Origin of the sequence: Bradyrhizobium sp. 26S5 (assembly GCF_036923295.1) — a bacterium.
GTDB classification, from domain to species: Bacteria; Pseudomonadota; Alphaproteobacteria; order Rhizobiales; family Xanthobacteraceae; genus Bradyrhizobium; species Bradyrhizobium septentrionale.
The window spans coordinates 2175352-2233022 of the sequence record NZ_CP145948.1; the positions used below are offsets into that span (position 1 = coordinate 2175352).

At 65.9% G+C, this 57671-nt stretch carries 49 protein-coding genes and 1 pseudogene (1 of these 50 running past the window's edge); 10 read left to right on the forward strand and 40 right to left on the reverse strand.

Annotated elements, in window-relative coordinates; all coding sequences use genetic code 11:
* Nucleotides 1–257 precede the first annotated feature (257 nt).
* From V5279_RS10195 to V5279_RS10205, 3 genes and pseudogenes are all read left to right on the forward strand, one after another.
* Entirely contained in the window at nucleotides 258–782 is a 525-nt protein-coding gene (locus V5279_RS10195; protein WP_338696950.1) for a hypothetical protein, read from the forward strand.
* 164 nt (nucleotides 783–946) lie between these two features.
* Nucleotides 947–1639 (forward strand): response regulator transcription factor, encoded by a 693-nt coding sequence (locus tag V5279_RS10200; RefSeq protein WP_029082743.1) that lies wholly within the window; start codon nucleotides 947–949, stop codon nucleotides 1637–1639.
* A 427-nt stretch (nucleotides 1640–2066) separates the two neighbouring features.
* Nucleotides 2067–3002 (forward strand): annotated as a pseudogene (locus tag V5279_RS10205) (sensor histidine kinase); the annotation flags it as partial.
* Nucleotides 3003–3997: 995 nt separating this feature from the next.
* Here V5279_RS10205 and V5279_RS10210 read toward each other — a convergent pair.
* The 22 genes from V5279_RS10210 to V5279_RS10315 form a co-directional block, all read right to left on the reverse strand.
* The gene (locus V5279_RS10210) at nucleotides 3998–4624 is read right to left on the reverse strand and encodes an NAD(P)H-dependent oxidoreductase (protein WP_338696955.1); all 627 of its coding nucleotides are present in this window, start codon (nucleotides 4622–4624) and stop codon (nucleotides 3998–4000) included.
* A 9-nt stretch (nucleotides 4625–4633) separates the two neighbouring features.
* Nucleotides 4634–6208, reverse strand: a complete 1575-nt coding sequence (locus V5279_RS10215; protein WP_338696957.1) for an isochorismatase family protein — start codon at nucleotides 6206–6208, stop codon at nucleotides 4634–4636.
* A gap of 18 nt (nucleotides 6209–6226) precedes the next feature.
* Nucleotides 6227–7075: an MBL fold metallo-hydrolase gene (locus tag V5279_RS10220; RefSeq protein ID WP_338696959.1), complete on the reverse strand. Its 849-nt coding sequence runs from the start codon at nucleotides 7073–7075 to the stop codon at nucleotides 6227–6229.
* 51 nt (nucleotides 7076–7126) lie between these two features.
* Nucleotides 7127–8017: an amidohydrolase family protein gene (locus V5279_RS10225; protein ID WP_166303328.1), complete on the reverse strand. Its 891-nt coding sequence runs from the start codon at nucleotides 8015–8017 to the stop codon at nucleotides 7127–7129.
* Nucleotides 8014–9132: a vWA domain-containing protein gene (locus V5279_RS10230; RefSeq protein WP_338696962.1), complete on the reverse strand. Its 1119-nt coding sequence runs from the start codon at nucleotides 9130–9132 to the stop codon at nucleotides 8014–8016. Before V5279_RS10230 ends, V5279_RS10225 begins: the two co-directional genes overlap by 4 nt.
* On the reverse strand, nucleotides 9129–10010 hold the full coding sequence (locus tag V5279_RS10235; protein WP_338696964.1) for a MoxR family ATPase: 882 nt from the start codon (nucleotides 10008–10010) through the stop codon (nucleotides 9129–9131). Before V5279_RS10235 ends, V5279_RS10230 begins: the two co-directional genes overlap by 4 nt.
* A gap of 9 nt (nucleotides 10011–10019) precedes the next feature.
* Nucleotides 10020–11042, reverse strand: coding sequence for a xanthine dehydrogenase family protein molybdopterin-binding subunit (locus V5279_RS10240; RefSeq protein WP_028333322.1), 1023 nt, complete (start codon nucleotides 11040–11042; stop codon nucleotides 10020–10022).
* A 2-nt stretch (nucleotides 11043–11044) separates the two neighbouring features.
* Nucleotides 11045–12637, reverse strand: coding sequence for a xanthine dehydrogenase family protein molybdopterin-binding subunit (locus V5279_RS10245; RefSeq protein WP_338696976.1), 1593 nt, complete (start codon nucleotides 12635–12637; stop codon nucleotides 11045–11047).
* Nucleotides 12638–12649: 12 nt separating this feature from the next.
* Nucleotides 12650–13129: a (2Fe-2S)-binding protein gene (locus V5279_RS10250; protein ID WP_338696978.1), complete on the reverse strand. Its 480-nt coding sequence runs from the start codon at nucleotides 13127–13129 to the stop codon at nucleotides 12650–12652.
* A 6-nt stretch (nucleotides 13130–13135) separates the two neighbouring features.
* On the reverse strand, nucleotides 13136–13954 hold the full coding sequence (locus V5279_RS10255; protein ID WP_338696980.1) for an FAD binding domain-containing protein: 819 nt from the start codon (nucleotides 13952–13954) through the stop codon (nucleotides 13136–13138).
* 15 nt (nucleotides 13955–13969) lie between these two features.
* The gene (locus V5279_RS10260) at nucleotides 13970–14413 is read right to left on the reverse strand and encodes an SRPBCC family protein (protein WP_166303346.1); all 444 of its coding nucleotides are present in this window, start codon (nucleotides 14411–14413) and stop codon (nucleotides 13970–13972) included.
* A 3-nt stretch (nucleotides 14414–14416) separates the two neighbouring features.
* Nucleotides 14417–14854, reverse strand: a complete 438-nt coding sequence (locus V5279_RS10265; protein WP_166303349.1) for an SRPBCC family protein — start codon at nucleotides 14852–14854, stop codon at nucleotides 14417–14419.
* Between the two features lie 9 nt (nucleotides 14855–14863).
* On the reverse strand, nucleotides 14864–17758 hold the full coding sequence (locus V5279_RS10270) for a flotillin family protein (RefSeq protein ID WP_338696983.1): 2895 nt from the start codon (nucleotides 17756–17758) through the stop codon (nucleotides 14864–14866).
* A gap of 25 nt (nucleotides 17759–17783) precedes the next feature.
* Nucleotides 17784–18617, reverse strand: a complete 834-nt coding sequence (locus V5279_RS10275) for a phosphoenolpyruvate hydrolase family protein (protein WP_338696985.1) — start codon at nucleotides 18615–18617, stop codon at nucleotides 17784–17786.
* Between the two features lie 3 nt (nucleotides 18618–18620).
* On the reverse strand, nucleotides 18621–20831 hold the full coding sequence (locus tag V5279_RS10280) for an ABC transporter permease (protein ID WP_338696987.1): 2211 nt from the start codon (nucleotides 20829–20831) through the stop codon (nucleotides 18621–18623).
* Entirely contained in the window at nucleotides 20824–21606 is a 783-nt protein-coding gene (locus V5279_RS10285; RefSeq protein ID WP_338696989.1) for an ABC transporter ATP-binding protein, read from the reverse strand. The genes V5279_RS10280 and V5279_RS10285 overlap by 8 nt, the downstream gene beginning before the upstream one ends.
* On the reverse strand, nucleotides 21599–22684 hold the full coding sequence (locus V5279_RS10290; protein WP_338696991.1) for a branched-chain amino acid ABC transporter permease: 1086 nt from the start codon (nucleotides 22682–22684) through the stop codon (nucleotides 21599–21601). Before V5279_RS10290 ends, V5279_RS10285 begins: the two co-directional genes overlap by 8 nt.
* Nucleotide 22685: 1 nt before the next feature.
* Nucleotides 22686–23696, reverse strand: a complete 1011-nt coding sequence (locus V5279_RS10295) for a branched-chain amino acid ABC transporter permease (RefSeq protein ID WP_338696993.1) — start codon at nucleotides 23694–23696, stop codon at nucleotides 22686–22688.
* A 118-nt stretch (nucleotides 23697–23814) separates the two neighbouring features.
* On the reverse strand, nucleotides 23815–24630 hold the full coding sequence (locus V5279_RS10300) for a helix-turn-helix transcriptional regulator (RefSeq protein ID WP_029082762.1): 816 nt from the start codon (nucleotides 24628–24630) through the stop codon (nucleotides 23815–23817).
* Between the two features lie 136 nt (nucleotides 24631–24766).
* Nucleotides 24767–26017: an ABC transporter substrate-binding protein gene (locus V5279_RS10305; RefSeq protein ID WP_338696996.1), complete on the reverse strand. Its 1251-nt coding sequence runs from the start codon at nucleotides 26015–26017 to the stop codon at nucleotides 24767–24769.
* A 520-nt stretch (nucleotides 26018–26537) separates the two neighbouring features.
* Nucleotides 26538–26807, reverse strand: coding sequence for a DUF1427 family protein (locus V5279_RS10310; protein ID WP_338696998.1), 270 nt, complete (start codon nucleotides 26805–26807; stop codon nucleotides 26538–26540).
* A gap of 10 nt (nucleotides 26808–26817) precedes the next feature.
* On the reverse strand, nucleotides 26818–27786 hold the full coding sequence (locus V5279_RS10315; RefSeq protein WP_338697000.1) for a zinc-binding alcohol dehydrogenase family protein: 969 nt from the start codon (nucleotides 27784–27786) through the stop codon (nucleotides 26818–26820).
* Nucleotides 27787–27897: 111 nt separating this feature from the next.
* Here V5279_RS10315 and V5279_RS10320 point away from each other — a divergent pair, with 111 nt between their 5' ends.
* Entirely contained in the window at nucleotides 27898–28797 is a 900-nt protein-coding gene (locus V5279_RS10320) for a LysR family transcriptional regulator (RefSeq protein WP_338697002.1), read from the forward strand.
* Between the two features lie 76 nt (nucleotides 28798–28873).
* On the opposite strand, the gene V5279_RS10325 is transcribed toward V5279_RS10320, so the two are convergent.
* The 8 genes from V5279_RS10325 to tuf all read right to left on the reverse strand — a co-directional run bounded on the left by V5279_RS10325 (nucleotide 28874) and on the right by tuf (nucleotide 39841).
* Nucleotides 28874–30637, reverse strand: coding sequence for an MOSC and FAD-binding oxidoreductase domain-containing protein (locus tag V5279_RS10325; RefSeq protein ID WP_338697004.1), 1764 nt, complete (start codon nucleotides 30635–30637; stop codon nucleotides 28874–28876).
* Between the two features lie 71 nt (nucleotides 30638–30708).
* The gene (locus tag V5279_RS10330; protein WP_338697006.1) at nucleotides 30709–31572 is read right to left on the reverse strand and encodes a DUF427 domain-containing protein; all 864 of its coding nucleotides are present in this window, start codon (nucleotides 31570–31572) and stop codon (nucleotides 30709–30711) included.
* 644 nt (nucleotides 31573–32216) lie between these two features.
* Nucleotides 32217–32939 carry an SDR family NAD(P)-dependent oxidoreductase gene (locus tag V5279_RS10335; RefSeq protein WP_338697008.1) on the reverse strand — a complete coding sequence of 241 codons (723 nt, stop codon included), beginning with the start codon at nucleotides 32937–32939 and terminating at the stop codon, nucleotides 32217–32219.
* A 109-nt stretch (nucleotides 32940–33048) separates the two neighbouring features.
* Nucleotides 33049–34293, reverse strand: a complete 1245-nt coding sequence (locus V5279_RS10340; protein ID WP_338697010.1) for an acyl-CoA dehydrogenase family protein — start codon at nucleotides 34291–34293, stop codon at nucleotides 33049–33051.
* 214 nt (nucleotides 34294–34507) lie between these two features.
* On the reverse strand, nucleotides 34508–35443 hold the full coding sequence (locus V5279_RS10345; RefSeq protein WP_338697012.1) for a helix-turn-helix domain-containing protein: 936 nt from the start codon (nucleotides 35441–35443) through the stop codon (nucleotides 34508–34510).
* Nucleotides 35444–35609: 166 nt separating this feature from the next.
* Complete coding sequence (locus V5279_RS10350) at nucleotides 35610–37883, reverse strand: TonB-dependent receptor (RefSeq protein WP_338697014.1); 2274 nt, start codon at nucleotides 37881–37883, stop codon at nucleotides 35610–35612.
* Between the two features lie 148 nt (nucleotides 37884–38031).
* Nucleotides 38032–38355 carry a DUF2946 family protein gene (locus V5279_RS10355; RefSeq protein ID WP_224741850.1) on the reverse strand — a complete coding sequence of 108 codons (324 nt, stop codon included), beginning with the start codon at nucleotides 38353–38355 and terminating at the stop codon, nucleotides 38032–38034.
* A 280-nt stretch (nucleotides 38356–38635) separates the two neighbouring features.
* Nucleotides 38636–39841 (reverse strand): elongation factor Tu, encoded by a 1206-nt coding sequence (tuf, locus tag V5279_RS10360; protein ID WP_338697017.1) that lies wholly within the window; start codon nucleotides 39839–39841, stop codon nucleotides 38636–38638.
* A gap of 361 nt (nucleotides 39842–40202) precedes the next feature.
* Between tuf and V5279_RS10365 the strand changes: the two genes are divergently transcribed.
* A complete protein-coding gene (locus tag V5279_RS10365; RefSeq protein ID WP_166308180.1) occupies nucleotides 40203–40823 on the forward strand; it encodes a hypothetical protein in 621 nt (206 codons plus the stop codon).
* 116 nt (nucleotides 40824–40939) lie between these two features.
* Nucleotides 40940–41713, forward strand: a complete 774-nt coding sequence (locus V5279_RS10370; protein ID WP_338697020.1) for an SDR family NAD(P)-dependent oxidoreductase — start codon at nucleotides 40940–40942, stop codon at nucleotides 41711–41713.
* 237 nt (nucleotides 41714–41950) lie between these two features.
* Here the strand turns inward: V5279_RS10370 and V5279_RS10375 are convergent, their stop codons facing one another.
* The 6 genes from V5279_RS10375 to V5279_RS10400 form a co-directional block, all read right to left on the reverse strand.
* Nucleotides 41951–44140 (reverse strand): TonB-dependent receptor, encoded by a 2190-nt coding sequence (locus V5279_RS10375; protein ID WP_338701105.1) that lies wholly within the window; start codon nucleotides 44138–44140, stop codon nucleotides 41951–41953.
* A gap of 621 nt (nucleotides 44141–44761) precedes the next feature.
* Complete coding sequence (locus V5279_RS10380; RefSeq protein ID WP_338697022.1) at nucleotides 44762–45436, reverse strand: RraA family protein; 675 nt, start codon at nucleotides 45434–45436, stop codon at nucleotides 44762–44764.
* A 33-nt stretch (nucleotides 45437–45469) separates the two neighbouring features.
* Nucleotides 45470–46495: an amidohydrolase family protein gene (locus V5279_RS10385; protein ID WP_338697024.1), complete on the reverse strand. Its 1026-nt coding sequence runs from the start codon at nucleotides 46493–46495 to the stop codon at nucleotides 45470–45472.
* 21 nt (nucleotides 46496–46516) lie between these two features.
* Complete coding sequence (locus V5279_RS10390; RefSeq protein ID WP_338697026.1) at nucleotides 46517–47845, reverse strand: MFS transporter; 1329 nt, start codon at nucleotides 47843–47845, stop codon at nucleotides 46517–46519.
* A 29-nt stretch (nucleotides 47846–47874) separates the two neighbouring features.
* Entirely contained in the window at nucleotides 47875–49203 is a 1329-nt protein-coding gene (locus V5279_RS10395) for an MFS transporter (protein WP_338697028.1), read from the reverse strand.
* 55 nt (nucleotides 49204–49258) lie between these two features.
* Nucleotides 49259–50221 (reverse strand): hydroxyacid dehydrogenase, encoded by a 963-nt coding sequence (locus V5279_RS10400; protein ID WP_338697030.1) that lies wholly within the window; start codon nucleotides 50219–50221, stop codon nucleotides 49259–49261.
* A 141-nt stretch (nucleotides 50222–50362) separates the two neighbouring features.
* Between V5279_RS10400 and V5279_RS10405 the strand changes: the two genes are divergently transcribed.
* Together V5279_RS10405 and V5279_RS10410 are read left to right on the forward strand one after the other, a co-directional pair.
* On the forward strand, nucleotides 50363–51298 hold the full coding sequence (locus V5279_RS10405) for a LysR substrate-binding domain-containing protein (RefSeq protein WP_166303418.1): 936 nt from the start codon (nucleotides 50363–50365) through the stop codon (nucleotides 51296–51298).
* A 235-nt stretch (nucleotides 51299–51533) separates the two neighbouring features.
* Nucleotides 51534–51884, forward strand: coding sequence for a hypothetical protein (locus V5279_RS10410; RefSeq protein ID WP_338697034.1), 351 nt, complete (start codon nucleotides 51534–51536; stop codon nucleotides 51882–51884).
* 9 nt (nucleotides 51885–51893) lie between these two features.
* Here the strand turns inward: V5279_RS10410 and V5279_RS10415 are convergent, their stop codons facing one another.
* The 3 genes from V5279_RS10415 to V5279_RS10425 form a co-directional block, all read right to left on the reverse strand.
* Entirely contained in the window at nucleotides 51894–52607 is a 714-nt protein-coding gene (locus V5279_RS10415; RefSeq protein WP_338697036.1) for a type 1 glutamine amidotransferase, read from the reverse strand.
* An 85-nt stretch (nucleotides 52608–52692) separates the two neighbouring features.
* Nucleotides 52693–53655: a hypothetical protein gene (locus V5279_RS10420; RefSeq protein ID WP_414645914.1), complete on the reverse strand. Its 963-nt coding sequence runs from the start codon at nucleotides 53653–53655 to the stop codon at nucleotides 52693–52695.
* Between the two features lie 204 nt (nucleotides 53656–53859).
* Nucleotides 53860–54348: an Lrp/AsnC family transcriptional regulator gene (locus V5279_RS10425; protein ID WP_166303427.1), complete on the reverse strand. Its 489-nt coding sequence runs from the start codon at nucleotides 54346–54348 to the stop codon at nucleotides 53860–53862.
* 126 nt (nucleotides 54349–54474) lie between these two features.
* Between V5279_RS10425 and ald the strand changes: the two genes are divergently transcribed.
* Nucleotides 54475–55590: an alanine dehydrogenase gene (gene ald, locus V5279_RS10430; protein WP_338697039.1), complete on the forward strand. Its 1116-nt coding sequence runs from the start codon at nucleotides 54475–54477 to the stop codon at nucleotides 55588–55590.
* A 279-nt stretch (nucleotides 55591–55869) separates the two neighbouring features.
* Here the strand turns inward: ald and V5279_RS10435 are convergent, their stop codons facing one another.
* Nucleotides 55870–56658 (reverse strand): IclR family transcriptional regulator, encoded by a 789-nt coding sequence (locus V5279_RS10435; protein WP_338697041.1) that lies wholly within the window; start codon nucleotides 56656–56658, stop codon nucleotides 55870–55872.
* A 145-nt stretch (nucleotides 56659–56803) separates the two neighbouring features.
* On the opposite strand from V5279_RS10435, the gene leuC reads away from it, so the two are divergent.
* A protein-coding gene (gene leuC, locus V5279_RS10440) for a 3-isopropylmalate dehydratase large subunit (protein ID WP_338697043.1) crosses the window boundary here: on the forward strand, nucleotides 56804–57671 show its 5' portion. Its footprint extends 539 nt past the window's final position; only the first 868 of its 1407 coding nucleotides appear in the window; its start codon is at nucleotides 56804–56806; its stop codon lies off the right edge, out of view.

Sequence of the window (57671 nt, forward strand, 5' to 3'; positions counted from 1 at the left end):
TGTGCCGGTGCCGCGCGCATCCTCAAGGCGAGCGCTCGTGACGTGACGCGAAGTCTGCCCTGGCTCCGAGATCGTCTGGTGGTTTGATTCGGACACTTGAAGGTCGCCTTGCGCACAGAGCTCGCGCGCCAATCCTAAATCCGGCGTCAGAATCTGGCGCATTTGTCAGTTGAAGTCGGGCATCGGCTTGCGTCTTCTGAGCGTCCTCTGCTTGCGGCGACGAGAGGTTCGCCGCGGTCCCAATCAGGGAGGATTTGATGAAGAACAGGCTGTTCACGTTTCTCACGGCGGCGACGCTCGCTGCCAGCGTTGCGCTTGCACCCGTAGCCTTCGCCAGAGGTGGCGGTGGACATGGCGGTGGCGGCGGTGGTCACGGCGGTGGCTTCGGTGGCGGGCATGGCGGTGGCTTTGCTGGCGCCATGGGCGGCGGCATGCATGGCGGCGGAATGGGCGGAATGCGTGGCGGTGGTTTCGGCGGCGGTATGCGTGGTGGCAGCGGCGCGGCGTTCGCCGCGATGGGCGGCGGCGGGCATTTTGCCGGCGGGCGCGTTGGTGGCCCCCGCTTCGTCGGTGCGCCCGCAATCGGCCCGCGATTTGCCGGCGCCGGAGTCCACGGCGCGCGCTTCTTCCATCATGGCGGCTTCCGCCACCACCGCTTCCATCGCTTCGCGGTCTTCGGCGCGCCCTACGTTTACGCCGGCGGCTATTACGATGGCTGCTGGCGCAGGTCGTGGACGCCGTACGGATTGCAATGGGTCAATGTGTGCGGGGACTATTGGTGATCGCCCAACCAACCGCACCGTTGTCGCGGTCGTCGCCAGGCGTTCCATCCAGCCCCGGAATGGGATAGTCTGGCGGCGGCCGTCGCGGGGCGGGCGCCCGGAGAGTTGAGAACTCCAAGAGTTCAAGAAGAATCGGAGTTCAAGACAACTCGGAGTTCAAGATAATGACCGGAGCACACCGCCGCATTCTCGTCGTCGAGGACGATCCTGAGACCGCCGGTCAGCTCGTCGAGGAGCTCACCACCAGCGGCTACGATGTCGACCTGGCGGCGAACGGCCGCGAAGCGCTGAGCCAGGGTGCGGCGCGCGATTATGCCGTGATCACGATCGATCGCATGCTGCCGGACATCGACGGCATCACAGTGATGCGCCAGATGCGCGACGACGGCATCGCGGTGCCGTTCCTGATCATCAGCGCGCTCGGCGAGGTCGACGACCGCGTGCGGGGCTTGCGCGCCGGTGGCGACGACTATCTGGTCAAGCCGTTCTCCTTTGTCGAGTTGCTGGCACGGCTGGAGGCGCTGGGCCGCCGCAGCGAGACCGTTGCCAAGGAGACCATCCTGCGGGTCGGCGACCTCGCGGTCGATCTGATCGCGCGGACGGCGAGCCGGCGCGGCCGCAAGATTCCGCTGCTGCCGAAGGAATTCCAGCTGCTCGAATATCTCGTGCGCAACGAAGGCCGCGTGGTGTCGCGCGCGATGCTGCTGCAGCATGTCTGGGACCTGCACTTCGATCCATCGACCAACATCATCGACGTCTATGTCGGACGGGTGCGCCGCAAGGTCGACGATCAGCAAGCCTATCCGCTGATTCACACGATCCGCGGCATCGGGTACTGCCTCCGTGCTCCTGGCTAAGACCCTCAAGTCCTCGACATTCCGCCTGGCGTTGATCGCCATCGGTGCGTTCGGCCTGATCGTCTCGGCGATCTTTGCCTATGTCTACTGGTCGACGCTGTCCTATGCGCGCGATCGGGCCGATCGCGCCATCACCGTCGAACGGGCCAGCCTGCACGATGCCTATGTGCGATCCGGGCGCGACGGCCTGGCCGCGTTGATCGCACAGCGGATCGCGGACAGGGGTTTTGCCGATCACGTCTACCTGCTGGCCGGTCCCGGCTCCGCGGTGCTCGCCGGAAATCTCAGCCAATGGCCCGAGGGCACTGCGCAGCGGGGATGGGTGGAATTTCGCGCGCCGCCGCCGCCGTCGCTCGCTGCGGGAACCACGCTGGTGCGAGCCGTGACGGAAACCTTGCCAAACGGCGATCGCCTGCTGGTCGGCCGCGACATCGGTGATCTCGACGGCTTCATGGCCCAGATCAGGGCCGCCGGCATCGCCGTTGTCCTGCTCATCATCGTGCTTGCAGCCGTCGCCAGTATCGGGGTGACGCGGCGAACCGTCGGCCGGATCGAGTCGATCAATGCGACCAGCCGCGCCATCATGCTCTCCGGGCTCGACCAGCGCATCCCGCTGCATGGCAGCCACGACGAATGGGATCGCGTCGCCGAGAATCTCAACCTGATGCTGGATCGGATCCAGACCCTGATGGGAGACGTCAAGCAGGTCGGCGAGAACATTGCGCACGATTTGCGCACGCCGCTGACCCGGATGCGCGGCCGGCTCGAGAAGGCCTACCACGCTCCGCGCAACGGCGAAGGCGATGCGGCGCTGATCGGCGACACCATCGCCGATCTCGATGCGGTGCTCGGAATGTTCGCGTCGATCACGCGGATTTCCGAGATCGAGACGCGGGCCCGCAAGGACGCCTTCCGCACCGTCAATCTCGTCGAGATCGCAGGCGAAGTGGTCGAGCTCTACGATGCCGCGGCCGAGGAGGTCACCACGCATCTCGAGCTTGCCGGCGATGCCGCGGTGCTGGTCACCGGCGACCGCGACCTTTTGTTCGACGCGATCGCCAATCTCGTCGACAACGCCATCAAGCATGGCCGCCCCGGCGGACAGGTGACCGTGACCTGCGACAACGACGAGGGCGGCGCGGTGATTGCGGTGGCCGATGACGGCCCCGGCATTCCACCCGGCCAGCACGACCGCGTCTTCAAACGCTTCTACCGGCTCGAACAGAGCCGCTACACGCCGGGCAACGGTCTCGGCCTAAGCCTGGTCGCGGCGGTCGCCAGCCTGCACGGCGCGCGGATCGAATTGCGCGACAACGCACCGGGACTGTTGTGCAGGCTGTGTTTTGCCGCTGGAGAAACGTAGGGTGAGTGCGGAGTATCGTACGTGAGGTGAGCACGCCCCAAGGCTCCCTCTCCACGCAACCGGGGTCTACCCCGGTTGCGCATTGTAAATTTGCGCAAGTCGGGCAGGCCGCGACTTGCGGCGGGAGAGGGTGGGGAGAGGGGTGGCCCCGGGCGAACTGATCGATGAGTGCAACGCTTTCGTAACCTGTTCGCTTGTTGCCGTGACGGACACGGAGAGAGCACGTCGTGTGGCACCCCTCTCCCTAACCCTCCCCCGCAAGGGGGGAGGGAACCCTGCCGTTGGTGGCTCCCTCACGCGCGCGTGCCACTGAGTTGCCCGACGGCGCAAGCCCTCACAACAAAAATATTTCGCTTTATCAGAAATATAACTCAGTGTTATAGATCTCCCGTCTCACCCGATCGAGCGGCGCTTCGCGGTCGTCACGAACGCGGCGTGGGATGCGGTGGACGCCGAGCGTGGTGCTGACGAGAGCACGCGAAGCGGACGGTGAAGTCGTGTGGTCCTGACGCCCTAGTGGCCGGTGTCCCCTTGCAAGACGCAATTGCGTCTTGTGAAGGCGGTGACAAACAAGCCAAGTCTCGCCGGGGAGAGCACGAAGTAAGCCGTAACCCATCGCGCAGGGAAAGCCGGATTGCTCTGGTTACACCTGTGGTCCTACCCCCGAGCTTTCTACCTTTTGCTCGGGGCCCATGGGTGCAATCGGCACCCGGCTTTCCCTGCGCCCTCTGCAAGAGAGGGTGAGACGAAGAGCAAAGCTCGGACGATTCATGTCGCGAGAATGCGAAGGCGCGTCCCCACGACATCTGTCATCGCCCGGCTTGACCGGGCGATCCAGTACGCCGCGGCCATTCGGCTCAAGCACCGGCGTCTCTGGAATACTGGATCACCCGCTTTCGCGGGTGATGACACCGCGATGCTTGATAGTGAATCGGATAATCACGCCGGCGTCATTGCCGCATTCGTCGGATTGACGCTGCGATCGGTCTCGTTGATCAAAACCGCCCCGCCATCTCCGCGAGCCTCCGGTGCGCGGCTTCGCGCGCCACGCGGGTCGGATCGGCGGGTCCGGTGGTCGGGCCGATCGGCACGAAGCGCACGTCACTGACGCCGATGAAGCGCAGCGCCTCGCGCAGATAGGGCGTCGCCATGTCGATGCGGCCGCGGTTCATGCCGGTGACGAAATCGCTGCCGCTGGCGATGATCACGACCGTCGGTCGGTCCTTGAGCAGTGGCAGATAACCTAACGCCGGATCGAAGCGAAAGGTCAGCCCGGGCTGGATGATGACATCGAGCCATTGCTTGAGCTTGTAGGGAATGCCGAAATTCCACATCGGCGTCGAGATCAGCACGCGATCGGCGAGCGACAGCCGCAGCGCGAGGCGCTCGGCAACTGCGAAAGCGTCGTGCTGCGAATTGGTGAAGCTCTTGCCGCCGATCCGGGCGTACTTAGCCTCGAGCAGATAGCCCTCGAACTCCGGCAACGGCTCGCGCCAGAGGTTCATCGCGTCGATCTCCCAGTCCGGCCGCGCCTGGCGGAAGCGATCGAGAAAGACGCGCGCGCCGGCCGCCGATTCCGAATCGGCACGGGGGGAGCAGGCGAGGTGCAGCAGTTTCGGCACCGCGCCTCCTCAGCCGAGCGCCTTGATGACGGTGTCGGCGTTGGTCACGACGGAGACGTTCTGCAAGGCAAAATTGATCGCGGCGTTGTGCCAGTCGGCATTCATGGTCGAGCAGCAATCCTCCGGCACGATCATGAAATAGCCCTTGTCGGCGCCGGTGCGCGCGGTGTGCTCGACCGACATGTTGGTCCAGGCGCCGGTGTTGATGATCATGTCGCGGCCGGTGGCCTTCAGGATGGTCTCGAGCCGCGTGCCTTCCCAGGCGCTCATCCGCATCTTCTCGACCACGAAATCGCCGGGACGAGGCTCGAGCCCGGAGACCGGCGCCGCCCCCCAACTGCCGCGCACCATCGCCCTGCTGTCGACCAATCCCTCGAACAGCGGCGCGTTGAGTGTCACACCTGGCGCGCCCGGCTCGACCACGAACCAGACGTGGATGATGGCGACGCCGCGGGCCCGCGCGGCCTCGGCCACGCGGCGGACATTCTCGACGACATGCTGTTGGCGCGCATGCACGGGCGCGCCGGACTCGGCGAACGCGCCGCCGTCCATGATGACGTCGTTCTGCATGTCCTGGATGATCATGGCGCAGCGCTTCGGATCGAGCTGCATGTCGCCAGCCGCGAGATTGGGCGCGGGCGTAGAGGACGATGCCGCACCGGCGCCGCCACGCTTGCCGCTCATATAAGGTTCATGGCGCGGGCCGACCTTCGTCGGGATCGCGTAGACCGAATGGGTCGCGGTCAGATAGAGCGTGCGGAAATCGGCGCCGCCCCAGGCGAGATTGGCGACGAGCTCAGGCAGGCGGACCTTGCCGAGCAGGCTGCCGTCGGCCGAATAGACCCAGACGCCGCCGGGCGCGGTAACCCAGACATTGCCGCGCTGGTCGCACTTCATGCCGTCGGGCAGGCCGGGCTCGAGCTCGGAGCGGATGCCAGAGGCAAACACGCGCGGATTGCCGAGCGAGCCGTCGGCGCTGACGTCGAAGGCGCGGATCACAGCTTGCACGGTGTCATTGACGTAAAGGATGCGCTCGTCGGGCGAGAAGCACAGCCCGTTCGGCTGCTCGAATAGGTAGCGGTCGACCAGCAATTTCGGGGCGCCGCCGCCGGGCGGCACGCGATACACGCCCTGGAAGCCGAGCTGGCGCGGCCGTTCGACGCCATAGACCGGCATCCGGCCGTACCATGGATCGGAGAAGTAGATCGCGCCGCTCGAGTGAACGCAGACGTCGTTCGGGCTGTTGAGCTCCTGGTTCTCGAAATGCGAGGCCAGCACCTCGCGCCGCCCGTCGGGCCGCTCGCGGATCAGCGACGACGTCGCATGCTCGCAGACGATCAGGTTGAGCTCCGCGTCATAGGTCATGCCGTTGCACTTGTTCGACGGACGTTTGACCTCGACCACGCCGCGCCGCGCATCCCAGCGCCTGCGCACGTCGCCGGGCATGTCGGAGAACAGCAGGAAGTGATCCAGCGGATGCCAGATCGGACCCTCGGTGAAATCGAATCCGGTGCCGACCTGGCCGACCGGCGCATAGGGATCGATCAGGTCGTCGAACTCGGCGCGCAGCGTGACATGCGTCATCGTGACAGGCCTCTGTGCCTATGCCGGGAACCAGTTGCGCTGCGGCAGGCTCTGCACGACAGGCCCGGGCACCTGGTCGTGCAGCCGGCCGACCACCGCGCCGCCCTCGATCTTGGCCGGGCGATCATGCACCGGCAGCAGATAGCGCGAGCTACTCAGCAGCTTCTTGATCGCGGCCTTCTCGGCGCGCTTGCTGGTGCCGTGGTTGCCGGTGGTGCGCGGCTCGGCGTCGTGGATCTCGTTGAAGGGGGTGACGATCTGGTCGTTGAAGTCGTAGATCACGTCGCCGCAGATCGTCGCGATGCCGTCGGCGGTGTGAACGTGGATGTTCATCGAGCCCTCGGTGTGGGCGTTGGCGGCGTCGCAATAGACGCCCGGCATCAGCTCGACCGGACCGGTGATCTCGAGGTCGAGGAAGCGCAGCGCGCTCTTGGTGTGCAGGCGGTCAATCAGGTGCTTGATGTCGGGCGCGGGATACTGCGGATGCATCAGGCCGGAGACGGAGTATTCCAGCTCCTTGCGATTGACGACGACAGTGGTGTTCATCGGGAACAGGTCGTCCTTGCCGGCGTGATCGATGTGCAGATGGGTGTGGCAGACGAAGCGGACGTCGCCCATTCGCACACCGTGGCGGGCGAGCTGGTTCTCGATCATGTTCTCGTGGAACTGGAGGCCGCGCATGCCGAGCGTCTCCATGATCTGGTTGGAGCGATAGCCGGTATCGACCAGCACCGGGTAGGGGCCGCCGAGGATCAAAAAGCCAAGCGTCAGCACGCGGCGGGTGCGACCGCAATTGTGCCCGAGCACAAGGAAGCTCGATTCCAGCTCGATATCGCCATAGTCCAGGATCTTGATCTCCAACGGCATCTGTCCCTCTCCCAATTCGTGTTCGTTGTTTTGGCCGTGCTCGTGGGGCGCCTACGGCCCCAGCCGATAGACCCGCGCCGCCGTCGTGCTGAAGATCGCCTCGCGTTGCTCGCCGCTGAGCCGTTCGGCCGCCGCCTTGAAAGCGTCGATGAGGTCGCGGTAGCTGGTCCACAGCTTCTCGATCGGAAAGTTCGAGCCGAACAGGCAGCGGTCCGCGCCGAAGATCGCGACGGTGTCGATCACGACGCCGGCTATATGCGCGGCATCGTTGCGGTGGATGAAGGTGCCGAGCCCCGACAATTTCGAAACCACGTTCGGGCAGCGCGCCAGCCGCGCCATGCCGACACGCCAGGCGGCGCGGCCCTGCGGCGACAGATCCTCGAGCATGCCGGCGTGTTGCAGGATGAAGGTCACGTCAGGGCAGGCCGCTGCGAGGCCGGCCGCATCGGCCATCTGTGGCGCGAACACTTGCAGGTCAAAACTCCAGCCATAGTCGGCAAGGCGGCCGACATTCCGCCGGATCACGGGATCGGTGCAGAGATCGGGGCGCGCGGCGAAGCGATAGAGCGGGTTGTGGTGCCAGTGCAGCTGCATGCGCACGCCGCGCACCAGCGGATAACGCTTCAGGCGATCCAGTTGCGGACGGACGTCGTCGACGGAAAAATCGGCATAGGCGACGAGGGCATGCGGCCAGCCGTGCCGGTCGGCGGTCTGCTGCACCCAGGCCGCCTCATCCTCGAACTTTCCGTTCGGCCAGTTGGTCTGGACATAGACCGAGCGGGTGACGCCGGTGTCTTTGAGATCGTCGAGATATTCTTCGATCGGATAGTCGCGGCGGATCGGCTCGTAGGGGCCGAAGATGCGCGGCTGCATCGGGCCGGACAGCCAGGCGAGATCGGCCTGGCGCCAGATGTGATGATGTCCGTCGACAATGCCAGTCACGCAGCTCTCCTTGTTCCGAGCGACAGCAGATGCGCGACCACCGTCGCACTCGATCCGCCGTCCACGAGATCATCGACAAAGCGCTGGATCGCAATCAGCGCCTCGGTTTGCGGCGTGAAGCCGGGCGAGGTCGCGAGCGGCGTCAGCCAGCTGATGCGCCAGGCCCGGCGCGACAGCTTTGCGACCGCATCGCGGAGCGCGGCCGGATCGCCGCGCTCCAGGCCGTCGGAGACGATCACGACCGCCGCGCCGCGGGCATATCCGCCGAACCGCGGCACGGCGAGGAAGGCCTGCAGCGCGTCGCCGATGCGGGTGCCGCCGTCCCAGTCGCTGACCAGGAACGAGGCCGCATTCAGCGCCTGCTCGCGGCGCTTCAGCCGCAGTGCCGGGGTGACGCGGGTCAGTCTTGTGCCGAAGGTGAAGACCTCGACATTGCCGGCCGATTGCACCAGCGCATGCGCGAGCCTCATGTTCTCTTCGGTGCGCGCCTTCATCGAGCCGGAGACGTCGATCAGCAACAGCATCTTGCGCGGGCGCTGGCGGCGGCGCATGCGGCCGAGCCGCAGCACCTCGCCGTCATTGCGGATGCTTTCACGTAGAGTGCGGCGCAGATCGGCGAACGGGCCGCTGCGTGCGCGCCGCCGCCGGTGGCCACGCCGCCGCGGCAGCCGCTTTGCCGCCTCGCGCGACAGCTTTCGCAGCGGATCGCTCGTCGCGGTCTGGGCAAAGCGGCGTTCGACCAGCGCCTCGGCGCGCGCGGCGGCAAGCCCGGATTCGTTGGCCTCGTCGGCGAGCGGCGGCTCGTCCTCGCCGCGGCCTTCCTCCTGCAGGCGGACGGTTTCGTCGTCCTCGCCCTCGGCCTGCTCGATCGCCTCGGCGCCGCGGAAGTGGATGTCGAACAGCCGGTCGTATGTCGCGCGGCGCTCCGGCGGCGGCGCCAGCGTCGCAAGCCCGGCCTGGCGGATGTGCTCGAGGCTCCTTGGCCCGAGCAGTTCGATCGCAGCGAGGAAACTCGTGGTCTGCTCCGGCGCGACCAGGAAGCCATTGGCGCGCAGCAACGCGACAAAGGACACGAAGATCTGCGCGGCGCGCGGCAGCCTGAGATCGTCGCTCACGCGGCTGCCTCCGCGATCAATGCATCGAGCCGCGGTGAGATGAAATGAAGATCCTCCTCGTCCTTCAGCGCAACGCCGATCGAACGCCTGAAGGCATCCGGCCAGCGCGCGCCGCCCTTGTGCAGCAGGGTCGCAGCCTCCGCCCAGTCGACCGCCTCGGCAATGCCCGGCGCCTTGCTCAGCGGCTCGCGGCGCAGCCGGCCGACGGCGGCGACCACAGCGCGGGCGGTAGCTTCGGCAACGCTGGAGGCGCGCATCATCACGATCCGCGCCTCGCGCTCGGCGTTCGGATAGTCGATCCAGTGATAGACGCAGCGCCGCCGCAGCGCCTCGTGCAGGTCGCGGGTTCGGTTCGAGGTCAGCACGACGACGGGATGCTCGGCGGCGCGGATGGTGCCGCGCTCGGGGATCGAGATCTGGAAGTCGGAGAGGAATTCGAGCAGGAAGGCCTCGAACTCCTGGTCGGCGCGGTCGATCTCGTCAATCAGCAGCACGGTCGCGTCGGGCGCCCGCAGCGCGGCGAGCATCGGACGCTCGATCAGGAAGGCGTCGCCATAGATGTCGATGCTCTCTTCGCCGGCCTGCCGGATCGCCAGCATCTGGCGCGGATAGTTCCACTCATAGAGTGCGGCGGCGGCATCGATGCCCTCATAGCATTGCAGGCGGATCAGCCGGCGGCCGAGCACGGCGGCGATCGCTTTCGCAGCCTCGGTCTTGCCGACACCGGGCGCGCCCTCGAGCAGCAGCGGCTTGCCGAGCGCGAGCGAGAGATAGGAGGCGGTCGCGATGCCGTCGTCTGCGAGGTAATAGGCCGCGCGCAGCGCCTTCTCCAGCGCCTCGGGGCTGTCGATGCCGACGATGTTGCTGCGGACCGGCATGGAGCGACCTCAGCGCCGCGGCTGCGGCCGCGCGCCGCCCTGCGCCTTGATCGCGCGCAGCACCTTCTCGGGTGTGATCGGCAGATCGTCGATCCGCACGCCGACGGCGTTGAAGATCGCGTTGGCGACGGCCGGCAGCACCGGATTGGCGCACATCTCGCCCGGACCCTTGGCACCGAACGGGCCGTCGGGCGCCGGGCGTTCCAGCACCGCGATGTCGTGCGGGCAGATGTCGCCCGGTCCCGGCATCAGATATTCGACGAAGTCGCGCGGGCCGTGCACCGGCTCTGGATAATAGGGTTCCGGCGTTTCATAGAGCGCGTGGCTGACACCCATCCAGGCGCCGCCGACCAGCTGCTGCTCGACCAGCCGCGGATTGAGCGCGCGGCCGAGCTCATAGGCACTGTCCATCCGGACCATGTCGACCTCGCCGGTCTCGTCGTCGACCTCGACCTCCGCGACGAGGCAGGCGTGCGCATAGCATGTTGCGGGCGACATCTCGCCGGTCTCGGGGTCGACGTCCGACAGCGGCACCAGGAAGATGCCGCGGCCGGAAATCGTCTTGCCCTGCTTGAACTGCGCGGCGATCGCGACATCCTTGGTCGAGATCGAGCGGTGCGGTGCGCCCTTGACATGGATGTTGCCGCGGCCGTCGGTCTCGAGGTCGGCGGCATTGACTTCCAGCTCCTCGGCCGCCGCCTCCATCATCACGCCGCGCGCCTCGCGCGCCGCCGCCATCACGGCGTTGCCGACCCGATGGGTGCCGCGCGAGGCGAACGAGCCCATGCAGTGCGGACCAGTGTCGGAATCCGCGGTGTCGACATAGACGTCTTCGACCGGCACGCCCAGCGTCTCGGCGCAGATCTGCCGCGTCACCGACTTCATGCCCTGGCCGAGATCGATCGAGGACAGCGCCACGGTGAACTTGCCGCTCGGATTGGAGTGCACCAACGCCTGGCTCGGATCGCCGCCGAGATTCATGCCGATGGGATAGTTGACCGACGCGATGCCGCGTCCGCGATGCCGGGTCATGGTCAGCGCCTCCTGGTGCCGAAGACGGATGAGAAGCGGGTGGCGCCATGCGACGGCGCGGTCGGCCGCGGTGACGGAGGTGATGGTGGCGTCGAAGAGGGAGGCGGAGGCGGCGGCTCGCGGGTTGCAGCCGGGGCGCGATCATACGTCGTGCGCTGCTGCGACGGTGCGGGCGCCGGCGGATGCGCTTCACGTGGCGTCAGCGTCACGGCGGCACGGAGACCGCCACCATCCTTGCGCGACGACATGCGCTTGAATTCCTCGCGGAGCGGCCATTTGGCCTTCTCCGCGGCAACCTGCACGCATTCGATCAGCGTCGTGTTCTTGGCCTCGCGACGGTGCGCCTTCATGTCGCCGTCGCGATACGCATTGAGGATCCGGAACTCCATCGGATCCATGCCGACGAGATGGGCGAGCTTGTCCATCTGGCATTCGATGGCGAAATCCATCGCCGTGACGCCGAAGCCGCGCATCGCGGTCGCCGGCGTGCGGTTGGTGAAGACGCAGTAGACGTCGCCATGGACGTTCGGGATGGTGTAGGGACCAGGCAGATGCGCCGCACATTTCACCGCCGCATAGCTCGACAGCCGTGTATAGGCGCCGCTGTCGAAATAGGCGCGCACCTTGCGGGCGACGACGCGGCCGTCCCGCATCACGCCATCCTTGATGTAGATGCGCTCGGCGCCGCGCGGCGGGCCGTATTGCATCTCTTCCTCGCGCCCGAACACGTAGCGCACCGGGCGTCCGGTCAGCATCGCGCCGAGAATGCAGAGCGGCTCGGTCAACGTATCGACCTTGCCGCCGAACCCGCCGCCGACCGTGCCGCCGATGAAGTGGAAGGTGTTGGAGGGAACGTCGAGGATTTTGGCGCAGGTGTCGACCGAGAAGAACAGCGCCTGCGTCGAGGTGTAGACGATGTAGCGGCCGTTGGTGTCGGGCGCGGCGATCGAGCCGTTGGTCTCGGTCGGCGCATGCTCGATCGGCGACATCTGGTAGCGCTGCTCCAGCACATGATCGGCCGAGGCCAGTGCGCGGTCGGCATCGCCGAAGCGCAGCTGCTGGCGATCGTATGTCTCGTGATAGGTGAAGGTGTTCTTCGGATAGACCTCGTTCACGACCGGCGCGCCCGGCTTCAACGCGTCCTCGACGTCGAACACCGCCGGCAGCGGCTCATAGTCGATCTTGACTTTTGCAATGGCTTCATAGGCCTCGCGCGGGCTGTCGGCGACGATGGCGACGATCGGCTCGCCCTTGTAGCGCACCTTGTCGACCGCGAGCGACGGCTCGTCATCCTTGCCGAAATTGATCAGGCTGAGCAGCGTGTTCAAATTGCGCGGCACGTCGGAGGCGCGGATCACGCGCCGCACCCCCTGCGACCGCTCGGCCTCCGTAGTGTCGATGCGGCGGAGTCTTGCATGAGGATGTTCGCTGCGAACCACCTTCAGATGCAGCATGCCCTGCAGCTTGTGGTCGTCGAAATAGGGCGAGGTGCCGGTGACATGGCCGAGCATGTCCTGGCGCTGCGTGCCCTTGCCGATTTCCTTCAGATTGTCGTCGCGCTCGTCGGCGAAGAGGTCCTTGCGCAATTCCAGCATGACACTGTTCCCTTACGCGCGTGCGCGGCCGCCGGAGGCGGCGGCCAGCACGGCGTTGATGATCGGCTCATAGCCGGTGCAGCGGCAGATGTTGCCGGAGATCGCCTCGACCACCTCGGCGCGGCTCGGCTGCGGATTGCGGTCGAGCAGCGCCTTGGCGGCCATCAGCATGCCCGGTGTGCAGTAGCCGCACTGCGCGGCGAAGTTGTCGGCGAAGGCGCGCTGCAGCGGGTGCAGATTGGGGCCGTCCTTGATGCCGTCGAGCGTCTCGACGGAGCGTCCGGCGACGGTCTCGGCGAGCTTCAGGCAGGAGAGGTGCAGTTCCCCGTCGATCAGCACGCTACAGGTGCCGCAGCCGCCCTGGCCGCAGCCGAATTTCGGCGTCATGTCGCCGATCAGCTCGCGCAAAGCCACCAGCAAATTGGTGCCGCCGTCGACAAAGATCGCGACGTCACGGCCGTTGTGCTGAAATTGCAGAGGGGTCTTGGCCATGACGATCTATTCCTGACCGGACAGCAGGCGCCGGAGATGCACGCCTACAATCTCGCGGCGATACCAGGCGCTGGCGAGCGCATTGTCGCCGGGCGAAGTTCCTTCGACGGCTGCCGCGGCCGCCGCATTGATCGTGGACGTATCGAGCGCGCGGCCTTCCAGCGCACGCTCGGCGGCGCGGGCGCGGATCGGCGTCGGCGCCATCGAGCCGAGCGCGACGCGGGCACCGACGATCCGGCTGCCGTTGACCGGCAGATGCGCGGCGAGCGTGATCACCGCGCCCCCCTTGGGCTTGATGCGCGCGATCTTGCGGTAGCGGAAGGCCTCAGTGCTGCCCGGCTTGGCAAAGGAGATCGCCAGCACCAGCGTGCCGGTCTGCCGGTCGCGCGCCTGCAGGAATTCCTCGATTCCGATCTCGCGGCCGCCGAGGCCACCCTGCACCGACACCACCGCGTCGAGCGCGAGCATCGCGACCGTGAAGTCGCCATACGGCACCGGCGCAAACAGATTGCCGCCCACCGTGCCCATGTTGCGCACCGCCGGTCCGCCGATCGAGCGGGCAGGGGCGTGCAGGAAGGCGAGATCGCGCTCGGCCAGAATGCGCGCGAAGGTGACGCCGGCGCCGAGCACGATCCGCGCGCCCGACGTATCAATCCGGGTCATCGCCTGGTCGCTGGCGCGCACCACGGTCGAGATCGAGATGTCACCTTCGTTCAGCGCCCGCATCACCAGCGTGCCGCCGCCGAGGTAACGCGCGCTGCGATCCGACGACAGCGCGGCCGCCGCCTCGTTGGTGCTGGTGAAGGTCTTCACCGTGACTGGCATGATGTCCCTCTCCGCTTACGCGGCCTCCTTCAGGTGCCGGCGGATGGCTTCGAAGCCGGCCTGGTAGATGTCTTCCGAAACCATCTGCGTGATGCGATCCCGGTCGTCGGTCCGCGTCGTGAAGCGCGATTCCCAGTGCCAGAAGGTGCGGTCGCCATCGGTGACCGGCAGCAGCCGGACATGCGCCACGTAGTTGAACATCGGGATCGGCGTATCGAGCAGGCAGTAGCTGAACGATTGTTCGAGGTCGGACAGCGCCAGCAGCTGTTCGCGCAGCTCGGCGCCGTCCTTCAGCTTGAAGCGCCTGACGCAGCCGATCTTGTCGGAGGGCTGCGCGCGCTCGATGCCGCTGGTCGCGACCGCCGGGTGCCAGCGGTCATGGCCGTTGAAATCGCGCAGCACGGCCCAGACCGTATCGGTCGGTGCATCCAGGATCGTGCTTTTGACGATGTGCGGCACTGCCTATCCTCCGAACGCCCGCTTCAGCGCGTCGAACCCGCCCTGGAACACGCCGCCGCCGATATTGTTGACGAGCTCGGTCTCGCGCTCCGGCGCGCAGTCGAACTCGGCGGTCCATTCCAGGAAGGTCTGGTCGCCATCGGTGACCGGCGTGAGCCGCAGGGTGGCCACGTAGTTCTCGACGCCCATCGGCGATTCCAGGATCGAATAGGTGCAGAACATGTCGTAGTCGGACAGCCCGAGCAGCTTCTCCCTGATGCGATCGCCGTTGCGCAGCCGGAAATCCCTGATACAGCCGATCTTGTCGGCGGGCTCACCGCCCTCGATCCGGCTCTCCGCAATCGCGGGGTGCCAGTTCGGCAAGCCGTTGAAATCGCGTACACGAGCCCAGACCCGGTCGTTGCGGGCATTGACGACAGTGGAGACGTAAACCCGTGCCATGGCGTGAGCTCAGTCCTTCTTGCGCGGCGTGCGCTCAGGGCGCGGTGGTTCGCCGCCGCCCTCGGGCGCCGCCGGCTTGGCCTCGCCGCCGCTCTTGCGTGCAGAGTCCTTGATGCCCTGCATGTCGCGCGCCTCGCGGATCAGGCCGGGCATTTTTGCCAGGCTGCCGCCCTCGACGCCGATATCCGACAGGATCGAGTCGATCAGCGGCGCCTGCACGCGATAGCGCAGCGCCGAATCGATCACCTCGTCGGTGGCGCTGCGGCCACCGCTGCCGCCCTGGCCGTTGCCGTTGAGGCCATCGACCTGGAGGATGCGGATGCCCTCGATCTTCTCCATCGGCTTGACGCTCTCGCGCACGATGCCCTCGATCCGGTCGAGCAGCTTGCGGCGGAACAGCGAGTAGCGTGCCTGATCGGTCAGCACATTTTCAGCCTCGTTGAGCAGGCGCTGCGCCTCGGCCTCGACCGTGGCGCGAACCCGTTCGGCTCCGGCCGCGATCCTGGTTTCCTCGGCCTGTTTCTCGGCGAGCAGAACCTCGACGGTCTTGCGCCGCTTCGCGATTTCGCTCTCACGCGCGGTAACCACGCGCTCGGCCGCTTCGGTGGCGTGCACCCTCGCGTCTTCAGCCGCCGCGCGCGCCGCGGATTCCTCCAGCGACTTCTGATGCAGCGCGATCGCCTTCTCCATCAGCGCGGTCTCGACGTCCTTCTCACGGTTCACCTCGAGCTTGCGCAGCTCGCGTTCGCGGCCGATCCGGGCCTCGTCGAGGCCGCGGTCCGACGCAATGCGCGCGCGTTCGACCTCCTCGCGGGCGGCAATCTCGGCTTCCTGCAGTGATTGATTGCGGGCGACCTCGAGCTGCTCGATGGAGCGGCGCCGTGCGATCCGCGCGGCCTCCAGCGCCTGCTCGCGGGTCACATCGGTGGTCTCGACCTCCTTGCGGGCCGTGATCTCGGCCTGCTTGACCAGCCGGTCGGCATCGATGCGCTCGGAGCGCTTGGCGGCGAGCGCGATCACGCGTTCCTCGTCGGCGAGCTCGATCGCCCGCTTCTGGTCGATATTGAGCACCTCGCGGGTCCTGGAGGAGGTGATCCGCTCGCTCTCCAGCGCCAGCTCGACGTCGATCCGCTGCCGCTCGACCGCGTCACGGCGCTTCAGCTCGGCGGCCTCGATGGCCCCGGTGCGCTCGATCTCGAGCGCGCGGGTCTCGCGTTCGGCGCGGATGCGCTGCGCAGCGACCGACTTCTCCTGCGAAATGCGTGCAGCCTCGATCGATTCGCGCGAGGCGATGTCGGCCTCCTCGATCGCACGGGTCCGCGCGATTTCGAGTGCCCGGACATGTTCTTCCTGCGCGATCCGCGACGCCTCGGTGGCGTCGCGTGCCGTGATCCCGGCGATTTCGATCGCCTGGTTGCGCTCGATCTCGAGCTTGCGCGTGGTGTGATCGGCGGCGATGCGTTCGGCGGCCAGCGTCTTCTCTCTGATGATGCGGGCGGCCTCGACCGATTTTTGCGCCTCGATCTCCGCTTCCTGGATGGTACGCACCTGCTGGATCTCCAGCGCGCGGGTGCGTTCGTCGGAGGAGATGCGCTCGACATTGACCGTCATGGTCTGGGCGATGCGCGCCTTCTCGGTGGCCTCGCGGGCTGCGATTTCAGCTTCCTCGACCGCGCGGGTCCGCTCGATCTCGCGGCGGCGGGTTTCTTCCTCATTGGCGATGCGGGCGTCGGTGACGACGCGGTCCTGCTGGATGCGGGCCTTTTCGATCGACTCGCGGGCGGCGATCTCGGCTTCCTCGACCGTGCGCATCCGCTCGATCTCGCGCTGGCGCACCTCACGCTCGGAGGCGATGCGGGTGGTGTCGACGGAGCGCTGGTTGGCGATCCTGGCCTTCTCGATCTCCTCGCGCGCCAGCAATTCCCGTTCTTCAACTGCGCGGGTGCGCTCGATCTCGCGGTGCCGGGTCTCGCGTTCGGAGGCGATGCGGGCTTCGGTGATGGCCTGCTCATTGGCGATGCGCGCCTTTTCGATGGCTTCGCGTGCGGTGATCTGGGCCTGCTCGGCTTCGGTCTCGCGCAGCGCGCGCTCGCGGGCGACTTCGGTGCGCTGCAGGGCGCGGCGCATCTCGATGTCGCGTTCCTGCTCGAGGCGGGCGGTCTCGCTCTCGCGCTCGATGTCCAGCGCCTGCCGCTCGGCCTCGAGGTTGCGGGAGCGGATCTTGATCATCGAGTCCTGCTCGATGTCGTTGCGCAGCTTGCGCTTGGCTTCGATGTCCTCCATCAGGCGGGTCAGGCCTTCGGCGTCGAAGCGGTTCGAGGGGTTGAAATATTCGAGGTCGGTCTGGTCGAGATCGGTGATCGCGACCGACTCCAGTTCGAGGCCGTTCTGCGCCAGCGCCTCGGCGGCATTGGCCTTGACGCGCGCGACATATTCGCCGCGCTGCTCGTGCATCTGCTCCATCGTCATCTCGGAGGCGACCGAGCGGATCGCCGAGATGAACTTGCCGGAGAGCAGGGTGTGCAGCTGCTCCGGCTCCATGGTGCGGCGGCCGAGGGTGGCGGCGGCGATCGAGACGGCTTCGCGGGTCGCCTGCACCCGGACGTAGAAGTCGGCCTCGATATCGACGCGCATGCGGTCGCGGGTGATCACGGCGTCCTGCTTGGAGCGCACGATCCCCATCGGCAGCACGTTCATGTTGACTGGCGTGTAGTCGTGGATGAACGGCAGCACGAAGGCGCCGCCATTGATCACCACCCGTTCGCCGAGGAAGCCGGTGCGGACGAAGGAGGTTTCCTTCGACGAGCGGTGGTAGAGCCAGTTCACCACATAGACGATGATGACGATCGCGACGATTGCGACGATGAGCCAGAGGATCAATTCACCTGCTAGCATCCCCGACATCTCTTCCTCCCTTGGTCACGGCGCGTTAGCGCGCGCCGATCGCCTTGAATTTGCGAACCTGATCCGTCAACGCCCGCTCGACCGGCAGGCGCTCCATCGAGGAGGCGCCATAGAAGCCATGACAGTTGCGGGTCTTCTTCATGATGAAATCGGCATCCGCGGGGTCGGCGATCGGACCGCCATGCGCGAGCACGATGATGTCGGAATTGACGCTGAGCGCGGCTTCCGCCCAGGCCTCGATGCGGGCAGGGCAGTCGGCAAGTTTTGGCGCGGTCTGCGCGCCGATCGTGCCGCCGGTGGTCAGGCCCATATGGCAGACGATGATGTCGGCGCCCGCAATCGCCATCGCGGCGGCCTCCTGCTCGCTGAACACATAGGGCGTGGTCAGCATGTCCTTCTCATGCGCCTTCGAGATCATGTCGATCTCGAGCGCGTAGGACATCCCGGTCTCTTCGAGATTGGCGCGGAAGGTGCCGTCGATCAGGCCGACGGTCGGAAAATTCTGCACGCCGGCAAAGCCGATCGCCTTGAGCTGGTCAAGGAACACATCCATGTCGCGGAACGGATCGGTGCCGTTGACGCCTGCGAGCACCGGCGTCCTTGTCACGACCGGCAGCACCTCGCCGGCCATCTCGACGACGATGGCGTTGGCATCGCCATAGGGCATCAGTCCGGCGAGCGAGCCGCGGCCCGCCATGCGATAGCGGCCGGAATTGTAGATCACGATCAGGTCGACGCCGCCGGCCTCCTCGCATTTCGCGGACAGTCCGGTGCCGGCGCCGCCGCCGACGATCGGCTCGCCGCGCGCGATCATGGCGTGAAATTTCTTCAACAGCGCCTTGCGTTCAAACCTGGGCATGGGTCACCTCGCCACTCTCCGCCTGCTACCGGCGCGTCCGAGCAGCGGTCGGAATGCGCTGACGATGGCGGCGGTGAACTCGGGATCGTTGATGTTGCGCTTGACGCGAATGATCTGGCGGTTGCCGGTCTGCCGCACGGTGCGCTCCAGCGCGCCAAACAGCGCAGCGTCCGCATCCGGGTCCCAGAACGGCTGGCCCGGTGCATCGAGCGCGGAGACGCCGCCTTCGGGCAGGAAGAAGCGCACCGGTCCATCCATCTGGTTGAGACGTTCGCCGATCCAGCGGCCCATCCGCTCGTTCTCTTCTGGCGTGGTCCGCATCAAGGTGACCTGCGGATTGTGGATGTGGAACTTGCGCTGCCGGTAGCGCTCCGGAATGGTGTCGGGTGCGCCGAAGTTCACCATGTCAAGCGCGCCGACCGAACCGACATAGGGCACGCGGCTGCGGATGATTGCGCCGAAGCGATCGTCGGTCGCCGGGAATACGCCGCCCATCATGAGGTCGCAGACCTCGGTCGTGGTGAGATCGATGACCCCGGCGAGCTGGCCGGACTCGACCAGCTTCTCCATCGAGCGGCCGCCGACGCCGGTGGCGTGGAAGACCAGGCACTCGAAATCCTCGCGCAGGTCGGCCGCGATCTTCTGCACCGCCGGCGTGGTCACGCCGAACATGGTGATGCCGATCGCGGGAAGGCTGGCAGCGGTGTCGCGCTGCTTGCTGGTCTGCTGGTCGAGCCGCGCCTTGACCATGCCGACCAGCGCATTGGCGCCGTTGCCGAGTACCGCGCGCGAGATCGAATTGAGGCCCTGCACGTCGGTCACCGAATACATCATGGTGATGTCGGCAGGACCGACATAGGGGCCGACGTCGCCGGAGGCGACCGAGGAGATGATGAGCTTGGGCACCCCGATCGGAAGCGCGCGCATGCCCGGTGCGACCAGCGACGCGCCGCCCGAGCCACCGGCCGAAATGATGCCAGCGATATTGCCCTGGCGGCGCAGCCAGCGCTCGAAGGCCTCGGCCATCGCCGTCACCGAGGCGCCGCGATCGGCGCCGAACACGCCCGCGCCGCCGCGGCCGTGGTTCAGTGCGATCTCCTGCGCGGTGACGTCGCAGCTCGCCGCCTTGCCGCTAGTCGAGACGTCGACCAGACGGGTGCGCAGGCCGCTGCCAGCAATGATGTCGCGAATGAAGCGCAGCTCCGCACCCTTGGTGTCGAGCGTGCCGACGACCAGCACGACCGGTGGCCCCGAGGTCCTGGATGTTGCCGGCTCGCGCCGCGTGCGGGTTGTCTCTTCAAGCCTCGTGACGGCGGCGGACTGCGTCCGTGCCGCTGCCTCGATGCGGGCGATCGGCACCGGCTGCGACCAGCGCGTCGGCAGTACGGGATTGGAGACGTAGATGCGAGCCGGTCCCTTTCGTTCCGGCAGCGGTGCGCCGGCCGCTTCGGCCTTTGCTGGCGCGGCCTCGGCCTCAGTCACATCCGCGCCGTGGGTGCCGACGCCGAGCAGCCGCTGCTGCAGCTCGCGATCGGTCGCGAGGCGCGCGGAGTCGATGATGCGGTTGATCCGGCCGTTGACCATGATGGCGACGTTGCGCGACACCGCCGTCGCGACGCCGATGTTCTGCTCGATGACCAGGACGGAGATGTCGCCTTCGTCGCCGAGCCGCAGCAGCATCTCCTCGACCTGCGCGACGATCACAGGCGCAAGGCCCTCGGTCGGCTCGTCCATGATCAGGAGTTGCGGGTTGGTCAGCAGTGCGCGCGCAATCGCCAGCATCTGCTGCTCGCCGCCGGAGAGCTGGTTGCCGCCATTGTTCTTGCGCTCGGCGAGGCGCGGAAAGGTGTCGTAGATGCGCTCGACGGTCCAGGCACCGCGGCGCAGACCGCCGGCGAGCGCGAGATGTTCGTCGACGGTCAGCGATCGCCACAGTCGGCGGCCTTGCGGCACATAGCCGACGCCGAGCCGGGCGATCCGCGCCGGGTTGAGCCGCGTGACTTCCTCGCCGCGAATCCGGATCGAGCCGGCGCTAACGCGCACCAGGCCCATGATCGCCTTGCACAGCGTGGTCTTGCCCATGCCGTTGCGGCCGACCACCGAGAACACGCCGGTATCGAGGGTGAGATCGACGCCCTGCAACGCATGCGAATGGCCGTAATAGACGTCGAGGCCCTTGACCTCGAGGGCAGGAGCGGCGCGGCGGTCACTCATGGCCGCCTCCGAGGTAAAGCTGCTGCACCTCGGGATCGGATTCGATCTCGCGCGGCAGACCTTCCTTGAAGATGCGGCCGTTGTGCATCATCGTCACGCTCTCGACGACGCGCAGCGCGACGTCCATGTCGTGCTCGATGATGATGTAGCCGATATGGGCCGGCAGCGAGGTCAGGATCTCGATCAGCTCGCGCCGCTCGGTCGGGGACAGTCCCGCCGCCGGCTCATCGAACAGGATGAAGCGCGGCGCGCCGGCCAGCGCCAGCGCAATCTCGAGCTGGCGCTGCTGGCCATGCGCGAGCTCGGCGACGCGCTGGTCCTTGACGCCGGCGAGGTGCACCGCCTGCACCAGTGTTTCGGTCGCGTGCATCAGCGTATCGTTCTGCCCCGGGCGCAGCAACGAGAAGCGGCCGCGTGAGACGCCGCGGCAGGCGAGGTAGACGTTGTCCTGCACGGTGAGGCCGGGGAACAGCGCCGAGATCTGGTAGGTGCGGCGCAAACCGCGGCGGATGCGCTCATAGGGCGGGAACTGGGTGATGTCCTCGCCGAAGAAGCGGATCGTGCCGGAGGAGGGCGGGAAATCGCCGGTGATGCAGTTGAACAGCGTGGTCTTGCCGGCGCCGTTCGAGCCGAGCACGGCGCGGCGTTCGCCGGGCCGCACGGTGATGGTGACGTCGGTCAGCGCCGCCAGCGCGCCGAACAGCCGCGTCACGCCACGCAGCTCCAGCGCTGCACCGGCGCCGACCACGGACAGCCGCTGCGCGACGCTATCCATGGCGGCCTCCGCCGGAACGTTGCGTCGAGGAGGTGGCGCGGTGGCGCCAGCGGTCCCACAGGCCGATCACGCCGTCGGACGACCAGAACACGATGGCGAGGAAGCCGAGCCCGATCAGCAGCCGGAAGCGATTGCCGTCGAGCCCGAACTTGATCAGCACGTCGAGCGCGAAGGTGCGCAGCAGCACGAAGATCAGCGCACCGATGAACGGGCCGATCGGCCGGGTGATGCCGCCGACTATGGCGATGATCAAGACGTCGATGCAGGCGCCGACGCTGACTGAGCCGGGTGAGATTTGCCGGTAGTTCCAGACCTGCAGCACGCCGCCGAGCGCCGCGATGAAGGCGGCGAAGGCGTAGGCCGCGATGCGGTGGGCATTGGGATTGAAGCCGAGTGCGGCCATGCGGCGGGAATTGTCGCGCACGCCCTGCAGCGCGAGGCCGAACGGCGCGCGCGAGACATACTGGACGGCGAAGTAGCAGATCGCGGCGACGCCGAGCGTCACATAGTAGAAGGCGATGTCGGCGCGCCAGTCGACGCCCCAGAAATGCGGCGTCGCGACGGTGTTGATGCCGGTGTGGCCGTTGAAGATCGCCCAGTTCTGGTTGGTGAAGTAGTAGAACGCCGCGCCGATCGCCAGCGTGATCATGATGGTGTAGATGCCCTCGGTGCGCACCGCGAGCGCGCCGCCGAGCGTGCCGAACAGCGTCGCCAGCGCCAGCGCCATCGGCGTTGCGAGCCACCACGGCCAGCCCAGGCTGATATTGGCGTTGCCGCTCATGCCGAACACCGCAACCATGTAGCCGGCGAAGCCCGCGATCATCAGCTGCATCAGGCTGACCATGCCGCCATAGCCGGCCAGGAACATCAGGCTGAGCGCGATGATGCCGAGGATCAGCGTGGTCGCGAAGATCTCGATCAGGAAGAAGCCGTTGGCGATCAGCGGCATGATCACGAGGATCAGCGCGACCAGCCACGCCGCCGGGTTCTGCAGTTCGGGCCAGGCGCGGATCAATGCGCGGCGCGTCGCGTTGGCGGACGGGTCGGGGCGGAACTGGGTGCTCTGGAGCAACGACATCTCATCGCCTCGCGAGCAGGCCCTGCGGCCGCAGCGCCAGCACCACGACCATGATCAGGAAGGTGACGACGATGGCGTAGGTCGGGATGTAGACCGAGCCGAGCTGCTCGGCGAGCCCGATGATGACGGCGCCGAGCGCAGCTCCCGGGATCGAGCCCATGCCGCCGACGATCACGACGACGAGGGAGGCGAGCAGGAAGCGGGTGTCCTCGCCGGGCGACAGCGACTGGAAGGTGCCGCCGACGACGCCGGCGATGCCGGCAAGCCCGGCGCCAAGCGCGAACACCAGCACGAACACGAGTTGGATCCGCACGCCGGTCGCGGCCAGGATGTCGCGGTCGTCGACTCCGGCACGCACGATCATGCCGATCCGCGTACGATTCAGCGCCAGCCACATCGCGATCCCGATCACGACGGACGCCGCGAAGATCACGAGCCGCACCAGCGGGTATTGCAGATAGACCGGCTCGCCCGAAGATTTGATCGCGGTGAGCAGCGGCAGCTGCACCGGGCCGATCAGCCAGCTCGGGGTCTGGACCTGATAGAAGTCGCCGCCGAACACCCAGAGCATCAAATCGGCGAACACGATCGAGAGCCCGATCGTCACCATGGTCTGCCTGAGGTCCTGACCCTCCATGCGGCGGAACACGGCGAGCTGCAGGATCACCCCGACCAGCGCCACCGCGATGAAGGCCACGATGAAGCTGAGGATCCACGATCCCGTCCAGGTGCTGACGGCGTAGCCGATATAGCCGCCGAACAGATAGAGCGAGCCGTGCGCGAGGTTGACGTTGCGCATCAGGCCGAAGATCAGCGTGAAGCCGCTGGCCACCAGGAAATATAGCCCGCCGAGCGTGATGCCGTTCAGCACGGCATTGAGGAACACGCGCTTGCGGCCGATCGCGGCCTCTAGTCCCGGCGGCCAGATCGCGAACACGAGCCACAGCAGCACCGCGACCGCGATGATCACGATCAGCGCCCAGGCCGGATGGCGTTCGATGAACCTGGCCATCTCCGTCGCGTTCCCTCAGCTGGCCGCGACCGTCTGCCGGGCCGCGTGTCCTGTCATCCTATCGAGGGCGAAAGCTTCGGATTTGATCGAGAGTATCTTTTATCGTTGCGGAACTCCCTTACGGCCGCAACACCTTGGCGGCACGGCGATAGTCGGTCGGGGCCATGCCGACATTGGCGGCGAAGAAGCGGGTGAAGCCGCTCTGCGAGGAGAAGCCGAGATCGAAGCCGATATCGGCGATCGGCGTCTCGGTCGCGACCAGCGCGTCCAGCGCCTGCTCCATGATCAGCGTGTTCATGTAGAGGTGAGGGGTGACGCCGGTTTGCGTCCGGAACAGCCGGTAGAAATGCGGCCGCGACAGGCCCGCCTCGCGCGCGATCGCATCGAGCTCGATCTCGGCGCCGGGGCTTTCCGACATCAGCTTGATCGATTTGCGGACCCGGAAATCGGTCACCGCGGCCGCCGCGGGCGCGTCCTGCGCCGCCTGCCAGCTCTCCTCGTAGCAGGAATCGATCAATTGCCGGAGTTCGCAATCGAGGGTGCGCAGCGACGGCGCGCCGCACACCAGTGCTGCGGTGCGGCGGATCAGCCGGTCGAGCGTCTCGGTGCGGGGAAAGAAGGTGCGGCCGAACCGCAGGCCCTGCGCATTCGCCGTCGGCGCGAACCATTCGGCGTTGACATAGAGCACGAAGAAGATCGCGCCGTGGTCCATGTCGGTCGGCAGAAAATTGTGCGGTTCCCACGGGTTGACCGCGACGACGGTGTCGTCCTTGAGCAGCAGGCGCTGCTCGGAGACATCGATCTGCGCCGGCGTCCCGCCGACGTGAAAGATCAGATGCCCTTCGCGGTGCGCATGCACGTTGAAGGGACGGTTCAACTGATAGACCGTCGCGCGACCGAACCGGCCGTGGAAGACGGCAAGCGCCCTGCTCATGCCTCCCCTCCCGCGGGATGTTCTTGTCTTTTCGACAAGCGTTCATCATCCGCCCGCGGAAAGCAAGGGCGAGCAGGGCTGTTGGTGCAACCGCACGCCATGCCGCGGCCGCTCTGCCTGCACTGCAACAAATGCGTCAGTACTTCTTGCACTCCGGGATCGTGCGGCCGGGCAGGCCGATCTTGGCGAACACCGCCGGATCGTAGCCCAGCGTCTGGTTGACGTTCGGGATCACCTTCACGACCTTGGAGAACAGCGCACCCTTGCCGTCATCGACCACCTCGGTGACGAAATTGGTGCCGATCGCCTGGCGGTTGGAATCGAGCTTGATCTTGCCGTTCGGCGCGTCGATCTCGATCTTGGCCAGCGCCTCCTTGAGCTTGGCCTGGTTGTTGGAGAGATCGCCGTTGACCTGGCGCAGCGCCAGGATCAGCGCCATGGTCGAGCCGTAATAATTGGTGGCGAGCAGCGACGGGCTCGGGAAACGTTTGGCCGGCGGGAAGGCGTCCTGGTAGGCCTTGACGAATTTCTGCCAGCCCGGATCCTCCCAGGTATCGGCCTGGCCGCTCGCGGCGATGGTGCCGATCAGCGCGTTCTTGGCGCTGCCCTTCGACGACAGGATGGTCTGGTCGATCATGATCGAGCCGCCCATCAGATGCGCCTTGCCGCCGGCCTGCTGATACTGGTTGAGGAAGTTGACCGCGTCGGCGCCGCCAAGGCCGAGATAGATCGCGTCGACATCGTCGGGCAGGGCTGCGATGACCGAGGCAAAGTCCTTGGTGCCGAGCGGCACCCACTGCCGGTTGGTGACCTGGCCGCCGGCGCCGCAGAATTCGAGCACCAAGCCGAACACCTGGGTGTAGATGAAGGAATAATCCTCGCCGACGGTCGCGATCTTGCGATAGCCCTTGGTCTCATAGGCGTATTTGCCGAGACCGACCTGCCATTGCGCGCCGTCCATGTTGAAGCGGAAGAAGTTCGGCGCCGGGTCGACATAGGTCGTCTCCTGCGCGCCGGAGGCGGCGTTGACGAAGGTCAGCTCCGGATGGGTCTTTGCAAAGTTCTTCACCGCAATGCCCTCGTCGCCCGACAGCGGCGACAGCAGGATCTGCACCTTGTCCTGCTCGATCAGCTTGCGCACCGCGCGCACCGCGGAGTCCGGCGTCGCGTCGGTCGAGGCGACGATGAATTCAAGCTCCTTGTCGCCGATTTTCTTGCCGAGCACGTTGAGCGCGGTCTGGTGGCCGCGCATGCCATCCTCGCCGAGCACGGTATAGGTGCCCTCCAGCGTCGCGGTGACGCCGACCTTGATCTTCTCCTGGGCGAACGCCGTGCCCGAAAGCAACAGGCTGCTCAACGCAATCAGTCCCAAACTGCCTTTCAACATCGCTCACCTCCCTCTGTGTCGTCGCCGGCGTCCACATGGCGCGAGGGCGTCCGGTTGTTGCGGATAAAGCTAGCCGAAGGCGGGCACAGCGCGGATGTCGTCGCCGCGCAATCGCTTAACGGGCAGTCTCATTTTGATTGTTGCGCCGCAACGAGGTTCGCGGCGCAATGTCGCGGTTGCGTGTTCGGTGTCATCACCCGCGCATGCGGGTGATCCAGTATTCCAGAGACGCCGGCGTGTGAGCCGAGAAGCCGCGGCGTACTGGATCGCCCGGTCAAGCCGGGCGATGACAGTGTGGGTGTCACACACACGACCGTCGTCCCGGCGAAGGCCGGGACCCATAGCCAGCGCACTTGATGATGAACGGGATCGTGGCCCCGGCATCGCGAAACAAGTCTCATTTGGGGTAATGGGTCCTGGCTTTCGCCAGGACGACACCGAATGTGTTGCATTAGCCGTGAGTCATACTTCCGCATTCTCGCAACATGAATCGTCCGAGCTTTTGCTCTTCGTTCCGCCCTCACGGAGACCGTGCCGCACCGTCGATGCGGTTCGGCCTTTGCTTCGCGACAAGGCCGTTCGGATCCGGACGTGCGTCGTCGGCCTGCGCGATCGGTGCTGAAGCGGGTGCGAAATGATGCCGCGCCGTATTGATCATCTGTTCTCCGACCACCATGCCCAACAGGCCAACGAGCGCGATCAGCGGCGGGGCTGGAGAGCGAACCTGGACGAGGCCGTAAGCGACCCCGGCGGCAACGCCCATCAGCAGGGACAGCACATAGCCGATCATCGTCGTCCTCCTATTGCTGCGGCTTGATCACGATGCGGCCGGCCGTGCCGGCTGCGACGTTGCGATAGCCGTGCTCGGCGTCAGCCAGCCCGCAGGTTTCCGCGATCGGGGCCGCGCGATAATCGCCGGCGATGAAGCCGGGCGTGAGCGCGTCAAGCACATCCGCCGAGGCCGCAAGATCGCGCTTCAAGGTATCGACACCGAGCAGCCGGCTTTCATTGTGGTAGAAATCGGCGAGATCGAAGCTCACCTCGCGCTGGCCGGTTGCGGAAATTTCCACCAGCCGTCCACGCAGCGCGAGGCTGTTGACGGCGCTGCGGAACATCACGCCGCCAACGAGGTCGAACACGACATCGGCGCCGTTGCCGCGGGTCAACGCGCGGATTTCCGCCGGCACGTCCTCCGCTCCGATGATCAGATGCTCCGCGATCGCATGAATCGGCGCGTCGGCATGCGGCGGGTGGCGGTCGACGCCGATCACCCGCGCGCCGATGCGGCGAGCGATCTGGGCCGCGGCGCCGCCGACCCCGCCGCCGGCGCCGATCAGGACCATGGTCTCGCCAGCCTTGAGACCGGCGGCCTCGATGCCGCACCAGGCGGCCACATAGTTGACGCCGACCGACGCCGCCTGTTCGAAGCTGAGATTGTCCGGCTTCCGCCGCAGGCTCGTGACCGGCACCGCGAGCAGTTCGGCATGGGTGCCGTCGCGGGTGAAGCCGGTATCGCCGCCGGTGCCCCAGACCGCGGCGCCGCGCCATTCGGCCGGTCCCGCCTCGACGATGCCGGCGTAATCCCGGCCGGGGATGCGCGGCAGCGTGGTCTGGCTCATCGCGCCAGCCACGTTCTTGACGTCGCTGGGGTTGATGGAGGCGGCGACGACGCGCACCAGCGCCGTCGCCGCGTCCACGGTCGGCGCTGGGACCTCGGTCAGTTTCAGTACCGAAGGGTCTCCGAAGGTCTCGAACCGGATTGCGCGCATGAATCTTTCTCCTCATCTTTCCTAGGCAGGAAAATGGACTGGCCTGCGAGGATCGGAAAGATGCCGAGAAGGATGCTATGCTTCCACTAGGTGAAAGCATGGGAGACTGACGTGCCTGACAGCATCGGGGATATCGAGCTCTTCTGCGGCGTCGTTGAAGCGGGCGGAATCTCCGCCGGTGCCGTAGCGCTGCGCTCGTCGCCGCCCGCCACCAGCCGGCGGCTTGCCGCTCTCGAGGCCCGGCTCGGCGTCAAGCTTGCGGAGCGCAATGCGCGGCGGTTTCGACTGACGGAAGAGGGTGCGCTGTTCTACGAACATTGCCGAAAGCTGCTTGCGGCGATGCGCGACGTCGAAGCGGAGGTGTCCGCCCGGGGCGCGACGGCACGCGGACTGTTGAAGGTCGGTGCGCCGATGGAGCTCGGCCGGCGGCGGATCGCGCCGTTGCTGGCGGAATTCGCCGACCAGCATCCGGGACTGGAGGTCCATCTGGTGCTGTCCGATGCCGGCCTCGAGGTCGGACAGGACGGCATCGACGTTGCGCTGCGCGTCGACCGGCCCGACGATCCGGCGGTCATGACGCGCAAGATCGCGACCACGCCGCGCGTGCTCTGCGCTGCGCCATCCTATTTCGCCAAACGCGGGATGCCCGAGCGGCCAGCCGATCTGATCGATCACGAATGCCTGCGTCTGGCGCGCCGGCATCATCTGCACGATCGCTGGCGGTTCCGGACAGAGCACGGCGTCGAGGAGATCGTCGTGAAAGGTCACCTTTCCAGCAGCAGCGGCGACGTGCTCCACGGCTGGGCCCTTGAAGGCCGGGGCCTGTCGTCGGAAGCGCTATGGGACGTGTCCGAGGACCTGCAGGCCGGGCGTCTGGTGGCCTGTCTTGCCGATCATGCATGCGATGAAATCGAACTGTTCGCCACGTTTCAGCCGGGCCATCCCGTGCCGCCACGCGTCCGCCTGTTCGTTGATTTCATCGCAGCGTCGCGCTTGAACCAGTCGTCGTAGCGAACTCTCGGATCAGCTATCTCACAGCCGCGCGCGGATGGCGCCGGTTCGGTCTGATGCGTGTTGCGCTTGCCGTTCAGAGATCGATGACGAGATCACCAACCGGCCGTGAGCAGCAAATCAGAAGATTGCCGTCCGCGGGCCGGTCGAGCGGCTTTGGCTCATAGGCGACCGTGCCTGAAACCAGGCCGCTTTCGCAGTTGTGACAAACGCCACTCCGGCACGCCCAGCGCACCGGGACATCGCATGCCTCGGCGAGTTCGAGGATGCTTTGGTAGGCTGACGCTTTCCAGTGTGCGGCAACGCCGCTTCTGGCGAAGGAGATCAATGGACCGGTGTCCGCATCCTCGCTCGGCGGATGTGGAGCTCGGGCCGCGGCGCCGACGACACCCGGCGTCATCGATTCGCTGCCGTTGAAGATTTCGAGATGAATTCGCTGCGGCGCCACGCCGAAGGCCGTCAGCGCGTCTTTCATGTCTGCCATGAAGCGCGTGGGCCCGCAGAGGTAGACGTCCGCCTCCCCGGGAATGCCGACCTCGCCGAACACCTGTCGCGACAGATGACCGCTGCCGTCGAAATCTATGCCCTTCCGATCGCGTGCGGCCGGCCTGCTGTAACAAACATAGCTGCGACCGTGGGTGAGAGCGGGCATCAGGCGGCGGACTTCGGCTGCGAACGGATGATGTTGCCCGTCGCGGGCCGTGTGCAGCCACAACACCTGCCGTGTCGAGCCGGTCTTCGCCAGGGCGTGCAGCATCGCCAGCACGGGCGTTGCGCCAATTCCCGCGCTGAGCAGCACGACGGGCCGCTCCCCGGACTGCAGCACGAAGCTTCCGCGCGGCGAGCTGACGTCGAGACGGTCGCCGGGCCGGACCTGCTCCCGCAGGTAGGTTCCGGCAGCACCGTTCGGCTCGAGCTTCACGCTGATCCGGTAGCGCTCCGTCGAAGCGGGGCCCGAGAGCGAGTAGCTGCGAAACAGCTGCGGCCCGTTGCCGGCGGGTCGAAGGCGCAGCACGACATACTGACCGGGGAGGGCCGAAGGCAGCGGCTGTCCGTCCGGATCCTGCATCGACAGCGAGAGGACGTCCGCGGCCTCGTGATCGATCGCGGCGACCACGAGCGGACGAAATCCCGGCGCAGCGGGATACGCAGCCGCTTCCGGCGCGAGCCCCGCGTTGCCGGTGCCCGCGCCACTCGCCTGGTTCTGCAGCAAAGCCTGGAACGAAGCCCGCCATCCCGGCGAGAGTTGCTCGATGCGCAAGGCGCGCTCCAGCCGATCACGCGGATGGTTCGGCGAATAGAGCAGCGCGTTGATCTCCGCAACGGTCATCCGCTCATTCGCCTCTCCCACCTTCACGATGTCGTCGCCGGCGCCGACATCGCCTTCCCTGAGGACGCGGAAGTAGAAGCCCGGCCGTCCGCTTGAGGTCAGCAACGCCGGCATCAGCGGCTCGTTGACGCGAATGCCGACGCGGTAGCAAGTCACGCGAGGCTGGGTGATCTCGAACAGCGCGCTGCCGATCTGGTAACGATCGCCGATGCACACGGCATCGTCGGGCAACCCCTCGATCGTGAAGTTTTCGCCGAACTGGCCGTGGACGAAGTCGGTTCGCTTCAGCTGTTCCTGCCAGTGGCGATATGATTCGATCTGGTAGACGAACACGGCGCGATGCTCGCCGCCGTGGCCTGCGAGGTCGCCCTGGCCGTCTCCATCCAGATTCAGCCGACCGACCCGGCAGCGGCCAGGCACCGGGCTTTTCCAGACCCCGGTGTGAACGGTCCGGCCCTTCCACTCAATGTCGCGCGGAAGCCCGACGTTCACGGATAGCAGTCGCGCCATGTTCTGCTCCGCCTTGAATGAGAATCGGAGGCCGTTCTCGCGGCCTAAAATGGCAGCAAGCCGCCGGAGGATTACTCGCGGACGATCTCGGCGACGTCGAGGTTGCGATCCGGGCCGTGCGGCACGACGGTCTGGCCCGGCTCGAGATGCAGCTGGACGCCGTCGAGATGGACGGTGACGATATCGGGTTCGAACGACACCAGGCCGGAGATGCGGCGCACCTCGGGATAGGCGTCCGGATAGGACCACGCCGCCTGGCGTGCCTCACCGATCGCGTAATAGCTGCATAATCCCTTGTAGGGGCAGAAGGTCTGGAGCTTGACCGGAGCGAGGGCGGACTCGTCGATATCGGCGCGCGGAACGTACCAGCGTGGCGCGAAGCCGGACTCGTAGAGCACCAGCGGCCGCCTGGTGTCGGCGACGACGCGCTCGCCGTGGCGGACCACGAGATGACGAGAGGCCTGGCGGATGTCGATGCGATGGTAGGGGTCGGCGGCGTGGCCGACGATCCGCTCGTCCTCCTCGTAGAAGGCATCCATCGCCCGCCAGGCGAACGCGACCCGGCCCTGCAGCTCGCTTGCGTGGGCCGGCAGGCCGGTGTGCTGCCACGCGCCCCGCGCTGCGATATGCTGCTCGTCGGCGCGGACGCTATACCAGGACGTGGATCCGAGATCGACGTGCTCGGTGACGTGCTCGGTGGGTTCCAGGACACCCGGAGCAACATCGGCCTCCGGAAAGTAGGCGACGGGATAGCGAGCCGGTTCGAACAACAGGAGGACCTGCTCGCTGTCGGCGATCCAGCGCTCGGCGAAGCGCACGCGCATGCGCCGGCGCAGCCGCTCGACGAACAATAACCGCTTGGGCAGCGGTTCGGGCACGAGGAACCGGCCGAGTGCGCCCGCCGAGAGCGGACCTTGTTGCCAGGACAATCCCATTGCCGCCTCCCGCAAAGATTTGACGATCGAGGCTGGTACGATATCCGCGGAGCATTTGTTACGCCGAACGCGAATTCGACAGCAATAACGCGGATCCGACAGCAAGTTTTCACAACAACGATGGCAACTTTCGGGCCTGTCTGGCGCTTGCCCGCCGCACCACCCGGGTCAGCGCAATGCAGGGCCGGCGCGGAGGCTCATGCCCGCGGTGGACGGACGAGGCGAGCATCGCGGAGATCGCAGCGCAAGCGCGGCGCTACTCGTTCACCGCCATCGGCGATACGACAAATCCAGGCACTGCCGGACCCAGAAGCCATTCACATGGATGAGCTGGCACGGGCTCGGAGGTGGCTCCTTGATGATCGGGTAGCCGTGGATGTCGATGTTCGTCGGGGCGGTGACGCCGCGCCAAAACACCGCGTTGGCGGTTCGGGGACTGAAGGCGGCGGCGAATGCCGCGACTGCAAGGCAGCTCAAAAGAAGTTTGCGTGCGCACACCATGCTTTCCGCTCCTTCCCCAAAGTTGACGGGAGAAGCTTCCCGCAGCCGGCAGCGGAGCGCAAGCGGGGTTTTTACGGAGCGAGTGCCTGGTCCTCGTCTTCAACGACGACGGACGGCTCCTCGCGCAGTGCCTCTTGCATACATCAGCCAGGCATGTGGTGGCCGGCCGCCTGTCCGCCGTCGACGTGGAGCACTTCGCCGGTCACAAAGCCTGCGCCGTCGAGATAGAGCACTGCGTCGACGATATCGGAGATCTCTCCCATCCGGCCGACCGGGTGAAGCGCCGCCAGCGCCTGATGCGCCTCGCTCGGGTGCATCGGGGTCTTGATGATCCCGGGCGACACCGCGTTGACGCGGATTCCGGTCCTTGCGTATTCGATGGCGAGTGCGCGGGTTGCGGCGTTCAGGGCGCCCTTTGTCAGCGAGGCGAGGGCGGCCGGAACGCTGCTCATCGGCTGGTCGACCAGACTTGTCGTGATGGTGACGACGTGACCGTGTCCCTGTTTGCTCATCAGCTCCAGCGCGCGCCGGGTCATGTTAAAAAAGCCCGTGACGTTGGTGGAGATGTAAGTGGCGTAGTCATCCTGCGTGTAGGCCGCGAACGGTTTGGCCATGAAGATGCCGGCATTGTTGACCAGCGTGTCGACGCGGCCGAAACGCTCGATCGCCGCCTTGAACACGCTCGCAGCCGTATCAGCTGCGCCGACGTCGCCTGGCACCGTGAAAAAATCCGCATCGGCAGCTGGCTTGATCGAGCGCGACGTCGCAACGACCCGGCAGTTGCGATCCCTGAAGGCCTGAACGATGCCGGCGCCGATGCCCTGCGATGCGCCGGTGACAACAGCCACTTTCCGCTCTGTGCTCATGATCGCACTCCTTCAAAACTCGATTCTTGTTTTGACGCGTTTTCTTTACGCGAACCGGTATCCACCCCGCATCACGTGCGGGGCAGGCTTCGCTCGAAAACGCTCTGGCCTACGCCGCGCCGCTTGCAGCAAGCGGGCTGTAGTCGCGGCTCTTGAACATCGTGTGCAGTTGCCGCCGGCGGATGCCCAGATTGCCGCCGTCGAAGATCGGCAGCGCGAGCGCGTCCTGCAGCAGGCCGCCGAATGGCGCTTCATGGTCATAGCTGTCGATGCCGACCACCCGCATCAGATCGGTGATGACGCGCACGGCGGCTTCGGAGCCGAAGATCTTGGCCTGCACCGCGAGTTCCTCGGCCGCCGGCGACTGGGTGTCCAGGGCATGGCAGGCGCGCCAGCTGAGATAGCGCGCCGCCTCGATCGTGGTCTTGGCATCGGCGAGTGCGTATCCAACCGCCTGATGCTCGATGATGGGGTGAACGCCGCCGCGCTTTTCGGTGCGGGCAAAATCAAGCGCGAACGCGAACGCCGCCCGCATCAGCGCGACGCCGAAGATTCCGACCAGCGCCGCGGTGCCGGTGAACGCCGCCGCCGTCAGCGCCAGACCTGAGCCCTGCTGTCCGAGCAGATTGCGCTGCGGCGCCGTGACATTCTGCAAGCCAAACTGGGGGACGAGGTGCGCGCGATGGCCGATGCTGTCGATCGCGCGTTCGAACACCAGACCGGTCACCGGTCCTTGCACGGCAATGATCGAGATGGCCGCGTCGGGTGCCGCCGCTGGATCGGTTCGGCACACGACGGTCAGGAGATCGGCGCCCTCGCGATTCCAGCCGGTGGCCGAGGACACCCATTTCTTGCGGCCGTTGATCACCCAATTGTCGCCCTCGCGCCGTGCCGTGGTGCGAACGCCCTCGCCGGGCGGCGGCGAGGCGGCGTTGGCGCTGCCGCCCGGTTCGCTGGAGCAGAAGGCGGCCAGCGGCGCGCCGCTGGTCTTCAGGAACGGCGCGAGCAGCCGCTGGCATTGCTCCGGCGTGCCGCCGAGCAGCAGCGGCAGCAGGCCGAGCACGCTGCCGAGCATCGTGAGCGTCACGCTGGGATTCACGCTGTAGAATTCCTCGGCCAGGATCGCCATGTCGATCATGCCGGCATTGTCGCCGCCTGCCGGCGCCGGAATGCACTTGCGCATATAGCCGGCCGCCACCATCGCCTCGTAGGTCGGTTTGGTCGCGAGAAAGCGCTGCTCCGGCGTTGCCAGTTTCTCGGCCGCCCTGGCCTCGGCCAGCACCTCCCTGGCAAATTTGCGGGAGGCGAGTTGCAACTCGCGCTGCTGCGCCGTGAGCGTGAAATCGATCGCCATGCCAATGCCCTCTGACCCTTGTGTCCTGGGTCAATCGCTATCCCGGCGTGGTCAGGAAATCTTGGACGGCAGTGCCCGATTTCTTGGCGCGGAGTGAACCAGGAGCCGCCGTTCCGGTAGAATCGGAACGGGGCCCTGATTCTTGTTTTGACGCGTTTTCTTCACGCGAACCGGTACCCACTTCGCTCGAAAACGCTCTGGTCTCGTCGCGCTTTCAGTGCGCGGCTGAGCGGCGGAACTCGCGCGGGGCGAGGCCATTGTGGCGCTTGAACAGGCGGTTGAAATGCGAGATGTCGCGGAAGCCCGCGGCAAAGGCGATCTCGGCAATGGTCCTGTGGGCAGCGTTGCGATCGAGCAGGGCGCGCGTGCACGCGGCGATCCGCTGCTCGTTGACGTGTTCGCCGACCGAGCGGCCGGTGGTCGCAAACAGGCGGTGCACATAGCGCTCGGAGCAGCGGAATTTCGTGGCCAGCGCCGGGGCACCGAGCTCGGGATCGTCGCTGTGACGGGCGATGTGGTCAAGCATCATCGACAGCAGCACCGGCGTATGCACGCGCTCCGGCGACATGTCGGCGAGGATGTCGGGTGCGTGCGCGATCAGCTCGGCGATATGCGCGCCGAGCATCGCCGAGGTTGTCGCGAGCTGACGGCCGCTCAGGCAGAGCTCGGCATAGCTCGCCAGCGTCCGCGAGAGCGCGCGGCCGGTTTCGGTCGCCGACAGGCCGAGCCGCGGGCGATCGAACAGCGCGTCCGGCAACAGACGTCGCGGCACGGCAAAGCAAAAGAGCTTGAAGTTGTGGCGGTGGGCGATCGCGAACGGCTGCGTCGTATCGGCAACCGCGAGGTCGCCGGGCGCACTGATCTGCTCGTGGCCGCGCTGCGAGGTACGTCCCAGCCCTTCGAGCTGGAGGTTGACGAAGCAAAGGTCGTCGGTGCTCGCAACGATGTGCGACGGCAGCCGCAGCACGGTGTGCCCGCTCGCCGTGACCCGCGAGATCTGCAGCGGCGCGGCGTCGACCTTGCAGATCGTGCCGACAAAGGACTCCTCGGCAATCCGGCGCGGCTCCAACCGCACGAAGGCAGCCGCGAGGTCATCAGCCCAACTGCCGAATGGCTGATCCGGACGGGCCGGCCTGGTCGACCATTCCATGTGCGCCTCGAATAGACTGTCACTGCGAAGGGCCCAGCGGTCGAAAGATATCGCCGGCCAAACCGGCGGTCAAATAGTGCCAGCCCGCGGGTCCCGGGACATTCGCGGACCGGAGCAATGACGATGCCGTGGGCATCGCCATCCCCTGGTTGACGTCGGCCCTTCGTCAGAACTTCTGGGTGATGCCGGCATAGACGCCGCGCCGCGGTCCGTATTGCGGCGCGAACACGCCGATGCCGGAGCCGTCGCGGATCTGGTAGACGGTATCGAACAGATTGACGACGTCGAGACGCAGCGTGGTGGGCTTGTTCGGTGCGACAAGGTAGAAATCGTGCGAGACGCCGAGATTGACCTGGGTGTAGGGCGGCACCGTGCCGATGTTGGCAAAGCCGTCGCGCAGGCCTGAGCCGTAGATCAGCGAGGCGCTGAACTTGGTGTCGTGCCACTGATACCAGCCGCCCACCGATGCCGTCAGGGTCTGGGCATGATCGGTGTTGACGTAATTATTGGCGATGTAGGCCAGCTCGTCCGGATCGAACAGATACTGGTTCGAGACGACGTTGGTCGCGACCTGTCTTGCGATGGCGACGTTGCCGTAGAGGTGCAAATTGTCGTGGTCGTATCTCGCCGTCAGCTCGACGCCTTCGTTGGTGCCTTTCGCGTAGTTGAAAGCGGTCAGGACGTAGGCCGCGCCGAACTGGCCGTCGTCGAGCAGATCGGTCGCGATCTTGTAATAGGCGTCCATGCCGACTTCGAGGCCCGGGATCGCATAGACTTTCTGCGTGACGCCGACGTCGAACACGTGCGAGCGCTCGGGTAAGACAGGATCGTTGGCGGAGACGGCGGGCTGCGCGGTCGTATTCTGCACCAGCGAGAGATTGGTCGGCGCCGCCAGCACCTGCTCGGGCGGCGTGAAGTTGCGCGCATAGCCGGCATGGAAGGTCGTGCCTTCGAGAGGCTTCCAGGTCAGGCTGATGCGGGGGCTGAGCTGGTTGGCATCGACATATTGCCACATCTGGTCGAAGCGCAGCCCGGCGTTGAGCGTCAGCTGATTGGTGATCTTCCACTCGTCGCTGATGTAGGTGGAGAACAGGTACCCGGTCTTGGCGCTGGAATCGAACACCGAGAACGGCGCGTCGATGGGGTTCCCGGTATCGTCCAGCGGCAGCACGGTCGAGCCGTTGTTGACCAGCGACCGCTCGGCGCTGAACGACACGCCGAACTTCAGCGTGTGCGCGAAGCCCACTCGGTAGGACGTGTCTTCCTGGATGCCGTTGATGAAGCTCTGCCGATAGACGTCGGACGCGACCCCGTTGAAGACGAGATCGCCGACCGGATCCGGCGTGAAATGCAACTGGCTGTAGCGGTTGAAATAGGCGATTTGGTAATCGAGGCCGTCGGCCGATTTCTGATAGGCCACGACGTTGAACTGGTTGAACTCCCGCTGCCGCTCGTTGAGCAGCGCGGAATCGAAATTGGAGACGCCGAAGGCGGTGAAGGCCGGCGACTGGCCCGGATTGTTGGGGATCTGATAATTGCCGTTGGAGACGCCGCCGATATAGGTCAGCCGGCTGGTCGGATCGAGCGCTGTGGAGACATAGGCAAAGCCCTTTTCCTGATCGGTCCGGTCGTGGATCGCATTGTAGGCCGGCGTCGGATTCTCGATGCCGACATCGCTGCCGAAATAGCGTCCCGAGACGTAATACTGCGTCTGTCCGATGGTGCCGCCATAGTCGACGCTGGTCGTGAAATTGCCGTGGCTGCCGCCATAGACACTGACGCTGCCGGAATTGTTGAAGGCATCGGTCTTGGTCTGGATGTCGAGCACGCCGGCGGTGCGCAGGCCGTATTGCGCGGGCAGGGCGCCGGTGAACAGCGCCATGCTGCCGACGATGCCAGTGTCGATGATCTGGCCGAAGGCGCCGACGCCGTCCGGCAGCATGATCCCGTTGATGCGGTATTGCAGGTCGGCGTGCTCGTTGCGCACGTGCAGCTCGCCGCTTGCGGCCGAGTCCTGCGAGACCCCGGGCGCCTGCAGCAGCGCCTTGTCCAGGGTGGTGTTGGTGCCCTGCGGCAGCGACTCCAGGAATTGCCGGCTCATCTCGTAGGTATTGGCGCCGGTCGGTGCCAGCAGCGCGGCGCGGGCCTGGTCGAGCCGCGCGTTCTGGCCAGCGATCCCTCGCGCCTGAACCTGCTCGGCGGATTCGGGCGCAGCCGATACCGCACCGGTTCGCCGCGCGCGTCGACCGCCGCCGGCCGCAACGCGTGTCTTCGGCTTGTTCGACGCAGACGGCGCGCTGTGATGCAGCGGCGCCGTCACCGTGATATCCGGAAGTTCTGTGGTCGGCGCGGTCGTCTGCGCGTATGCAGCGCCATTCATCCCGCAGACCAAAAGCGATGCCGCGCCGGCGGCGGCGTGTCGTCTGATATGTCCTGACATGTTCGTTTCCGATCTCACCAGGCCGCGATCCGGATCCTTCCGATGAGGACGCGGTCGAGCCCGCCGTCGATGCGCGACGGCCAGATTCCCCATTGATCAAACGGCAGCCGATGCGTGGCCGCGTTCGAAGTTCAGTTGTGCCTGGAGGTCAGGAGATCGGAGGTGCGCGCGGCTGAAAGTGCGGCCGGCCGAATTCGACCGGGGCCGCATAACTGTCGATGCGCCAACGCAGCAGACCGACGGCATCGGGCAACTGCAGCGGCGGCAGCGCCGGTGCCGGCGTCGCCGTATTGACCATCGCCACGACGGCGCAGACCGCGCAAAGGTCCGCGGCCTGATCGGAATCAGGGGCAGAACGAGGTTCATCGCGCGAGGCGTTCTCGACATGCGCCGCGAACGACGCCGTCGCCTGTGCCGATGCGATGGCATGAAAATGCCCGAACGACAGCGCGAACTGGATCGCCAGCGCCAAAAGCGCCAGCCCAGCCCCGTGCCTGATGTTCGAACGAAACCACTTCATGACGACGCCATTCCGCGTCGATGGTCACAACACCGATGGACGGTGCCTGCGACGCGGTGTCGCACATTTTCGAAAACGTGTCAGCCTGTCAATCCGCATTGCTGGGCAATGCGATCAATTTCCAGCCGTCTGGGGCGATTGGGCAACGTCGCGACTTGCGGCGTTCTTTCGTGGTGGCCGTGAAGCACTCGTTATGAAAATAGGGGCCCGGCTCGCGCCAGGCCCCCATCCCTCACTCCACGATCGCGGTGACGACGCCGGCACCGACGGTGCGGTTGCCTTCCCGGATCGCAAAGCGCGACCGCTCCTCGAGCGCGATCGGCTTGTTGAGCTCGATCGTGAACTCGGCGCTGTCGCCCGGCATCACCATCTCGGCGCCATCGGCGAGCTGGACGGTGCCGGTGACGTCGGCGGTCCGGAAGTAGAACTGCGGACGATAATTGGCGAAGAACGGCGTGTGCCGTCCGCCTTCGTCCTTTGTCAGCACATACACTTCCGCGCGGAAGGTCCGGTGCGGCGACGCACCGCCCGGGTGCGACAGCACCTGACCGCGCTGCACGAGAGCCTTGTCGATCCCGCGCAGCAGGCAGCCGACATTGTCGCCGGCCTGCCCCTGGTCGAGGATCTTCCGGTAGCTCTCGATGCTGGTCACGACCGACTTGCGGGTCTCGCCGAGGCCGACGATCTCGACCTCGTCGCCGAGCCTGATCGTGCCGCGCTCGACCAGCCCGGTCACCACAGTGCCGCGTCCTGCGATCGACTGCACGCCCTCGATCGGCATCAGGAACGGACGATCCTTCGGCCGCTCGGGCAGCTCGATAGTGCTGTCGAGCGCCTCGAACAGTTTCAGGATCGCCTGATCCGCCAGCGGACCGCGCTCGCCGCGCAGCGCCGCCATCGCCGCACCGCGCACGACCGGCGCGTTGTCGCCGTCATACTGGTACTTCGACAGCAGATCGCGCACCTCGATCTCGACGAGATCGACGAGCTCCGGATCGTCAGCGACATCGCACTTGTTCAGGAACACCACGATGCGCGGCACGCCGATCTGGCGCGCGAGCAGGATGTGCTCGCGCGTCTGCGGCATCGGTCCGTCGACGGCGGAGACGACCAGGATCGCACCGTCCATCTGCGCTGCGCCCGTGATCATGTTCTTCACATAATCGGCGTGGCCCGGGCAGTCGACGTGCGAGTAGTGACGCGCCGCTGTCGAGAACTCGACGTGGCTCGTCGCAATGGTCAGGATCTTCGTGTCGTCACGCGTACCTTGCGCTGCCGACGCCCTGGCAACGTCCTGATAGGAGACGAACGCGCCCCAGCCGTGATCGGCTGAAACCTTCGTCATCGCTGCCGTCAGCGTCGTCTTGCCATGATCCACGTGGCCGATCGTGCCAACATTGCAGTTGGGCTTGAGGCGGATGAACTTCTCTTTGGCCATGGGACACCTGTGGTGTTCGAGCTCCCGTGCTGGGTTTGCACGACTCGAGGCACCGCGAGAGCTCGTTCGGCGCCCGGAGCCGCTTCCGCTCCGGGCTGCCTTCCAATGTCAGGTGTGACGTGAGGTCAGGTCCAAAGCAGAATAGCGGCGGCTGAGGGCAATAGCCCTCCCGTCATCAGCATCGATGCTTGCTGTGATCGCCGCATGTGGAAACCTGGGTCGCTCGCTCAAGAAAAGGAGGCGTGTACATAAGGGGTGGCCGCGCGATTGGCAAGAGGCGGTCGTGTTGCCGGGGAGAGGTACGCTGGCATTGTCGGCCTCCGGCGCGTATAGTTTGCGGGCACAAATGACGGTCTCCGGAATGTCGATCTTCGCAAGCAAAACCGGTCTCGCAATCATCGCGGCGGCGCTGTGTCTCGGCGGCCAGCAGGCGCATGCCCAGGCCGGCCCGGTGCGCTATTGGACGCCGGGGTCGCTGTTCGGCTTCGGTGGCAGCCTGGCCGACGGCCAGAAGGCGGACACCTACGGCAACTTTCCGGGCTTCGACGCCGCCAGCGCGCAGGGCGGTGACTTCTCGTATCTGAACGGCCGTCCGGACGGCTGGTTCATCGGCGGCGAAGGCGGCCGCGCCAGCTGGAGCGCGCTCGGCCAATCGGCGGCGTTCGGCTCGCTCGAATATCAGGGCGCGCAGTTCGGCTACAACTTCAAGGGCGTCGGCAATACACCCGTGACGTTCTTCGCCGGCTTCGACACGTTGAAATACAATCCGCCCGGCGCCGGCGGGCCGTTGGCGCCGTTCAGCGGCAATCCCGGCGTCAACGCCGGCTATTCGGCGCGCGCGGGCCTGGAGTTCCGCCCCAGCTCAAATGTCACCCTGTCGTTCGGGGCCGGTTTCACCCAGCAAGGGACGGAGCGGATGGACAGCGACATCCATTCGCAGCTGCTGCCTGGCCAGTCGCCGGTTCTGTTCGGCGGCCGCTAGCGCATTCTCGCGCAGATCGGGCGGATAGCGCATCAGCGCAAGACCGGAGCGCTGCGGTCCTGATCCAACCAGAGCCGAGAAGGCTCGAGATCAAGAGCACAGCCGGGATCGAAAATATGGACATGCAGGGCAAGATCGCGCTCGTCACCGCTGCAGCGTCGGGCGCCGGCCGCGCCGGGGCGCGCATCCTTGCGCGCGAGGGCGCGGCGGTCGCAGTGGTCGATCAGAACGAGGCCGGCGCGAAGGCGGTGGTCGACGAGATCAAAAAGAGCGGCGGGCGTGCGCTGGCGCTGACCGGCGATCTCCGCGACGACGGCTTTTCGCGCGAGATCGTCGCTGCGACGGTGAAGGAATTCGGCGCGCTCGACTGCGTCTGGAACCATCTCGGCATTCCCGGTCCGTCCGTGATCGACGACATGGAGGGCTGGGATCTCAGCGTCGATCTCAATCTGCGCTCGCAGCTGATCACCACCAACGCGGCGCTCGCGCAGATGACGGCGCGGCGCAAGGGCAGCATCCTGTTCACGGCATCGACCTCGGGGCTGACAGGCTCGCCCTGGAGCCCGACCTATTCCGCGGCCAAGGCCGGCGTGATCGGTCTGGCGCGAGCGCTCGCCAAGCGCCACGCCAAGGACGGCGTGCGCGTCAACGCGATCTGCCCCGGTGCGATCGATACGCCGATGCTGCGGGTGTTCGTCAACCGGCCCGACCAGCCGGGGCACAACGAGGCCGATCCGGAGGAACTGATCAAGGCCGCCGTGACCCGCAATCCGATGGGCCGCGCCGCGCGTCCCGAGGAGATCGCGGAGGTCGCGGTGTTCCTGCTGTCGGACAAGGCGTCGTTCGTCACCGGCATCGCGATGCCGGTCGACGGCGGGACGCTGGCGTAGGATCCCGCATCGCTCGTCAGGGCCACGATAGGTTGAATAGTTTCCGCGAAGGAAGTGCGCTCCCTCTCCCGCTTGCGGGGGAGGGCGGGGGTGGGGGTGTTTCCGCGATCGATGCTCTCTATGGGGAGAGAACCCCCACCCGGATCGCATCTGTCGATGCGATCCGACCTCCCCCGCAAGCGGGAGAGGTGCAGCGAGTTCGCGTCGCCACGCCGCTTGACCAGACTTTCATAATACTCAGAACTTCGCCCTGATGCCGGCATAGGCGGCGAGCGGCATGCCGGGCACGAAGGTGCGCGGATCGCTCAGTTGCGCCATCAGGTTGGTGACTCCAGGCGTGGCGCTGGCAAAGCCGCCGGTCTGATAGAACGCGCCACTCAGATAGTAGTGCTGGTTGAACACGTTGTTGATCAGGCCGAACACCTCGATGTTCTTTGTGATCTGATATGAGGTGTGCAGATTGACGACCGAATAGGCCGGCACCTTCGGGCTCTGGTTGGTGTCATCATGAATGATCCACTGGCTGCCTACGACGTTGAGGTCGGCGCCGACCTTCCACGCATCGGTGACGTTGTACTCGACGCCGGCCTTGAAGCGGTGCGCGGGAATGCCCGGGATGTGATCGCCCGGCTTGACGTTGACAAACGAGACGTCGTCGTTGTTCGGGTCGGTCTGGGCGTTCGGATTGTTCGGCGAGAACAGCGTGATCGCGCTTCGATAGGTCGCGTCGACATAGGTGTAGTTGGCGTAGGCGTTCCAGCTGTTGTAGCGGTATTCGAGCTTGGCCTCGATGCCCTGCCGCAGGGTCTGGCCGGCATTCTGGAAGAAGCCGAAATTGTTGACGCCGAGCGGGCTTGCCACCTGGATAATGTCGTCGTCGGACAAGGTGCGGAACACGCCGAGGCCCCAGCTCAGCACGCCGGTCCTGGCGTCGCGGCCCCAGCCGCCGCGCAGACCGGCCTCGACAGTGTGCGCCACCACCTGCTTGAGCGGCGGATCGGCCACCAGGAAGGTGTCGATCATGCAGGGATGGTTGGGATCGGAACAGCCGAGCTCGAGCGGCGTCGGCGCGCGATTGGCTTCCGAATAGCCGGCATAGGCGGTGAGGTTCGGGGTGATCTTGTAGGTGCCGCCGATCACCGGGTTGAAGCGCTGGAAGCGGTTGCTGCTGTTGAGCAGATCATTTGTCCCGGTCTGGTCCTGCAGGTCGATCTGGGCATAGTTGAATCGTCCACCGGCGGTGACCGAGAATTTGTTCGTCACATCGAACGTGTCGGTGAGGTAGACGCCGGTATAGGTGTTGGTGGCGCGCAGGTCGACCGGGCTGAGACCGGCGTCGGGCTGGTTGATGAAGACACCGGTGCCCGTCACGAACAGATTCTGGTCGACGGTACCGAGTTCGCTGGTCGCTGTGAATTTTGTGTTGCCGTGGTCGACGCTGACGCCCATCACGACGTGGTTGTCATGCCCGAACAGCTTGTCGGTGTTGGTCAACTGGGCTGTACCGCCGAAGCTGTTGGTGGCGACCCGGTTGCGGTCGATCTCGCCAAGGAAAGCGGTGCCCAGCGTGTTCGGAACGGTACCGTCCGCCGGGCCGAAAATCGGAAGGCCGTCGCCGATGCACAAATTGGTGGGATCGTCGCACGGCGCGACGTCGGTGCCATTGCCGTCGACATGGGACTGCCGGAAGCCGCGGAAGTAGGCGTTGCCCTGGAATGACCATGTGTCCGAAAAATTGTGGTTCAGCGTCGCGTTGATGAAGGCGAGCTGAAGCTTCGTCGACTGCGGCCAGGTGTAGACGCTCGACCAGCGCTGATTGAGCATCTCGACCGGCGTGGCCGCGACGTTGCCGAGCAGATTGCTGGCGCCGGTGAAATTGACGTGGAATTCGGTGTCATCGTTGCGCGCGCCGATGTCGACATACATGCGGTTGACGTGCGACGAATTGGCGTAGTCGCGCCAGCCGCGGTCATAGGCGGATTCGAACGCCGCATAGGCGGAGATGTTGTCCTTCTGGCCGCCGGCCTGCACGCTGCCCTGCACGCGGCCGTAGGAGCCGCCGAACGCTTCGGCCTCGACACCCTGATAGGTGAAGCCGTTCTTCATCTGGATGCTGAGTGCGCCACCGATCGCGTTCAGGCCGAACACGGGGTTGTTGGGAACCAGCGAAACCCGGTCGATGGCCTTTTCCGGGATGAAATCCCAGTTGACCACGTCGCCCCAGGATTCGTTGATGCGGACGCCGTTCTGATAGACCGCGATGCCCTGTGGCGTTCCCTGAACCGGTGAGGCGACGAAGCCGCGGTAGTCGAGAGTGCGCTGGAACGGATTGCCGGTCTGGTCGGTCAGGGTGACGCCGGGCAGCTTGCGATTCACCGAGTCGAGAAAGTTTGTCGAATAGTTGTGGCTGAAATCCGCCGAGGTCAGCACCTCGGTGTTGGACGGGATCTTGTCGCGGTCGAGCAGGCTCGCGTCGCGGTCGGAGGCGCCCGGAACGCCGGCGCCGCCTTCGGGCGCCGCCGCGGTCTGCACCGGCGCGGCCCGTGTTCGCGTGGTTCGCGATGTCCGTACCACCGGCCGGGCCGCCGGCTTGGCGCTGCGCGTGCCGGATAGCGGCGAGGGGGCAATTACGGTGACTGGTGGCAGCTCGGTCGGGGCGGGTGCGGGGGTCTGGGCGTAAACAACGGTCAGCGGCGCCGCAGCGCCGATCGCCGTGAGCACGGCCGCGGCGCCACGTGTGTGTACCGAAGAAGACAGAAATCGTGTTGCCGTACGCAACAACACACCAGCCATGACCCCCACCCCAAAGTCGCGGTTCGACTTTTATCCCCGACGAACCTTGGTTCTAAGACTGCGGGAGCGCTAAGGCTTTGGCAAACAAGATGTGTCCCGGAGGACCGGGATTCTTTTCCAGATATGTTCGGGAAAAATTCCCGATGCCGGTGGACGGCCGCGCGAATCCGATACGGGGCGGTGATACTGGGCGGCTTTCCGCAGGTTTGTGCCTAAGAGACGGGCATTCCCGCCTCTTAGGCAACGGTATCGTGTCTAGTCCTTGAACTCGCAGCCGAGGCGCTGCAAGGCCTCGTCGACCCAGCGGCGATCGCTGGTGCCGGCCAGGATCTGCTGGATGGCTTTTTCCTCGGTGGCCTTCTTGGCCTCGGTCAGCTTGCAGATGGCCTCGGCGTCGTCATAGGGCACGCAGAGCACGCCGTCGTCGTCGGCCACGATGAGGTCGCCGGGCTCGACGATCATGCCGTCGATCGAGATGGCGCAATTGATCTCGCCAGGGCCGTCCTTGTAGGGGCCGCGATGCGCGACGCCGGCGGCGAACACCGGGAAGGCTCCGGCGCGGATCGCGCCGGCATCGCGGACCGAGCCGTCGATCACGAAGCCCGCGACGCCCTTCTTCTCGGCCAAGGTCGACATGATCTCGCCGATGATGGCGTTGACCAGGACGCCGCCGGCGTCGACGACGATGACGTCGCCCGGCTGGGCCAGGTCGATCGCCTTGTGCACCATCAGATTGTCGCCGGGCCGGGTCTTGACGGTGAGTGCCGGGCCGCCGAGCCAGCCGCCGGCATGCATCGGCCGCAGCCGGTTGGTGCCCGCGATCCGCGACATCACATCGCTGATATTGGCGACCGGCAGCGTGCGGTAGCGCGCAACGAGGTCAGGCGACACTTTCCGCTTCGCCTTGTGAATTGCAAATCCTATGGCCATCGGTTTTCTCCGGTTTGTTGGCGGCGCGATCGCTTAATGCGCGCGGCGGTCGAGATGGGCGTTGAGGCGGGGATAGACGCGGCGGGCATTGCCTTCAAAGATCTTGGCCTTGTCCGCCGCGCTCAACGGCAGCGCGTCGATGTAGCGGCGGGTGTCGTCGAAGTGATGCCCGGTCTCGGGATCGATGCCGCGGACCGCGCCGACCATCTCCGACGCGAACAGGATGTTCTCGGCCGGGATTACCCGGGTCAACAGCTCGATGCCGGGTAGGTGATAGACGCAGGTGTCGAAGAACACGTTCTTCAACAGATGCTCGGACAGCGGCGGCAGCTTCATGTCCTGCGCGAGGCCACGGTAGCGGCCCCAGTGATAGGGCACCGCGCCGCCGCCATGCGGGATGATGAACCGCAGGGTCGGGAAGCGCTTGAAGATGTCCGAGGTCAGGAACTGCATGAAGGCGGTGGTGTCGCCGTTGAGGTAATGCGCGCCGGTGCCGTGGAAGCAGGGATTGCAGGACGAAGAGACATGGACCATGGCCGGCACGTCGAGCTCGACCATCTTCTCATACAGCGGATACCACCATTCGTCTGATAGCGGCGGATCGCACCAGTAGCCGCCGGCGGGATCTGGATTGAGGTTGCAGCCGACGAAGCCGAGCTGCGTCACGCAGCGCTCCAGCTCCTCGATGCAGTTCGCAGGTTTCACGCCCGGGCTCTGCGGCAGCTGGCAGACGGGAACGAAGTTCTGCGGGAACAGCGTGCAGACCCGATGCACGAGGTCGTTGCAGATCGTGGTCCATTCCCGGCTGGTTGCTTCCTTGCCGACATGATGCGCCATGCCGGCGGCGCGCGGTGAGAAGATGGTGACGTCGGTGCCGCGCTCCCTCTGCAAGCGGAGCTGCGCGCCCTCGACGCTGTCGCGGATCTCATCGTCGGTGATGCCGAGGTTGGTGGTGAGCGGACGGCGCGACTTGTCGGCGAGGCCGGCGAGCTGCTTGTCGCGAAATATCTGCAGCTTGGCCGGCTCCGTGGTGTAGTGGCCGTGACAATCGATGATCATGGTTGCTTCCTTACAAGGTTGTCAGTGTGCGACGGATGACGGGATGGCTCCCGTCAATTCCGCCTCGCGCGGTTTGACGCGCATGGTGGCGGCGATGGCGGAGGCTATGAGCAGGAAGCCGGCGATGCCGACCAATGCCCAGGAGAAGCTTCCGGTGGAGTCCTTGATCAGGCCGATGCACCAGGGGCCGATCAGCCCGCCGAACTGCGCCAGCGTGTTGACCATGGCGATCGAGGCGGCGCCGGCGGCGCCCGTCAGCAGCGAGGCGTTGATGCTCCAGAACAGCGGGTTGCCGGCGTTCAGGCTGAAGCCGACGATGCAGAGGAATACGAAGGCCAGCACCGGGCTCGAGACATAGGCGCTGCCGAGCATCGCGACCGCGGCAAGCAGGTAGACGGCGGCGAGATGAAACTTGCGATCGCCTGTCTTGTCCGAGCTGCGGCTGACCACGATGGTGCCGATGACGCCGAGCAGCGGCGGGATCGCCGAGAGAAAGCCGACCTGAATGTTGCTGAGATTGCCCATGCCCTTGATGATCTGCGGCAGCCACAGCAACAGGCCATAGATGCCGACCAGCGCGCAGCCGAACAGCGCCGCCAGCAGCCAGATCCTGATATCGATGATACATTCGATCAACCTGTGCTGCCCTTGTTGTTCGATCTCGGCCCGCTCGGCGGCGAGCTCGCCCTCCAGCCAGGCGGCCTGCTCCTTGCTCAGCCAGCTCGCCTTGGCCGGGCGGTCGGTCAGATAATAGAGCGTGAAGAGGCCGAGCAGAATGGTCGGCACGCCCTCGGCGATGAACATCCATTGCCAGCCATGCAGGCCGGCGGCGCCGTCGAAGAAGGTCATGATGCTGGTCGAGATCGGCCCGCCCAAGACCGCCGAGAACGAGCCGGCGATGATGTATCCGGCCACGGCGCGGGCGCGATAGCGCGGGGGGAACCAGTAGGTCAGATAGAGCACCACGCCGGGCATGAAGCCGGCTTCCGCGACGCCGAGGCCGAACCGCATCACATAGAGGCTGAGCGGATTCCAGACAAAGGCGGTCAGCGTCGCAACAAGGCCCCAGCTGATCAGGATGCGCGCCAGCCAGATCCGCGCCCCGAGCCAGTGCAGCATCAGGTTGCTCGGGACCTCGAGCACCATGTAGCCGAGGAAGAAGATGCTGGCGGCAAAGCCGAAGATCGCGGGGCTGAGGCCGAGGTCCTTGTTCATCGTCAGCCCGGCGTAACCGAGATTGATGCGGTCGAGATAGTTGAAGAACATCATCGCGAACAGGATCGGGATCAGCCGCCAGTAGACGCGGCGGATGGTTTGCTGTTCGAGTTCTTTGACGGATGCTCCGGCCATAAAAATCCTCCCGTTCGTTGTGATGGCGTTCATTGGGTCGCGACGCCATTTCGGATGTTGTTGGGGACGGCCTCTCGTTCGGGAGGCAGCCGTTCGGCTCCGTCCGGAGCCGGGCCTGCCGCCATCGTCCGGAGGTCGATGCCCTGCTGCTCGGGCAGCATCAATGCCGCGCAGAAGGCGGCCGTGTAGCCGCAGATGGCGCAGATCGCCATTGCGTCGCCGAGATGCATCCGCGTCGACAGGATGCCGACGGTCGCCGGCACGATCGAGCCGAGGCCGCGTCCAGCGCTGAGCGCAAAGCCGGCGCCATTGGCGCGGATGTTGGTCGGAAACAGCTCGGCAAAGGTCGGCATCAGGCCCGAGGCGAGGCCGGCCTGCAACGCGCCGAGGAAGAATCCGAGGATGATGGTGATGCCCTGGCCGATCGGCGCCTGGGTATAGACCGCGACGTTCAGCGCCTGGCAGAGCAGGAACAGCATGAAGCCTTTGCGGCGGCCGATGCGGTCGGCAATCAGGCCGAAGGCGATCGGTCCGACGAACGATCCGAAGATGTTGACGGCGAGATAGCCGGCGGTGTGCATGACCGGCAGATGCAGGCCGGTCTGCAGATATGTCGGCAGCCAGGTGATCATCACATAGGCCGCGCCAAGTGTGCCGGTGGTGAAGAAGGTCGCGACCAGCGTCTTGAACAGATGCTCGCCGGTGAAGATGCTCCAGAAGCTGTGCGTCGACGAGGCGCCGCGTTGCGCCTTCTCCTCGACGAAGATTGCGGATTCCGGCACGAAGCGGCGGACGAAGAAGACGAGCAACGCGGGGAGGATTCCGATCGCGAAGAACACGCGCCAGGCCATGTCCTGCGACAGCCAGCCGAAGATGACGGGAAATGCCGCTACCGACAGCGCGTTGCCGACGGCATATCCGCTCTGGATCGCGGCGGCGACGCGGCCGCGCATCCCGGCCGAGACCACTTCGGCTACCAGCACAGCGCCGACCGCGGCCTCGCCGCCATAGCCCATGCCCTGGACGGCGCGCGCGACCAGCAGATACCAGAAGCCGTCGGCGAAGGCGGCGGCAAATGTCGAGATTGCGACCAGCAGGATGGTGAATTGCAGCACCCGCACCCGGCCGAACCGGTCGGCGGCAATGCCGGCGATCCAGCCGCCCGCGGCAGTGCCGATCAGCGAGCTTGATGCAAGAATCCCGGCGTCCGGCCGCGACAGGCTCAGCGTCGCGATCAGTGCCGGCGTCACCAGCGCGTAGATCGTCGTGTCCATCGAATCGAGCGCAAGTCCGCCGAAGGCGGCGAAGAATGTCTTGCGTTCGACGGCGGACAGCTTGGACAGCCACCCCAGATTCATGTTCGCTTCCCCCTGATGATCTCGGCCTCTTGTTGTAGGGCCGTTGCTGCGAGATTTAAGGCGGATCGAGCGCCGCCGGATTGACGACGTTGGCGCGATCGATGTCGCCGCGCGTTAGCACCGCTGCGATGTTGCGCGCGGCCTCGACGCCGGTCCGTGTGATCGACGCGCCGGTTTGGGCTGCGATATGCGGCGTCACGATCAGGTTCGGCGCCTGCAGGATCGGCCTGTCCTTGGCCGGCGGCTCTTGCGCCAGCGTGTCGAGGCCGGCGCCGGCGAGATGTCCGCTGCTGAGTGCCGCGCATAGTGCGTCCTCGTCGACCAGCGCGCCGCGCGCGGTGTTGATCAGGATGGCGCCGGACTTCATGGCGTTGAGGCGCGCGGCATCGATCATGCCGCGGGTCGCATCGGTCAGCGGCGCGTGCAGACTCACGATATCGGAGACCGCGAGCAGCTCAGTGAGATCGGCGGCCTCGCGCGCCAGCGCTGGGTCGACCCGGCCCTTGCTCCGGCCGAGCGCGACGACGGTCATGCCGAGCGCCGCCGCTGTACGCGCGACGTGGCGGGCGATGCGGCCGAAGCCGACAAGGCCGAGGGTGCGCCCACGGATTTCGCGGCCGCGATAGGTGGCGCGGTCCCAGGCGCCGGAATGGGTTCGTTCGTTGAGGCTGACGACGTCGCGCCCGAGCGCGAGGATCAGCGCGATGGTGTGCTCGGCGACCGCGGGCGCGTTGGCGTCGCCCGCCACCATCACCAGCACGCGCTGCTTGGTTGCGGCATCGATATCCACGCTGTCGACACCGGCGCCGTGCTTTGCGATCACGCGCAGATGCGGATTGCTGGCGATGACGGTGGAGGAGAATACCGGATTGCCGCGCATCAGGATCGCCTGCGTCGGCGCTGTTGCCATCTCGTGCGTGAGGCGTTCAGGCGTGACCGCATCGCGCATCAGCACGACGTCCGCGCCGATCGCCCGCTGCGATATTGCATGGCTGCCCCGCTGCGGGCGCCGCGCCATACTGCAAGAACCTGACGCATTTTTCGCGCTTCTCCCTTCTTCTCCCTTGGAGCATTGCTGATTTCGCGCGAAGATCGGGAAACGGCCCCGTGAGGTCAAATACCTTGTTGACCCCCCACTTATAGGGAAACGGAATAAGCGATGGATTACAGGCAGCTTCGTTACTTCATCGCGGTGGCTGAAGAACTCAGCTTCAGCCGCGCAGCCAAACGTTTGCATGTCAGCCAGCCGCCGCTGAGCACGCAGATCAAGGCAATGGAGGCGGAGCTCGGGACGCGCCTGCTGGCGCGGACGCGGCGCGCGGTGGAACTCACGCAGGCCGGGCAATTGCTGCTGGAGCATGCGCGGCGCGCTGTCAGCGAGCTCGATCTGGCGTCAGAGACGGTTCGCCGTGCAGCGCGCGGCGAGGCCGGCATGATCCGCGTCGGCTTCACCGGCTCGGTGCCGATGCTCGACATGTTCGCCGAACTGTTCCGCAGCTTTCGCGCCAGCTATCCGCGGGTGAAGATCGAGCTCCGGCACATGTCGACGGCGACGCAGCTGCGGGCGCTCGCCGACGCCGAGCTCGATGTCGCGATCATGCGGCCGCCGCTCGATTTCAGGCCGGCGGCCGATTTGCAGGTCCATGTGGTGTGGCGCGACCGGCTGATGGTGTTCCTGCCGCTGGATCATCCGCTGGCCGGCGCCAAAGGTGCGCTCGAGATGGCCGATCTCGCCGATCACGAATTCGTCGGAATGGCCGAGAGCGGCTGCGGCGTCGGCGATCAGGCCGCGATGCTGTGCCGGCGGGCGGGCTTTGCCCCGCGCGTGGTGCAGGAGGCGCATGAACTGCGTACCGTGCTGAGCCTGGTCGCGGCCGGGATCGGGCTTTCGATCCTGCCGTCCTGCTACCAGCAGGCCGGCGTCATGAATGTGGTGGCGAAGCCGCTGGACACGCCGGATGCGGAGAGCCGCATGCTGGTGGCGATGCGCGCGAACGCCTCGCTGCTGCCGCGCCGCTTCGTCGAATGCGCATTGCAGGCGGCGTCGCGCAGTGCACCGCCGCTCGTCCCCGAGGTCGCCGCGGCGGGCCGTTGATCGCGCTCCAGCGAGCACGCGCGCGCTGCTTCCCGCGTGAGATTGCGGCGGCGCGCGCACCCCATACTTTCGTCGGCAGTAGTCTGCCGGAATGCAGTCTGGCGCTGCTCTTGCATAGCTGAATGGTAGGAGCTGGGGCGCCGATTCGCCGCGTTCTCGCCTGCGACCGCAATGTCGCGGGCGAACTGGAGTGATGCGCGCCCGCAGCGGGATCGAAATCTGTGGAGACGACACCATGCACGCCATCACGCGTGCGGCACTGCTGCTTGGGACGATGTGGCTGACATCGCCGTCCCTGGCGCGCGACGATGGCCGCTACGCCAATTCACCATTAAAACCCTGGTTTGAAAGCCTGCACAGTGGTTACGGACAATGCTGCTCGGATGCCGACGGCTATGTGGTCGCCGATCCCGATTGGGAGTCGGATCACGGCCATTATCGCGTCCACATCGACGATGAATGGGTCGCGGTGCCGAACGAAGCCGTGATCACCGAGCCGAACAAGATTGGGCGCACCATGGTGTGGAAGCACTATATCGACGGCCACCCGCGGGTGCGCTGCTTCATGCCGGGCAGCATGACCTGAGCGATCGTCTCACGCGGGCGCGCGGCCGGTGAGAAAACGCGTGATCACGCCGCCAAGCCTGGCGTGCTCGAGCGGCCCGGCGAGCGATGTCTTGGCGGTTTCGACCACAGCGTCCGGCGCGAGGCCGCGACGCAGGTCGCACAGCGCGTCGGCGTAATCGGCGGTGAATTCCGGATGCGGCTGCACCGACAGCGTGGTGCCGTTGGCATAGAGCAGCCCGGCATGCGGCGTGAAGTCTGATGACATGATGGTGCGTGCGGAGGCCGGCGGGGTGATCACCTGATCCTGATGCGAGCAGGCCGCGGCGATCGTCTCGCCCGCGATCAGCCCGTTGTTCGGTGCCAGCCGATAGACGTGGCGGCCGATGCCCCAGCCCTTCTCCGACTTGCGCACGGTGCCGCCGAGCGCCTGTGCGATGAGCTGATGGCCGAAGCAGACGCCGACCATCGGAATGCGCTTGTCATGCGCCGCACGCACAAAGGATTCGAGCGGCGCGATCCAGTCGACATCGTCATAGACGCCGGCCGACGATCCCGTGATCAGGATCGCATCCAGCGCCGCCGGCTCCGGCAGCGCCTCGCCGTTGGCGACGCTCACGACGTCGCAGGCAACAGAGGGATCGGCGGCAGCGACCATCCGCTGGAACATCTGCGAATAGCTGCCGTGGCGCTCGCGGAATTGCGGACTGACGAGCCCGGTTTCGATGATGGTGATGCGGGGCATGGGATGCGCGAATGAATAAGCGGGGACGCCCCAGCCTTTACTCCGAAAGCGCTGTTGGCCACAAGCTGCGGCCGGCGGCCACCGATCAATTGCGGGGCGTCGCCGCAGCTTCGATCGTGGCGGTGCGCTGCGCCGCCGGCGTCGTGCTCACGGTCGCCGGCGTCACACTCGTGCTGACGATCACGGGCTCGGTGCGGTAGCGCGGCAGCTGGTCCTCGAGCGAATAGCCGACGCAGAGCGCGAGGCTCGACCACACCGCCATACTGAAATACAGCGACATCCAGGCGATCTCCTCGCGCCACTCGGCGATGTCGTGGGTCACGACCCAGCGCCGGCTGACGTCGCGCAGCCCCTCGAGCGGGTGCAGCAGCGTGCCGCCGGCGGCGAGATTGGCGCGCCAGCGGTTCAGATACATCGGGACGTCGACGGTCATCAGGAAGGCGAGGAAGGCGGCGATGCCGACGATCGCGACGATGAAGGCCCAGCGCACCGGGCCATGAAACTCGGGCAGCAGGCACAGCGCAATCCCGACCAGGAAGAACACCACGGCCCAGATCGAGTTCTCGATCGCGTTGCAGAGATAATGGGTGGTCAGCACCGCATACCAGGAGAAGCATTCCGCGATCACGATCAGCGGCACGATGATCCAGGCGATGGTCACGGTGGTCTCGGCGCCGGTCATGGTGCCGAGCTGATACAGCACGATCGCCCATTGCGCGGCGAAGCAGACCTCGGCGACGGTGGCGACGGTGCGGCCGACCACGACGCTCGACAGCCAGGTGTCGACCAGGCAGATGCGCTGCACGTCGGCGCGCGGCAGCACCGAGCGGAACGCGCAGCCGAACACGTAGGCGGCGCAGAGCAGCAGCATCAACCCGATGCCGGAGGTGTTGCTCAGGCTGCCATTGGCCTGCTCGTGGAACTGGCGGTAAAGCGCGAACCACACCGCGATGTTGGCGGCGCTGACGAGGCTCAACAGGCCCCACCACCGGATCACTGGATTCGACCAAGCCAGCGAAACCGGCCGTGCCCGCCACTCCATGCTCATTCACCGCTCCGCGTTTAACCGAATTGACATTTGTATGTATTAATTCTGTCACAGGCGGCCGGGAATCACGACTAAAAAATGCGTGTGGCGCGGGCAGGCTCCAATTGTGACAGCGCGATTTGTGACAGTGAGATTTGTGACAGCGGGGCGTGGTGCGCGCCGCGGAATGACGATGCAGAAAGTGCTCGCTGCCTTGCCTAGCGCTCAACCGCGCAGCGCGGTCTCTGGAATGGTGCGGCGGACCACTTCGCGCATCGCGAAGCTGGAATGGATGCGCGCCACACCGGGCATCCGCGACAGATGCTGCTTGTGGATGCGCTCGAAGTCGGCGATGTCGCGGGCGATGACCTGCAGATGATAATCGTCGCTGCCCGACATCAGATGGCATGACACGACGTCGGGGCACCGCGCGATCGCGGCCTCGAATGCCGCCAGATAGTCCTCGCTCTGCCTCTCCAGCGTGATGGTCACGACGACCGTTGTCACAAGTCCCAGCGCGCTCGGCTCGAGATCGACGCGGTAACCGCGGATCACGCCGATCTCCTCGAGATGGCGGATGCGCCGCGCGCAGGCGGTCGGCGATAGCCCGACCTTTTCCGCAAGCTCGATCTGGCTCGCGCGGGCATCAGTGACCAGCTCGCCGAGGATTCTGAGGTCGATACGATCGAGACCGTCCACGCAGTTTTCCTTCAAGAGCTGAGCCTACGACGAAGGATATGAGCGTATCTGGATGTGCACAAGCCGGAATTCGCTGAGAAACGCCGTGTGACGGGGAATACGCTCGAGGCTGGCGGAAGCGAACCATTCAAGGAGCGGACCATGCGCATCGGCGTGCCCAAGGAGATCAAGGTCGAGGAATATCGGGTCGGGCTCACGCCCGCCTCGGTGCGGGAATATGCGGCGCATGGACATGAGGTGGTGGTGCAGCGCGGCGCCGGCGACGGCATCGGTGCCGGCGACGACGTCTACACGCAGGCCGGCGCGCGGATCGCCGATACCGCCGACGAGGTGTTTGCCGTCGCCGACATGATCGTGAAGGTGAAGGAGCCGCAGCCGGCCGAATGGGCCCGGCTGCGCGAGGGACAGATCCTCTTCACCTATCTGCATCTTGCGCCCGACGTCCCGCAGACCAAGGGCCTGCTCGCTTCCGGCTGCACGGCGATCGCCTATGAGACCGTGACGGATGCGCATGGCGGGCTGCCGCTGCTGGCGCCGATGAGCGAGGTCGCCGGCCGGCTCGCGATCGAGGCCGCGGGCGCTGCGCTGCGCAAATCCGCCGACGGCATGGGTAAGCTGCTTGGCGGCGTGCCGGGCGTTCCGCCGGCAAGGGTTGCGATCATCGGCGGCGGCGTGGTCGGTACCCATGCGGCGCGGATGGCCGCCGGGCTCGGCAGCGACGTCACCATCCTCGACCGCTCATTGCCGCGGCTCCGCGCGCTCGACGATCTTTTCATCGGCCGTGTCCGCACCCGCTACGCCACGCTGGAGGCGATCGAGCAGGAGATCATCGCCGCCGACGTCGTGATCGGCGCGGTGCTGGTCCCTGGCGCCAGCGCGCCCAAGCTCGTCTCGCGCGCGCAGCTCGCCAGCATGAAGCGCCGGGCGGTGCTGGTCGACGTCGCGATCGACCAGGGCGGCTGCTTCGAGACCTCGAAGCCGACCACGCACCAGGCGCCGACCTATCTGGTCGACGACATCGTGCATTACTGTGTCGCCAACATGCCGGGCGCGGTGCCGGTTACCTCGAGCCACGCGCTCAACCACGCCACTTTGCCGTTCGGCCTGGCGCTGGCATCGAAGGGACTGCGCGCGCTGGTCGAGGATCCGCACCTGCGCGCCGGCCTCAACGTGCATCGCGGCCGCATCACCAACCGCGCCGTGGCCGAGAGCCAGCATCTCGCGGTCGTGATGCCGGAGGAGGCGCTGGCGTCGTGAGGCCTGGCTCACGCTGCGGATATTGGGCCTAAGCCTTTCACCTAACTCCGTCATGCCCGGCCTTGTGCCGGGCATCCACGTCTTTACTTCCGCAGCGTTGGGAAGACGTGGATGGCCGGGACAAGCCCGGCCATGACAAAATGAAGTCAACTCTGTAGCCCGGATGCAGCGAAGCGAAATCCGGGGCTGGTCTTTCCGCGGAGGAACTGCCCCCGGATTGCGCTTCGCTGCATCCGGGCTACGGTTCCGTCATCCGCATGCGTTTAGCGTCCTGAGAGGTCATTTCTCAACGAATCCTGGCCTGGCTTCATCTGCCAGTTTCTTCAGCCGGATCTGCATGACTTCAATGATGCGCGCGCGCTTCGCCGCAATTCGTTCGATTGGTCCGCCGATGCCGATCGCGAGCGGAGCGCGTCTCCTGGGTAGGGGTACAAGCATGCCTATTGTGTTTGCGCCCGGCGTCGTGCGGCCGCTGGACTCGGAAAAGCCGCGGCGGCGAATGCGCTCGACCTCTTCGAGAAAGGCCGATTCGCGAACGCGCGCCGACTGACTCGGCTCCTCAGCGTTATTGCGACGGATGATGCCGCGAATTTTGGTGTTTGGCATTTGGCTCAGCAGCACGTGTCCGAGCGCGGTACGAACCATCGGTCGTATTTGACCAGCATGTGCAATGAACTGAAGCTGATAGCCGCCGCGTACAACGTGTAGATACTGCATCCCGGCGGCGCCTGCCTGTTGTCCAAGCATCACGGTTTCGCCGCCAGTCGCGGTCCAGAGTTCCTCCATCAGATCGGTGAGCTTTGTATCACGGAACGGAGAACGACGGATCCAATCACCAAGCAGATTTACCCGGTAGCTAGGGATGAAACGCCGGGTCTGTCGGTCGTATTCAAGGTAGTTCAATTCAACGAGACTGCTAAGCAGTACCGATGTGCTCGATTGGGGCATCTCCAACGCGGAAGATATTTCAGTCACGGAAGCAGCCCGCTTTGTTTCCCGAAAGAATTCCAGAACTGCAAACGTCCGCATGGCCGATTTGACAATGGCCGTCTTATTCGAGCTCGGCATGGCTGTCTCCCCGGCGGGTCAATGACCGCACCTCCATCACATATGTGATGTTAGGACGAAACTGCTTCACTTGACGACAACTTTGGCACAGATTGGCGCCAATAAGATCAAGCCGTATGGAAACGCAGAGAGCAGGGGAGGGCGGATGCCCGGACGAAGTTTGCTCGAGAAGATCTGGGACCAGCATGTCATTGCCCGCCTCAGCGAGGACACCGATCTCCTGCATATCGACCGCCATCTGCTGCACGATCTCGGCGGCTCGCGCGGCCTGCTCGACCTGAAGAGCAGGGGGCTCAAGGTTCACAATCCCGAACTGGTCTTCGCGACGCCGGACCATGCGCTGTCGACGGCGCCCGGCCGCACTGGGACCAGCAAGATCGGCATGGAATTGCTGGCCGCGCTTCGCCTCGAGACCGCGGCGAGCGGCATCACGCTGTTCGATGTCGACCAGCCCGGCCAGGGCATCGTCCATGTCATCGGGCCGGAACTCGGCTTGAGCCTGCCGGGCGCGACGATCGTCTGCGGCGACAGCCACACCTGTACCCATGGCGGCCTCGGCGCACTCGCCTTCGGCATTGGATCGAGCGAGCTCACCCATGTGCTGGCGACGCAGGCGCTGATCCAGAAGCGTCCGAAAACGATGCGCGCGCGCTTCGAAGGCAAGCTGCCGCTCGGCGTCACCGCCAAGGACATGATCCTGGCGCTGATCGGGCATATCGGCGCCGCCGGCGGCAACGGCTACGCGGTCGAATATGCCGGCAGCGCGATCCGGGCACTGCCGATCGAGGGCCGGCTCACGATCTGCAACCTCTCGATCGAGCTCGGCGCCAAGATGGGCATGGTGGCGCCCGACGAAAAGACCTTCGAATTCCTGCGCGGCCGCCCCTATGCGCCGCAGGGCGAGATGTGGGATCTCGCGGTGAAGGCGTGGCGCGAGCTGCCGAGCGATCCGGACGCGGTGTTCGACCGCGAGGTCGTGATCGATGTCGAAAAGATCATCCCGCAGGTGACGT

Coding starts and splice junctions, on each gene's coding strand:
- ald (WP_338697039.1), top strand. CDS start 54,475: ATGCGCATCGGCGTGCCCAAGGAGATCAAGGTCGAGGAATATCGGGTC.
- V5279_RS10240 (WP_028333322.1), bottom strand. CDS start 11,042: ATGACCCGGCATCGCGGACGCGGCATCGCGTCGGTCAACTATCCCATC.
- tuf (WP_338697017.1), bottom strand. CDS start 39,841: ATGGCCAAAGAGAAGTTCATCCGCCTCAAGCCCAACTGCAATGTTGGC.
- V5279_RS10420 (WP_414645914.1), bottom strand. CDS start 53,655: ATGAGCATGGAGTGGCGGGCACGGCCGGTTTCGCTGGCTTGGTCGAAT.
- V5279_RS10300 (WP_029082762.1), bottom strand. CDS start 24,630: ATGAGCAGGGCGCTTGCCGTCTTCCACGGCCGGTTCGGTCGCGCGACG.
- V5279_RS10340 (WP_338697010.1), bottom strand. CDS start 34,293: ATGGCGATCGATTTCACGCTCACGGCGCAGCAGCGCGAGTTGCAACTC.
- V5279_RS10400 (WP_338697030.1), bottom strand. CDS start 50,221: ATGGCGCGGCGCCCGCAGCGGGGCAGCCATGCAATATCGCAGCGGGCG.
- V5279_RS10390 (WP_338697026.1), bottom strand. CDS start 47,845: ATGGCCGGAGCATCCGTCAAAGAACTCGAACAGCAAACCATCCGCCGC.
- V5279_RS10295 (WP_338696993.1), bottom strand. CDS start 23,696: ATGGCCAGGTTCATCGAACGCCATCCGGCCTGGGCGCTGATCGTGATC.
- V5279_RS10195 (WP_338696950.1), top strand. CDS start 258: ATGAAGAACAGGCTGTTCACGTTTCTCACGGCGGCGACGCTCGCTGCC.
- V5279_RS10215 (WP_338696957.1), bottom strand. CDS start 6,208: ATGACGCATGTCACGCTGCGCGCCGAGTTCGACGACCTGATCGATCCC.
- V5279_RS10255 (WP_338696980.1), bottom strand. CDS start 13,954: ATGCCAGTCACGGTGAAGACCTTCACCAGCACCAACGAGGCGGCGGCC.
- V5279_RS10405 (WP_166303418.1), top strand. CDS start 50,363: ATGGATTACAGGCAGCTTCGTTACTTCATCGCGGTGGCTGAAGAACTC.
- V5279_RS10280 (WP_338696987.1), bottom strand. CDS start 20,831: ATGAGTGACCGCCGCGCCGCTCCTGCCCTCGAGGTCAAGGGCCTCGAC.
- V5279_RS10275 (WP_338696985.1), bottom strand. CDS start 18,617: ATGCCCAGGTTTGAACGCAAGGCGCTGTTGAAGAAATTTCACGCCATG.
- V5279_RS10290 (WP_338696991.1), bottom strand. CDS start 22,684: ATGTCGTTGCTCCAGAGCACCCAGTTCCGCCCCGACCCGTCCGCCAAC.
- V5279_RS10310 (WP_338696998.1), bottom strand. CDS start 26,807: ATGATCGGCTATGTGCTGTCCCTGCTGATGGGCGTTGCCGCCGGGGTC.
- V5279_RS10415 (WP_338697036.1), bottom strand. CDS start 52,607: ATGCCCCGCATCACCATCATCGAAACCGGGCTCGTCAGTCCGCAATTC.
- V5279_RS10245 (WP_338696976.1), bottom strand. CDS start 12,637: ATGCTGGAATTGCGCAAGGACCTCTTCGCCGACGAGCGCGACGACAAT.
- V5279_RS10265 (WP_166303349.1), bottom strand. CDS start 14,854: ATGGCACGGGTTTACGTCTCCACTGTCGTCAATGCCCGCAACGACCGG.
- V5279_RS10305 (WP_338696996.1), bottom strand. CDS start 26,017: ATGTTGAAAGGCAGTTTGGGACTGATTGCGTTGAGCAGCCTGTTGCTT.
- V5279_RS10345 (WP_338697012.1), bottom strand. CDS start 35,443: ATGGAATGGTCGACCAGGCCGGCCCGTCCGGATCAGCCATTCGGCAGT.
- V5279_RS10410 (WP_338697034.1), top strand. CDS start 51,534: ATGCACGCCATCACGCGTGCGGCACTGCTGCTTGGGACGATGTGGCTG.
- V5279_RS10285 (WP_338696989.1), bottom strand. CDS start 21,606: ATGGATAGCGTCGCGCAGCGGCTGTCCGTGGTCGGCGCCGGTGCAGCG.
- V5279_RS10385 (WP_338697024.1), bottom strand. CDS start 46,495: ATGATCATCGATTGTCACGGCCACTACACCACGGAGCCGGCCAAGCTG.
- V5279_RS10435 (WP_338697041.1), bottom strand. CDS start 56,658: ATGCCGAGCTCGAATAAGACGGCCATTGTCAAATCGGCCATGCGGACG.
- V5279_RS10200 (WP_029082743.1), top strand. CDS start 947: ATGACCGGAGCACACCGCCGCATTCTCGTCGTCGAGGACGATCCTGAG.
- V5279_RS10370 (WP_338697020.1), top strand. CDS start 40,940: ATGGACATGCAGGGCAAGATCGCGCTCGTCACCGCTGCAGCGTCGGGC.
- V5279_RS10250 (WP_338696978.1), bottom strand. CDS start 13,129: ATGGCCAAGACCCCTCTGCAATTTCAGCACAACGGCCGTGACGTCGCG.
- V5279_RS10235 (WP_338696964.1), bottom strand. CDS start 10,010: ATGCCGGTCCGCAGCAACATCGTCGGCATCGACAGCCCCGAGGCGCTG.
- V5279_RS10335 (WP_338697008.1), bottom strand. CDS start 32,939: ATGAGCACAGAGCGGAAAGTGGCTGTTGTCACCGGCGCATCGCAGGGC.
- V5279_RS10330 (WP_338697006.1), bottom strand. CDS start 31,572: ATGGGATTGTCCTGGCAACAAGGTCCGCTCTCGGCGGGCGCACTCGGC.
- V5279_RS10365 (WP_166308180.1), top strand. CDS start 40,203: ATGTCGATCTTCGCAAGCAAAACCGGTCTCGCAATCATCGCGGCGGCG.
- V5279_RS10350 (WP_338697014.1), bottom strand. CDS start 37,883: ATGTCAGGACATATCAGACGACACGCCGCCGCCGGCGCGGCATCGCTT.
- V5279_RS10220 (WP_338696959.1), bottom strand. CDS start 7,075: ATGCCGTTGGAGATCAAGATCCTGGACTATGGCGATATCGAGCTGGAA.
- V5279_RS10315 (WP_338697000.1), bottom strand. CDS start 27,786: ATGCGCGCAATCCGGTTCGAGACCTTCGGAGACCCTTCGGTACTGAAA.
- V5279_RS10395 (WP_338697028.1), bottom strand. CDS start 49,203: ATGAATCTGGGGTGGCTGTCCAAGCTGTCCGCCGTCGAACGCAAGACA.
- V5279_RS10270 (WP_338696983.1), bottom strand. CDS start 17,758: ATGTCGGGGATGCTAGCAGGTGAATTGATCCTCTGGCTCATCGTCGCA.
- V5279_RS10325 (WP_338697004.1), bottom strand. CDS start 30,637: ATGGCGCGACTGCTATCCGTGAACGTCGGGCTTCCGCGCGACATTGAG.
- V5279_RS10380 (WP_338697022.1), bottom strand. CDS start 45,436: ATGGCCATAGGATTTGCAATTCACAAGGCGAAGCGGAAAGTGTCGCCT.